Genomic DNA, 55,336 nt, shown 5'->3' with positions numbered 1-55,336 from the left:
GCGGTGTACACGCCGTCCACGTTGGTGGCTTTGAGCATCACGTCGCAGTTCATTTCCGCACCGCGCAATGCAGCGGCAGTGTCGGTCGTGAAGAATGGGTTACCAGTACCGGCGGCGAAAATCACGACTTTGCCTTCTTCCAAATATTGAATGGCTTTAGGACGGGCGTAAGTTTCAGCGATTTGCTGCATAGACAGTGCGGATTGTACGCGCGCTTTGATGCCCAAGGTTTCAAATGCGTCTTTGAGTGCCAAGGCGTTCATCACAGTTGCCATCATGCCCATGTAGTCGGCAGTGGCGCGGTCCATGCTGCCTGCTTGTGCAGATACGCCGCGGAAAATGTTACCGCCGCCGACAACGATACCGACTTGCACGCCCATTCTCACGATTTCGGCAATTTCGCCGACAGTTTGAACGATGGTATCGTGATTGATGCCGAATGGATCAGAGCCCATCAGGGATTCGCCGGAGAGTTTCAGTAATACGCGTTTGTATTTGATTTGCTGTGTCATGGGATACCTTGCTTTCTTGAATGTCGTCGGTCGGGGGTCGGGCCGTCTGAATTTTCAAACGGTCGGAATATTAATGATAGAGTGTGTCGGTTTATTATTGTTTTGGTTTTCAGACGGCCTGAATATTCAGCCGTCTTAAATTAGGTACCGTAAACGGTTTTCTCAAAAAAAAGCACCCTGATTCGTTTGGAATCTAGGTGCTTTCTTTTTCATAAGTGCCTTACACTTTAGCAGCGGCAGCAACTTCGGCCGCGTAGTCAACAACGGCTTTCTCGATACCGTCGCCTACTTTGTAGCGTACGAAGCTGATTACTTCAGTGCCGTTTTCTTTGGCGAATTGGGCAACAGTTTGGTCAGGGTTCATCACGAATGCTTGGCCGTTCAGAGTGATTTCAGCCAAGAATTTGCGGATACGGCCTTCAACCATTTTAGCGGCGATTTCGGCAGGTTTGCCGGAAGCAATGGCTTGCTCGGTGTAGATGTGGCGTTCTTTTTCGATGGTTTCAGCATCCACTTCGGCTTCGGATACGCATTGAGGTTTGGCGGCAACGATGTGCATACCGATTTTGCGTGCTACGTCTTCAGAGCCTTTGTACTCAACCAATACGCCTTCGGTAGCCAAAGCACCGTGGATGTAGGCAACCAGTTGGTTGGCAGTGTCAATCACTTGGAAACGGCGAACAGACATGTTCTCGCCCAATTTAGCGATGATGGCTTTACGTTCTGCTTCAACCAGTTCGCTCAGTTTTTCAACGGTAGCCGGTTTTTTCTCGGCAGCAGTTTTCGCAACGAAGTTGGCAAATTCTACGAAGCCCGCGTCTTTGGCAACGAAGTCGGTTTCGCAGTTTACTTCAACCAATGCACCGACATTGCCGTTGATCGCGTAAGCCAATACGCCTTCGGCAGCAGTACGGCCGGCCAGTTTACCGGCTTTCGCACCGGATTTAATACGCAGGATTTCTTCGGCTTTGTCGAAGTTGCCTTCAGCTTCAACCAAGGCTTTTTTGCATTCCATCATGCCCAGGCCGGTAGCGGCGCGCAGGTCGGCAACCATTTTTGCAGTAATTTCTGCCATTTTGAATCTCCTAGATTTTTGGGAACACGGCCATTTGCCGTGTTTGGAAATAGTGGCCGTCTGAAACGGATTTCAGAACGGGATTTGAGAAAAGGGGCATAACGCCCCTCTTCCGTGTACCGAATTACTCGGCAGCAGCTTCTTGGGCAGCGGCTACAGTTTCTTGCAGCGCTTGGTTTTTGCCTTCCAAAACTGCGTCGGCGATGCCGCGGCAGTACAGGCGGATGGCTTTGGCGGAGTCATCGTTACCAGGGATAACGTATTTCACGCCGTCAGGGCTGTTGTTGGTATCGACTACGGCGATAACAGGGATGCCCAGTTTTTCAGCCTCAACCAGAGTACCTTTTTGGTAGCCGGTATCGATAACGAAAATCGCGTCAGGCAGGCCTTTCATGTTTTTGATACCGCCCAAAGAACGTTCCAGTTTTTCAACGTCGCGTTGCATTTCCAGAATTTCTTTTTTGTTGAAACCGCCTTCAGCAGCGTTTTCCAGAGCAGCAGTTTTTTCTTCCAGGCGTTTGATGGATTGCTTAACGGTTTTGTAGTTGGTCAGCATACCGCCCAACCAACGGTGATCAACGAAAGGCATACCGGCACGGGTAGCTTCTTCGCGGATGATGTCGCGGGCTTGGCGTTTGGTACCTACGAACAATACTGTACCTTTATTGGCAACCAGACGGCGTACGGCTTCTTGCGCCTCTTGGAACATCGGCAGGGTTTTTTCCAAGTTTACAATATGGATTTTGTTGCGCGCACCGAAAATGTATTGGGCCATTTTCGGGTTCCAGAAACGGGTTTGGTGACCGAAGTGAACACCGGCTTCAATCATCTGACGCATAGTAATTTGAGACATGTTATTTCCTTGAAAGGGTTAAAGAGCACACATTCAATCGCATAGAACTTGATAGGCGGCGCCTATTGTCAAGCACCCTTCGGCGAAAGTGGGCATAAGTTTTAAAAAAATAAAAGCGTGTTTCCGAAATGGAAAACTGACGGATTATAGCGGATAAGAGGCCGTCTGAAAAGGGATTTTATACCTTCCCGTCCTGTTTTTCATCTGCCTGTACCGCCTTTTGGCGGGCCGCTTCAAACTCCGCCTGCTCCTGCCGTTTCATCAGGCGGTTGCGGCGACGGATGGTCACGACAAAGACCGTAAACACAGTGGGCAACACTGCCCAAAAAACCAAATAAATCAACGCGCGCGCAATACTCGGCTGCGCGGCGGAAAACATCACGGCAACAAAAAGATAGCCGATGGCGACAATGTGCCACATCGTGTGCGTCCTGTTTGAATGTTAACAAAATCGTTATAATCGCAACATTCTACCGCAATCCCGAAAGGCCGTCTGAAAATGAGGAATCCCGAAAAATCGGCACTACGCAAACAGTTCCGCCGCGCACGCGCCCAAATGAGCGCCGACGAGCGTAACGCCGCCACCGAAACCATCAACCGCCTGCTCAAGCCCTACATCAAAAAAGGACGGAAAATCGGCGTGTATTGGCCGATGGGCAAGGAATTGCGATTGGACGGCTTTGTCCGTGCCGCACAAAAACGCGGCGCAAAACTCTACCTGCCCTATATCGAACCGAACACGCGGCGGATGTGGTTCACCCCCTACCCTGCCGACGGCGCCAAACAAGAACGCAAACGCGGCCGCGCCAAATTGCATGTCCCCCAATTCACCGGCAAAAAAATCCGCGTCCACCAACTCAGCCTATTGCTGGTCCCCATCGTCGGCATCGACAAACGCGGCTACCGCCTCGGACAGGCCGGTGGCTATTACGACGCCACCCTCTCCGCCATGAAATACCGCCTGCAAACCCAAACCCTGGGCGTAGGCTTCGGCTGCCAACTGACCGACACCCTGCCGACCGAACCCCACGACCTGCCGCTGGACGGGTTTGTATCGGAGTCGGGCGTGCTGATGTTCAAACATCATTAATCAATAGCTTTCAGAAGACCTCAGAGATGCCGTCCGTTAAGACACTATAAAAGGTCGTCTGAAAACTCAAACTATCAAATACAAAGGAAACCTCCATGACTGATTTTTCATCCACTCCCGTTTTATCCTTCGACCGCGTCCGTCTCGAACCTTTAACAACGGCACACGAAGCCGGTTTGCGCGAAGCAGTTTGCGACGGCGAAGTTTGGAAGCTGAACGTAACCACCGCGCCCGAACCCCACCAAGTAGCTGACTATATCCGCACCGCCATACAAACCCGCCTCGCCTTTGCCGTCATCGACGAAGACACGGGAAAAATTGTCGGCTCAACTTCGCTTTACCACATCGACCCCGCCATCCCACGCCTCTACATCGGTTTCACATGGTATGCCCTGTCGGCACAGCGCACGCACATCAATACCGCCTGCAAAATCATGTTGCTCGACTACGTTTTCGACACTTTAAACTGCCGTTGCGTCTGCTGGCAGACCGACAACCTCAATACCGCCTCCCAACGCGCCATCGAACGCTTGGGTGCACACCAAGACGGCATCTTGCGCTGCCACAAGCTGCGGAAAGACGGCAGCGTGCGCGATACGGTTGAATACAGCCTGCTGCGTGAGGAATGGCCGCAGGCAAGGGTAAAACTGCTCGAAAAAGCGGCAGCTTATGACGCGTCCTGAAAAAACGTTTTCTTCTTCATTTTTTCATCAGAATACGCCCATCTTGCTGACAATCCGAACTCTTTAAAAAATTAATGAAATAAGGTGCAACACCATCAATCCCCTGATAAATAAAGGCCGTCTGAAAGTTTCAGACGGCCTTTATTCGGATTAAACCTTACTTGGCATCTTTAAACCCGCGTTTCAAATGCACCATCAGCAACGCCACCGCCGCAGGGGTTACGCCGGAAATTCGGCTTGCCTGTCCGACGGTTTCGGGTTTGTGCTGGTTGAGCTTTTGCTGCACTTCGGCGGATAAACCTTTGACTTTGCTGTAATCGATGTCGTCGGGCAGCTTTAAGGTTTCGATGTCGCGGCGGCTGTCGATTTCTTCGTTTTGGCGGTCGATATAGCCTTGGTATTTGACTTGGATTTCGACTTGTTCGACCACGCTGTCGGCAAGTGCGGTTTCAGGTTGTGCGTCGGGCAGGGTCATCAGCGCGGCGTAGTCGAGGTTCGGGCGGCGCAGGAGGTCGTGCAGGTTGGCTTCGCGGCTGAGTTTCTGGCCGAATACGCGCAGCTGCTCTTCTTCGGCGAGTTTTTGCGGCGTGTACCACGTTGTTTTCAAACGTTGGATTTCGCGTTCGATGGCTTCGCGTTTTTCGTTGAACATGCGCCATTGTTCTTCACCCACCAAGCCGATTTTGTAGCCGTCTTCGGTCAGGCGCATGTCGGCGTTGTCTTCCCTGAGTTGCAGGCGGTATTCGGCGCGGCTGGTGAACATGCGGTAAGGCTCATTCACGCCTTTGGTAATGAGGTCGTCCACCAATACGCCGAGATAGGCTTGTTCGCGGCGCAGCAGGAGCGGGTCTTGTTCGCGGATGTATTGCACGGCGTTCGCACCTGCGAGCAGGCCTTGTGCGGCGGCTTCTTCGTAGCCGGTCGTGCCGTTGATTTGTCCGGCGAAGAAGAGGCCTTGGATGGTTTTGGTTTCGAGGCTGGCTTTGAGGTTGCGCGGGTCGAAGTAGTCGTATTCGATGGCGTAACCGGGGCGCAGGATATGGGCGTTTTCAAGGCCTTTCATGCTGCGCACGAGGGCGATTTGGATATCGAACGGCAGGCTGGTGGAGATACCGTTTGGATAGTATTCGTGCGTGGTCAGGCCTTCGGGTTCGAGGAAAATCTGGTGGCTGTCTTTGTCGGCGAAGCGGTTGATTTTGTCTTCGATAGACGGGCAATAACGCGGACCCACGCCTTCGATTTTGCCGGTAAACATCGGGCTGCGGTCGAAACCTGAGCGGATGATGTCGTGGGTTTGCGTGTTGGTATGCGTAATCCAGCAGGACACTTGGCGCGGGTGCATATCGGCGCTGCCGCGTACGGACATTACGGGAACGGGTGTGTCGCCGGGCTGTTCGGTGAGCTGGGAGAAGTCAATCGTGCGTCCGTCGATGCGCGGCGGCGTGCCGGTTTTCAGACGGCCTTGAGGCAGGTTCAATTCGCGCAAACGGCCGCCCAAGGATTTGGCGGCGGGGTCGCCGGCGCGGCCGCCTTCGTAGTTTTCCAAACCGATGTGGATTTTGCCGGACAAAAACGTGCCGGCGGTCAATACAACGGCGCGTGCTTTAAACTCCACGCCCATCGCGGTAACCACGCCGCTGATGCGGTCGCCGTCGAGCGTTACGTCGTCAACCGACTGCTGGAAGAGGTCGAGATTTTCTTGGTTTTCCAACATTTCGCGGATGGCGGCTTTATACAAAATGCGGTCCGCCTGCGCGCGCGTGGCACGAACCGCCGCGCCTTTGCTGGCGTTCAGGCGGCGGAACTGGATGCCGGATTTGTCGGTGGCCAACGCCATCGCGCCGCCCAATGCGTCGAGTTCGCGCACGAGATGGCCTTTGCCGATACCGCCGATGGAGGGGTTGCACGACATTTGGCCGAGGGTTTCGATGTTATGTGAGAGCAGCAGGGTTTGCGCCCCCATGCGTGCGGCGGCAAGCGCGGCTTCGGTACCAGCATGGCCGCCACCGACGACAATCACGTCGTAGGTTTTGGGGTAAATCATGTAAGTCATTTTTATGTGTTCTGTAAAGGTTTCAGACGGCCTTTTGTTGATCAGGCCGTCTGAAAAGTGGAATCAAATCTTAAAAAACCAAGCTTAGAAGGTATAGCCTGTTTCCAATTCGTCATCGCCGACCAATTCGACCAGCAATGCATACAGCGGCGCCAAATCGTTGTAACGGCGGGATACGCGGCGCAGGTAATTCAAGAAGCGCGGGATTTCCGGGCGGTATTTGTCTTTACCGTCGCGGTAGTACAGGCGGGCAAAAATACCGGCCACTTTCAAATGGCGTTGTACGCCCATCCATTCAAACCAGCGGTAGAACTCATCAAACTCGGCAGGCACGGGCAACTCGGCAGCGCGTGCTTTTTCCCAGTAACGGATGACCAAATCCAATACAAATTCTTCTTCCCATTCGATAAACGCATCGCGCAACAGCGACACCAAATCATAGGAAATCGGGCCATAAAGCGCATCTTGGAAGTCCAATACGCCCGGGCGGCCTTTCGCCAGCATCAGATTGCGGACGATAAAGTCGCGGTGGACATACACTTTGGGCTGCGCCAATAGGGGCGGCAGCAGCGTATCGACGGTTTGCTGCCACAACTGGCGTTGCTTGAAGGTCAGCTCGCGGCCCAATTCTTTGGCCACAAACCATTCGGGGAACAAATTAATCTCACGCAGCATGACTTCGCGGTCGTATTCTGGCAGTTTGCCGGGCTGGCTGGCTTTTTGCAGCTCGATCAGTTCGTCGATGGCTTCGAGCAGCAGGGCTTTGTGGGCGGTTTCGCTGTTTTCCTGATTCATGGCGGTCAGGAATGTGGTGTTGCCCAAATCGTTCAACACCATAAAGCCCAACGCTTCATCCACATGAAGCACTTGCGGCACATTGACCATGTTAAACAGTTTTTGCACTTTCAAATACGGCGCAACACTCATCTTCTCAGGAGGCGCGTCCATACAGATGACGGTTTGGCCGTCTGAAAACGTCGCGCGGAAATAACGGCGGAAGTCGGCATCGGCTGCCGCAAAGCTCAATTCGAACGGCTGGTTCGGGTAAACAGACTCCAGCCAGTTTTGTAATTCGGTTTGTCGTTGCATAGCGGTATCGCAGAATTTCAGGTTACAATAACCGCTATTCTAACTGGCAAACCGATTTAAGGGGCGATTTTGGCTCGTTTATTTTCACTCAAACCCTTGGTACTCGCCTTAATTATGGGCTTTGGCGCAACAGCCGTGCGCGCGGAAGATGCTTCTGTTCCGCAGGCGGAAGACTATACCCCTGCCCACGCCGCCGAATCCAAACCGGCAAAAACAGGCCAAAGCGAAGCCGATCCGCTTTCCTTGGGCAGCACTTGCCTATTTTGCGACCATGAAGATGCCAAGCCGGCCGAAACCGCCGAAATCAAACGCAGCGGCGAGCCTGCCCTGCCTGCCGATTACACACGCGTCAACGCCGATAAAATAGAAGGCCAGACCCAAGTCGGCGTCCGTGCCGAAGGCGACGTCATTGTCGAGCGCAATGCCGATGTTCTCAACGCCGATTGGGCGCAATACGACCAAGCCACCGATACCGTTACCGCCGGCGACCGCTTTACCCTGTATCAAAACGGTTCGACCGTATCCGGCGACCAATTGGTTTACAACCTCAAAAACCAAACCGGCTCTGGCACCGCCGTGCGCCTCAATACCGAACAAGGCGGCCGCCGCCTTCAAAGTGTCAGCGAAAAAGCCGAACTCAAAGGCAAAGGCCTCTACAAACTCATCAATACCAAATTCAACACCTGTTCGCCCGGCGATGCCAGCTGGTATATCCAAGCCCAAAGCATTGAGGCCGATGAGTCGACAGGTATCGGCGTAGCCAAACACGCTTCGCTGGTATTCGGCGGCGTACCCGTCCTCTACACGCCTTGGGCAGACTTCCCCATTAATGGCAACCGCAAAAGCGGCCTGCTCGTTCCGACCATTGCCACCGGTTCAGACGGCCTTGAGCTGAGCCTGCCCTACTACTTCAACCTTGCCCCAAATTTGGATGCCACCATCCGCCCGGGCATCATCAGCAAACGCGGTGTGCAGCTGGGTGGCCAAGTGCGTTATCTGCAGCCGAATTACAGCGGCGAAGTCGATGGCGACTGGATGCCGAACGACCAAAAAAGCGTCCACAACAACCGCTACCAGTTCAAATGGAAACACCAGCAGCAGCTGAACAGCAAAATCAGCGGCGGCATCAACTACAACCAAGTTTCCGACGACGATTACTACCGCGACTTCTACGGCCGCGAAGACATCGCGCGCAACGTCAACCTCGACCGTCAGGCATGGCTCAATTACAGCGACAAACTGTTGGGCGGCAGCTTTGACGGCTCGTTGCGCGTACAAAAATATCAAACGCTGGCCAACCAAGACGGCTATAAAGACGAGCCTTATGCCATCATGCCCCGTCTGACCGGCCGTTGGCAAAGCCATCTCGGCAAAGCGCAACTCAACGTGTTCGGCCAATTCACCCGTTTTGACCACGATACCAAGCAAGACGGCAGCCGCGTGGTACTCTACCCGAGCGTCAAATGGGATTTCCACAACCAATGGGGCTACATCCGACCTAAAGTCGGCGTACATGCCACTTATTACAGCCTCAACAGCTTCAACGGCCAAAGCAGCCGCAATGTCAGCCGCGTCCTGCCGATCATCAACGTCGACAGCGGCCTGACTTTCGAGCGCAGGGCCCGTCTATTCGGCGGTGAATACCTGCAAACACTCGAACCGCGCCTGTTTTACAACTACATTCCGACCAAGTCCCAAAACGACCTGCCCAATTTCGACAGCTCCGAAAACAGCTTTACCTACTCGCAGCTGTTCCGCGAAAACCTGTATTCGGGCAACGACCGCATCAATTCGGCCAACAGCCTGACGCTGGCTACACAAAGCCGCATCCTCAACCCCAACACCGGTGCGGAACTCTTCCGTGCAGGTATCGGCCAGAAGTTCTACTTCAAAAACGACAACGTCCTGCCTGACGGCAGCGTCAGCCGTTATCCGCGCAGCCAGTCCGACTGGGTAGCCTTTGCACACGGCAACATTACCCCGAGCATCCGCATCGACTTGGACATCCACTACAACCAAAACCAAAGCCGTGCCGAAAGCTACGCCGCAGGGATCGCCTACAACCCCGAACCCGGCAAAGTCTTAAGCGCGCGCTACAAATACGGACGCAACGAGCGCATCTATCTGCAAGCCAACGGCGACTATTTCTACGACAAACTCAGCCAAGTCGACCTTGCCGCCCAATGGCCGTTGAGCAAAAACCTGTACGCCGTCGCCCGTTACAACTACGAAATCGAAGCCAAAAAACCGCTGGAAATGCTCATCGGTGCAGAATACAAAAGCAACTGCGGCTGCTGGAGCGCGAGCTTGGTCGGCCAACGCTATGTTACCGGCGAAAACAGCCACAAAAACGCCGTATTCTTCAACCTCCAACTCAAAGACTTGAGCAATATCGGCAACAACCCATTCGAAAAACTCCGCTTAGCCATCCCCGGTTACAGCAAAACCAACGAGGTAGTCAAACAATGAACTTCAAACCCCTGATTCTCGTCGCCGCACTCACTCTCGCAGTAGGCACACACGCCGCCCCTAAAGCCAAAGCAGGCAAAGCGCGCGCAGCCAAAGCCCCTGCCGTCAGCGCCACCACCATGCCTGCCGTACAAAGCGGCGTACATCTTTCAGACAGCATTGCCGCAGTTGTCGACAACGAAGTCATTACCCACCGCCAAGTAGAACAAGCCGTAGCGCAAGCGCGTCAAACCATGCCGAAAGGCACACAAATGGACGCCAACGAGCTGCGCCAACAGGTTTTGGCCCAAATGATCAACCAATCCCTGATCCTCCAAGCCGGCAAACGCCGCAACATCCAAGCGACCGATAGCGAAATCGAAGCCGTCATCGCGCACAATCCCAACATCAAAAACCCGTCTGCCGCCGTCCGTCAAGACATCGCCGACAGCATTATTGTTGAAAAAGTGCGCCAACAGGCCATCATGCAAAACAGCCGCGTGAGCGACTCCGAAGTGGCACGCTACATCGAGCAGGCCAAACAACAAGGCATCACCCTGCCCGAAGCCGACCCTGTGCGCCAATATCATGCCCAACACATCCTCATTAAAGCCGACAACGACAATGCCGCCGTCGGCGCAGAAAGCACCATCCGCAAAATCTACTCACAAGCCCGCAGCGGCGCAGATTTCGGCGGTTTAGCACGCCAATACTCGCAAGACAGCAGCGCCGGCAACGGCGGCGATTTGGGCTGGTTTGCTGACGGCATGATGGTTGCCCCGTTTGAAGAAGCCGTCCACAAACTCAAACCCGGCCAAATCAGCGCCCCTGTCCGCACCCAATTCGGCTGGCACATCATCAAGCTGAACGACGTCCGCGAAGCAGGTACGCCTGAAGAGCGCCAACAAAACGCCGTCCGCCAATACCTGTCCCAACAAAAAGCGCAACAGGCGACCACCAACCTCCTGCGCGAACTGCACAGCAGCTCCTACGTTGACGTACGCTAATCGCGCGTATTGTTAAAAAGGCAGAAATCCGTACAATAAGGCCGTCTGAAAACCATTATTCAGACGGCCTTTTCCCTTAAGCAACCATTGATTAAAGCACCCCATCATGTCCATCCGTCCCGACTGGCAAGCCGCCACCCTGCTGCAAGCTGAAGAAACCGCCCTTACTTCCGCCCACACCGGCCGCACCTACCGCATTCAAGCCGTGGCACTCGGCGAGCGTCCGGCAGGCGGCTATCCCGTGCTGTATATTCTTGACGGGGATGCCTTTTTCCCCGCCATCCTTAATATGGCGCAATCCCTACTCATCAACCCCATCACCAAAAGCCATGCCGCCTGTCTGATTGTCGGCATCGGCTACACCGGCGGCACCATCCGCGACTTAAGCCAACGCGCCCTCGACTACACGCCGCCGCTGCCCGACAACGCGCCCGAATCCGAACGCAAACAATACGGCCAAGCCGACCGCTTCAGCCGCTTTATCGACGACGAACTCTCCGCCCTGCTCGACAGCAAATACCGCATCGATACCCAAAACCAAGCCGTCTTCGGCCATTCGTTCGGCGCCTTGTACGGCCTCTATTCCCTGTTCACCCGCCCCGAACGCTTCCGCCATTATTTGCTGGTGTCACCGTCTATCTGGTGGCAAGACCGCCGCGTACTCGATTGGCTACCCGACACTTTGCCGCAAGGAATCGGCATCCGCCTCAGCGCAGGCGAACATGAGGGCAAAAACAACCGTCCCGACCAAACCAGCCGCGGCATGGTCGCACAAGCCAAAATCCTTGCCGGCACTTTGCACCACCTCGGCACAGATGTCCGCTTTACCCTCTACCCCAACGCCAATCACGGCAACGCCCCGTTTTACGCCCTGACCGACTGCATCGAATATTTGCGCAACGCATGGCAGCGTTGAAGCAGGTTTGCCAAACATTGAGGCCGTCTGAAACGCAAACTTAGAAGCGTATTGAACCTATTGGATCGATCTAAAATCCAATTATAAAAAGGCCGAGACCTTTGCAATAACATAGGTTGAGACCTTTGCAAAGGTCTCGGGGCATGAAAAAGGGAGAGGCTACCTGAAAAATAGATTTTCAGGTAGCCTCAAACCGGTTTGGCATGCATCCGAAACGGAAAATTTGAGCGGTTACATACCTTGGGTTGGTGGCAGTGTTATTTCAACTTGGCTGCCAATTTGTCGAATTTTTGTTTGATGTCGGCCTTGAAGGCTTCCACTTTCTCTTTGCGTTCGGCTTTGCGCTGTTTTTTCCACGCTTCGTGTGCCTGACGTGCCACTTCTTCCTGCGCTTCTATTGCTGCCAATACGTCCTCTTGGGCAACGGCTGCATCTTGCCGGAGAATAACGGTTTTGAAACGGTGGAAGAAAGCATCCAATATAGCTTCGTTGAATTCTTGCGCCAAAATAATGATTGCAGTACTGCCGTTATCCAGTTTTTTGGCTGTAATTTCCAGCAACAACTCCTCTCCCAATGTTTGGTCAGTGCCTGCATCACTGCCGATGAGTGCGCCAGTAGCTCCACCCAACAGAACACCGATAGGACCGCCGAGAATGCCGACCAGTGAACCAATGAGGCCGCCCGTCCATGTGCCTTCGACCGTATTGGCGGTAAAGTCGGTGCTTTCTGCTGGGATAATCAGGTCATTTTCCTTTTTAACCAAAACGGCTTGTGCCACCAAAGTATCTGTTGTCTGCGAGTAAGCTTTCAATTCAGAAAAGGCTTGATAAGCTTCGCTGGAGATGTTGAATAAGGCAACGATGATGTTTTGTTTCATAAGTCCACTCCCGTAGATTGAAAGATTTAAGAACATACTAGTTGTATGCAGTGTCATTATAAATTGCAAGGGGGGGGAAGCAATGCGGCAAACAAAACTTTGCCTATATAAAGCCTGTAGAACCGGCAAACGGATAACGAACAATACCCAGCCTTGCCTGTAGGAAATCGTCGCATCGTTCACACCACAGGTTGAGAGAAATAAGCCTGCAAGACCTCAAGCGTCGTCTGAAATCCGTTTCCACTCCAACGCTAAATCGTACAAGGCTTTTTTGCTTTCGCCGGTAATCTTGGCGGCAAGCTCGGCGGCCTGTTTGGTCGGCAACTCGGCCGCAAGGATTTTCATGGTGTTTTGCGCCGCCTCGGGCAAATCACTGTGTTTCTCTTTCACAGCAGGGTGCAACACCAGCACCATTTCTCCACGCGTTTGGTTGCTGTCGTTTTTAAGGGCGGCTTGGATTTCGGCAACCGTGCCGCTGAGGAAGGTTTCAAACGTTTTGGTGATTTCGCGCGCCAAAGTCAAACAGCGTTCGGGGAACTGCGCGGCCATATCCGCAAGGCTTGCTTCGATACGGTGTGGCGTTTCAAACATCACAATCGGAAAATCAGCTTCCGCCCATTTGGCCAGCAGCTTTTGGCGTTCGCCGGCCTTCGGCGGCAGGAAACCGTTGAAGTAAAAATCAGATTCCGTTACCCCGGCCACGCTCAACGCCCCCATGATCGCGCTTGCGCCGACCACAGGCACCACTTTAAATCCGGCTTCGCGCACGCGGGCGGCAAGTTTCGCACCGGGATCGCAAACCGCAGGCGTACCCGCATCCGAAACTTGGGCGACGCTCAGACCGTCTGAAAGATAGGCAATGATTTTGTCGGCCATTTGCTGCTCGTTGTGTTCGCGCACGCTCACGAGTTTGCCCTGAATGCCGTACGCACTCAAAAGCTGGGCGGTAACACGGGTGTCCTCGGCGCAGATAATGTCGGCCTTTTGCAGAACGGCCAGCGCGCGCAGCGTTATGTCGGCTAAATTGCCGATGGGTGTGGCGACAACGTATAATGTCTGTTTTTCGATGCTGTCGACGGCTTTTTGCAGGTGTTTTGTGTACATAAATTCAAGGCCGTCTGAAACGGCGTCTCTTTAAAAACAATGATTATATAACGGGTAAACTTTTCATGCGCTTAAACCACAAACAGGGGGCGGCGGCCGAAGATGCGGCACTGGCGTTCCTACAGGCCAAAGGCTGCTCGCTGCTGGCACGGAACTGGCATTGCGCCTACGGTGAAATCGATTTAATCGTCAAAAACGGCGGTACGATTGTGTTTGTTGAAGTAAAATACCGCAAAAACCGAGGTTTCGGTGGTGCCGCATACAGCATCTCGCCGTCCAAATTATTGAAATTGCAACGAAGTGTAGAGTATTATCTGCAAAAGCACGGGTTAAACCATGCGCCCTGCCGCCTGGACGCGGTACTGATCGAGGGCGACGGCCCGCCCGAATGGATTCAAAATATTACAGGTTAACCTCATGACAACATTACAAGAACGCGTTTCCGCACATTTTGCTGAGAGCATCCGCGCCAAGCAGGAAGCTGAAAAAGTACTGGTCGAGCCGACCGCACAGGCCGCCGAGCTGATGCTGCAATGCCTGATGAACGACGGCAAAATTTTAGCCTGCGGCAACGGCGGTTCGGCTGCCGACGCGCAACACTTCGCCGCCGAAATGACCGGCCGTTTTGAAAAAGAGCGCATGGAATTGGCCGCTGTCGCGCTGACAACGGACACTTCCGCCCTGACCGCCATCGGCAACGACTACGGTTTCGACCATGTGTTCAGCAAACAAGTGCGCGCGCTCGGACGTGCCGGCGACGTATTGGTCGGCATCTCCACCTCCGGCAATTCCGCCAACGTCATCGAAGCCATCAAAGCGGCACACGAACGCGACATGCACGTCATCGCCATGACCGGCCGCGACGGCGGCAAAATCGCCTCCATGCTCAAAGATACCGACGTTTTGCTCAACGTCCCTTATCCGCGCACCGCCCGCGTTCAGGAAAACCATATCCTGCTGATACACGCCATGTGCGACTGTATCGACTCCGCCCTGCTTGAAGGCATGTAACCCTTTCTTTTCAGACGGCCCATCCCTTAAAGGCCGTCTGAACGCCCACCCGTCCATACCCAAGGAAAAGGATATGAAGAATATCAAACGCTACGCCCTCCCCGTTCTGACAGCGACCCTCTTGAGCCTGAGTCTGAGCGGCTGCGTCGGCGCACTAATCGGCGGTGCTGCCGTCGGCACCAAATCCGCCGTCGACCGCCGCACCACAGGCGCGCAAACCGACGACAACGTTATGGCCCTGCGCGTCGAAACCACTGCACGCTCCTACCTGCGCCAAAACAACCAAGTTGAAGGCTACAAGCCCAAACTGAACGTTGTCGGCTACAACCGCCACCTGCTCCTGCTCGGCCAAGTGGCCACCGAAGGCGAAAAACAATTTGTCGAACGCATCGCCCGTTCCGAACAAGCCGCAGAAGGCGTGTACAACTACATTACCGTCGCCTCGCAAGCGCGTTCGCTTGGCGACGTGACCAACGACACTTGGGGCACATCCAAAGTCCGCGCCGCCCTGTTGGGCCTCAGCCCGACTACCCAAGCACGCGTCAAAATCGTAACTTACGGCAACGTGACCTATGTCATGGGTATCCTCACGCCCGACGAGCAAGCCCGCGTGACCCAAAAAGTCAGCACGACCGTCGGCGTACAAAAAGTCGTTACCCTCTATCAAAACTACGTTGCCAACTGATTCACAGGCAATTCAGGGCCGTCTGAACATTCAGACGGCCATCCCACCAACTATTACCCGACCCATCATGTCAAAAAATAATAAAGCCCCTTTCCAACTTAAACCCAAACACTTAATCCGCGCATTCTTCCTTGTCAGCTTCGTCGCCGTCGCCGCCCTTGTCGCCGGCGTATTCAGCACCCTAAACTCCGGCAAAACCGAACCCCCTGCAAAAAATCCGGCCGAACAAAACGACACACGCATTGAAGTTTGGCGTCCCAACGGCACAGTCGAACTTGAAACCGTCCAACCCGCCCAAGAAGGCGACGAAAAAACCGCTTCCGGCAACCCGGCTGTTCCCCAAACCGAAAAAAGCGACAAAGCCGAAGAAGGTGCAAAAAACGACCGTCCTGCCGCACACCGCAGCAAACGCACAGAAAACAAACGCGCCGAAACCGACAAATCAGAAAAAACACAATCCGACAACAGCAGCCCTGCCGCTCAAAACACACCTCAAGCAGACAGCCAGCCGGTAGCAAACAAAGCCGCAGACAGTAAACCGGCCGCACAAGCAGCAGAAAACAAACCGGCAAAAGCCAAAGCCCCCGAGTCCAAACCGACTCCCAAAGCCGAGCCTGAGGCCAAACCACAAACCAAACCGCGCAATAAAGACAATCTCGACAACCTGTTTTAAACAGACGGCACACCCGTCCCGTTCAGACGGCCCCCATGCCGTCTGAAACAAGAAGGAAACCTCATGGACAAAGTCATCATCAAAACCCCCGAAGAAATCGAAAAAATGCGCGAACTCGGCCGCTTGGTCGCCGAAGCCCTCGACTACATCGGCCAATTCGTCAAACCCGGCGTCACCACCAACGAAATCGACAAACTCGTTTACGACTACCACGTCAACGTTCAAGGCGGTTATCCCGCCCCCCTCAACTACGGCAACCCGCCCTACCCGAAATCCTGCTGCACCTCCGTCAACCACGTCATCTGCCACGGTATTCCCGATGACAAGCCGCTAAAAGAAGGCGACATCGTCAACATCGACCTGACCATCAAAAAAGACGGCTTCCACGGCGACTCCAGCCGCATGTTTACCGTCGGCAAAGTCTCCCCGATTGCCCAACGCCTGATCGACGTGACCCATGCCTCCATGATGGCGGGTATCGAAGCAGTCAAACCCGGCGCCACTCTCGGCGACGTCGGCTATGCCTGCCAACAGGTTGCCGAAAATGCCGGCTACTCCGTAGTTCAAGAATTCTGCGGCCACGGCATCGGCCGCGGTTTCCACGAAGCGCCGCAAGTGGTCCACTACGGCCGCAAAGGTCAGGGCCTCGTCCTCAAACCGGGCATGATTTTCACCATCGAGCCGATGATCAACCAAGGCAAACGCCACCTGCGCATCCTGAACGACGGTTGGACAGTGGTCACCAAAGACCGTTCCCTTTCCGCCCAATGGGAACACGAAGTCTTGGTTACCGAAACCGGCTACGAAATCCTCACCATCAGCCCTGCCTCCGGCAAGCCTTAAACTTGAAAAATTTTCAGGCCGTCTGAAAATACAGATTCAGACGGCCTGAAATTTATCCGTTTTCTCGACCCGTCAAATCGAATAAATGCTCGAAATTAAGTTTTTACCCATAATGAATTGTTTAGTTATGTAAAAATTTGCCCACGCCATATTTAAGATGATCGCATAATTTGATGATTTATATGCCAAAAATTATACGAAATAATGAATTAAGAAATATTTACACAAATTATGGCAAACAGCGGCAAACTTCTTTCGAATATACTGTCTAATTATCTAGATCAGTCATTTGCAATACGCCCACATATCACCCCAAAAGCCTACAGGAAAAGGGATGCCGGCATTCTTGCAGACCCATTTTTATGCCTAGAGGCATGCAACAAATACCACAATAAGGAAGATTCATGAAATCGTTCGAAAAAATTGAAAACATCCGCGATATCCGTAAAAAACTCGGCCTGAACCAAATGGACTTCTGGAGCCGCATCGGTGTGACTCAATCCGGTGGTTCCCGTTACGAATCCGGCCGCAATATGCCTAAACCTGTACGCGAATTGCTGCGTTTGGTACACATCGAGCGCGTCGATTTGGCTAAAGTAAACCGTGACGACTTGGCCGTTGCGTCCTTGCTGAAAAACCGCGACCCTGAGTTGTACGCTTCTCTGAAAAAAGAAGCCAAAGCCGACAACAAAGGCAAATAATCAAGCCATTCAAAAGGCCGTCTGAAACTTGTTTTCAGACGGCCTTTTTACTTTCTACACTCTAAGGGCATGTCGCATACATGTCCTTTTTCATTTACGGCTGATACTGCTTGAAATAGTCCAACACCGTTTGCGGCAGCCATTGCAGATTCAGACGGCCCCGATCGCGGCTAACAAAGCCGACATGACCGCCGTATGCCGGCTGCAACAGCGTAACGGCCGAGGACACATCCCGCCCGGTCGGCAGGGCTTCCGGCGGCAGGAAGGGGTCGTTAACGGCATTGAGCAGCAGCAACGGCGTATCCACGCCTTTCAGAAACGGTTTGCAGGAATTGCGGCGGTAATAATCATGACGGTCGGCAAAACCGTGTAACGGCGCGGTAAAGCGGTCGTCAAAATCGCCAAGCGTTTTGCAGTTTTGCCGGCTCAAGGCCGTCTGAAACTGAGGAATCGCTCGGGCTTTCGGCAGCAGTGAATTCAAAAAATAGCGCGTGTAAATCAAGCGCGTCATGCCATGATCGAAACGCGTACCTGCCGCCACGGCATCAACCGGCGCGGAAACGACGGCAGAAGCATGCGGAACGGCATTACTGCCCTGCTCGCCCAAATATTTGGCCAAGGCATTGCCCCCCAAAGAAACGCCGACGGCGTAAATGGTTGAATAGCGTCGGGCCAGCGTGTTGAGCATAAAGGCGATTTCAGTCGTATCGCCGAGGTGGTAGAACACGGGCGCGGTGTTTGCGATGCCGCCGCAACTGCGGAAATGGGCAACCACGCCGTTCCAACCGCGCTGCTGCACGGCTTTCATCAGCTCGACCGCGTAATGACTCTCGCTGCTGCCTTCCAGTCCGTGAAACAAAACCACCAGTGGCGCATCGGGGTCGGCGCTGTCGACAAAATCGTAGGCAACTTGGGTTTTGCCGGTACTGTCGGGCAGAAGCTCGCGGCGGTAGTCGGGCGCTTTGCCTTGCAGCAACTTGGCAAACAGGGTGTCGGCATGGCCGTTTCTGAGCCAATAAGGTGTGTTAGGTGAACGTGTATTCATGATTATTTCTTCTATTTTTCAGACGGCCTGAAGATGAGCATATACACCAGCAAGGCAGTCAGCGTGCCGTTTGTCCAGCCTGCCCAAACGTCGGTGGGATAATGCACGCCCAAATAAACGCGTGAAAACCCGGTCAACAGGGCAAAGGAAATACCGCCTATCCAAGCGGCGCGGCGGTAGCGCGTGCGGCGGCAAAGCAATATCAGCATAACGGCAATGGCGGCGGAAAACGTACTGTGGCCGCTGGGGAAGGAAAAATTGCTCTCTTCAATCAGGCGCGGCCAAAGCAGCGGGCGTTCGCGGGCAAACCATACCTTCACAATCAGCATGTTCAAAGTCGGTACCAATGCCGCCAACACGCAAAACAGTGCCTCGCGCTTCTTATCGGCAAAATACAGGGCTGCAGCGACTGCGCCGATCAGCGGCACGGCAATCGCGGTTTTGCCCAGATAGTGCAACACGGTGGCAATCGGGTCAAACCATGTGCCCGCGTGGGCATGGACGGCGTGCATCAGCGGCGGCTCGAAAGCGAAGCCGCCATATTGCGCCAGCCAAATACCAATGATGAGGGTCGGCGGTAAAAACAGCAAAGAGGCAAAAATCAGTGCGCGTCTGGATTGGGCTGGGGATAAGTGCATTATTCCACCGTTTCTTTCAAAGTCGCGCCAATCGCCTGCAAACCCTGCAACGCATCTGCCCACGCTGCATCCAGCAAGCGGCAGGCCTCGCCTTCCGCTTTGATGCCGAACTCGATATGCGGCGGAATATAACGACCGTCTGAAGCGGTACGGCCCACGGTGGGCAGGCTGTACGAACGGACACCGGCGTAGGTACGCTCAAGATGTTCCATAATCGGCGTAATGCGCGATTCGGGTTGGTCGAACACATACACGCTGCGGCTGCTGCGTTCGGTTTGGTTGAAGCGGTCGGCGTAATAAGTTTCCAATACCCATTCCGCCATCGGGTGCGCCATCACGGGGAAGCCGGGGAAGAAATAATGCTCGCGGATGGAAAATCCGGCGATGTTGTTAAACGGATTGGGTACCAATTCTGCACCTTCGGGAAAATCCGCCATTTTCAAGCGTTGGGCGTGTTCCGGCGAATCAAGCGGCTCGCCGCGTTTCAGGGTTACGCCTTCGATAAACTTGGCGGCTTCAGGATGGCGGACGACGGGCAAATCCAAAGCAGCGGCGGCAGCTTGGCGCGTATGGTCGTCAGGTGTAGAGCCGATGCCGCCGGTAACGAAAGTTGGCAGGCCGTCTGAAAAACTGCGGCGCAGCTGTTTGACCAGCAATTCGGGTTCATCGGGCAGATATTGCACTTGATTGAGCTTCAGCCCGCGCGATTCCAATAAAGATTTGAAAAAGGCGAAATGCTTGTCTTGGCGGCTGCCGTGTAAGATTTCGTCGCCGATGATGATGAGGTTAAAAGCGTTCATGATGAGGTTTCTTTAATGCGGCCCTCCGAACATTCAGACGGCCTAATTGCTGACAATGTATTCCATTTATAAGATAATGGTTTCAACTTTTCAAGTCTGGAGAAATCCCCATGAGCCAAAACCATACCATTTTACAAAATCTCCCCGTCGGCCAAAAAGTCGGCATCGCCTTCTCCGGCGGTCTTGATACCTCTGCCGCGCTGTTGTGGATGAAACTCAAAGGCGCGCTGCCTTATGCCTACACTGCCAACCTCGGCCAACCTGACGAAGACGACTACAACGCCATTCCTAAAAAAGCGATGGAATACGGTGCGGAAAACGCCCGCCTAATCGACTGCCGCGCACAACTGGCACACGAAGGCATTGCCGCCATCCAATGCGGCGCGTTCCACGTTTCCACCGGCGGCATCGCCTATTTCAACACTACGCCTTTGGGCCGCGCCGTTACCGGCACCATGCTCGTTTCCGCCATGAAAGAAGACGATGTGAATATCTGGGGCGACGGCAGCACCTACAAAGGCAACGACATCGAGCGTTTCTACCGCTACGGCCTCTTGACCAATCCCGCGCTGAAAATCTACAAACCTTGGCTAGACCAACAATTTATCGACGAACTCGGCGGCCGCCACGAAATGAGCGAATTTCTGATTGCCAACGGCTTCAACTACAAAATGTCGGTGGAGAAAGCCTACTCCACCGACTCCAATATGCTGGGTGCCACCCACGAAGCCAAAGATTTGGAATTCCTCAACAGCGGCATCAAAATTGTCAAACCCATCATGGGCGTTGCCTTCTGGGACGAAAACGTCGAAGTCAAACCCGAAGAAGTCAGCGTGCGCTTTGAAGAAGGCGTGCCGGTCGCATTAAACGGCAAAGAATACGCCGACCCCGTCGAACTCTTCCTCGAAGCCAACCGCATCGGCGGCCGCCACGGCTTGGGCATGAGCGACCAAATCGAAAACCGCATCATCGAAGCCAAATCGCGCGGCATCTACGAAGCCCCGGGCATGGCATTGTTCCACATCGCCTACGAACGCTTGGTAACCGGTATCCACAACGAAGACACCATCGAACAATACCGCATCAACGGCCTGCGCCTCGGCCGCCTGCTCTACCAAGGCCGCTGGTTTGACAGCCAAGCCCTCATGTTGCGCGAAACCGCACAACGCTGGGTTGCCAAAGCCATCACCGGCGAAGTCACCCTCGAACTGCGCCGCGGCAACGACTACTCGATTCTGAACACCGAATCGCCCAACCTGACCTACCAACCGGAACGCCTGAGTATGGAAAAAGTCGAAGACGCAGCGTTCACACCGCTCGACCGCATCGGCCAACTGACCATGCGCAACCTCGACATCACCGACACCCGCGCCAAACTGGGTATTTACTCGCAAAGCGGTTTGTTGTCCTTGGGCGAAGGCTCCGTATTACCGCAGTTGAATAATAAGGAGTAGAATCAGGGGGCTTTAAAGCCTCCTGATTTTTAAAGGAATAAAATGAAAGAATATAAGGCCGTTATTTATCAAGAGAACCTGCTTTCCAGCTTGATTTTCGGCAGTGCCAAAATCAATCCGGTCAAATTCAGCGATTTCCTCAACAGCCACGCTTCACAAGGCTGGAAGGTCGTTACCATGGAAAAAGACCAGCGCCGCATGCTGCTGTTTTTCGTGCGTGAAGCCTACGTCGTCATTTTGGAAAAAGAACGTGTTTAAACTCGGCGTCTATGCCTGTCTCGGATTGTTCGTCAGCTGGGTGTTGCTCTTGATTTTGCAACTTTGGTTTTCCTTCATCGATGCCGATATGTTTCTCAAAATCACCCTGACCATGGCAGGTCTTTTCATTATTATTCTGGCCAGCTTGCTGGTGATCAGCCAGTATTTTGCCGAAAAGAAAATGAAAGACGACGGATTTATCAACTGATACCGCTTTAAAAACACCCTATTTTGAAAACTTGACGCAACATCCTTGTTTAATAGACAAGGCCGTCTGAAATGTAAGTTTCAGACGGCCTGATTACCCTTCCCAAATTTATCAAATATCATGAAATTCTTTTCTCACTTTTATCTTGAAAATCATATGTATTTCAACGACTACTTGAAATACATCCTGATTTTCGCCGCCCTCGTCATCCTCCTGCTCGCCGTATCGCAATACCTGCGCCACCGCATGGATACCAAATACCGCGACCTAAGCATTATTGCTCTGCTGTTGCTCATCCTCATCTGCGGCACGCAATATCTTTCGTACAGCGAGCGTCAGAACTTTGCCGCCGACACTTCGCGCATGGTGGGTTTTCTCAATGCTTTGATTGAAAACCAAAAAGTTGAAAAACAAGACATCATCGTCAACAGCACGCGCCTGTTCAACGGCATGATTATCGGCATTAAAAACCAATACTACGAAGTCCATTTCAATCAAGACTTCTCCGCCTACACGCTGACGCCCATCAATTTGGTCAACAACAATATCGAACTCATCGATAAAGAATAACAGGATACACACACATGGAAGCATACTCCCTGCTCGCCCTCAAACTGCTGATGGGTATTTTAGGTTTGATTTTGCAAATCAACCTCTTAGGTAAAGGCAACCTCGCACCGACCTCCGCCATGGACCAAGTGCAAAACTTTGTACTCGGCGCCATCATCGGCGGCGTGATTTACAGCGACAGCGTCGGCCTGCTGCAATTTTTCCTCGTACTGATTTTGTGGACGCTGTTGATCTTGAGCCTGAAATTCATCAAAAACCACAACCACTGGGTCAAATCCGTAATTGACGGCAAATCCGTCTGGGTCATCGTCAACGGCGAAGTCCAAGCAGAAGAATGTATGAAAAACGGCATCAGCGCGCACGACCTCATGTTCAAACTCCGCGCCGCCGGCATCTACGAAATCTCTGCCGTCAAACGCGCCGTGATGGAACAAAACGGCCAGCTCGCCGTCATTAAGTACGGCGACGAAAGCCTGCGCTATCCGCTGATTACAGACGGCCAAGTCGACCCCGACATCCTCGAAATCATTAAGCGTGACGAAGAATGGCTGAAACAAGAACTCGACCGCCTCCACCTTGAAGCCTCACAAGTCTATATCGGCGAATACATAGACGGAAAATTGGTGGCACACCCTTATCCTTCTTGATTTGAAAATAGCAGGCCGTCTGAAACCTTGATTTCAGACGGCCTTTTTATATCCGGTGCAAACACTGATTTTTTAATCGCGATATTCAAACGTTGCACCCAAAAATTTAGCCAGCGCAGAGACGTGGGAATGTCGAGGGTCTTTGACGGCGGTCAGCAACAAAATATTGCCGTGTTGTTTTTCCAAATCCAGCAGCCGCTTGATGGCGGCCTGCTCGACATCGCCTTGCAGCTCTTCGTGATAACGGCTGACAAAACCGTCAAAATTTTGAGCCGGATTTTCATGATACCAGCGGCGCAGGTTTGCACTGGGCGTAATGTCTTTCAGCCAGAGCGCCGTAGCAAAAACTTCTTTATGGACGCCGCGCGGATAGAGGCGGTCGATAAAGACGGCGGTTTGTTTAGAATCGGGTTGATAGGCGTAAATGCGCTGTACGGTAAACATTTTTTCTCGTCTCCAATGGATTCAGGCCGTCTGAAAATTCAGACGGCCTGATGTTTTTTAGTTTAGAACAGTTTTTTGACTTCGGCTTCGATGTCGTCAGCACGCATAAAGGTTTCGCCGATCAGGAAAGTATGCACGCCGTGGCCGCGCATGAAATCGACGTCTTCTTTGTTGCGGATGCCGCTTTCGGTGACAACGGTTTTGCCGTTTAATTCGGGCAAAAGGTCGAGGGTTTGTTGCAAGGTCACTTCAAACGTACGCAGGTTGCGGTTGTTGACGCCCCACAACGGCGTGGTCATGTTGCGGCATTTTTCCAGCTCGGACGCATCGTGCAATTCCAACAATACGGTCATGCCCAATTCGTGGGCAACGGCTTCAAAACGCTCAAGCTGCCCGGCTTCCAGTGCGGCGGCAATCAAGAGAATTGCATCCGCACCCCACGCGCGCGCCTGATAGATTTGGTATTCGTCAATGATGAAATCTTTACGCAAGACCGGCAGCGCCACGGCCGCACGCGCCTGTTTCAAATACTCGGGCGAGCCTTGGAAGTAAGGTTCATCCGTCAACACGGACAAGCAGGCCGCACCGGCTTTTTCATAGGCGGCGGCGATTTCGGCAGGATGAAAATCAGGGCGGATCAGACCTTTGCTCGGGCTGGCTTTTTTGACTTCGGCAATAATGGCGGGCAGGTTTTGCGCGTGTTTTGCACGGATCGAGCCGATAAAGCTGCGAACCGGCGCGGCTGCCTGCGCTTGGGCTTTGATGTCTGCCAAGGAAACGGCGGCTTTTTGGGCAGCCACTTCTTCTGCTTTGGTGGCAAGGATTTTGTTGAGAATATCGGTCATGGCGTTTTTCTACTGGGCTGATTTTCGGGTTTGAATCGTGCAACATGCCGTTGCCGATTAGGTTTCAGACGGCCTGAATGCCGTTATTTTAATGGTTTGAAAAAAGGCGGGCAAGAATGCCCGCCTTTGTGTTTGTTTCAATTAGTGGTGTATGCCCAAAACGGTCGCGTTGTGGCTGATGATTTCGTCTGCCAAAGACGGATTATCGTTCAGCTTGATGCCGTAACCGGGCACCAATTCTTTCAGACGGCCTGACCATGATTCGGCACGATCGGGGAAGCATTGGTGAACAAGTCTGATCATCAGCGGAACTGCTGTTGATGCACCGGGAGACGCGCCCAGCAATGCGGCCAACGAGCCGTCGGCATGGGCGACGATTTCGGTACCGAATTGGAGTACGCCGCCTTTTTTCGGGTCTTTTTTGATGATCTGCACACGCTGACCGGCGGTAATCAGTTCCCAATCGTCAGGGTTGGCTTCGGGATAGTAGTCGAGCAGCGAGGCGAAGCGTTCTTCTTTGGTTTTGCGCAATTCGCCCAAGAGGTATTTGGTCAGCGGCATATTGTCCCAACCGGCGCGGAGCATGGGGTAGAGGTTGTCCATGTGGATGGACATCGGCAAATCCATGAGCGAGCCTTGTTTGAGGAAGTTGGGGCGGAAGCCTGCATACGGGCCGAACATCAAATGGCGTTGGCCGTCCACGTTGCGGGTATCCAAGTGCGGAACGGACATTGGGGGCGCGCCGACGGAGGCTTGGCCGTACACTTTGGCGTTGTGTTGCGCGGCCGTTTCGGGATTGCTGTTGCGGAAGAAGAGGCCGGAAACCGGAAAGCCGCCGTAGCCTTTGCCTTCGGGGATACCGGATTTTTGCAGCAGGGTCAGTGCGCCGCCACCTGCGCCGAGGAAGACGAAACGGGTGCGGAGTGTCAACGGGTCGTCATCGTCTTTAGTGCTGCTGGTTTTCAGCACCCATGCGCCGTCCGATTCGCGGTTGAGGTCGTCGACATGGCGGTTGAATTTGATTTTTACGCCTTTGTCGCTCAAGTATTTGACCATCTGGCGGGTCAGGCTGCCGAAATCGACGTCTGTGCCTTCGGCGGAGTAGTTGGCGGCGATGGATTGGTTTTCATCACGGCCGTTGACAACCAGCGGCGCCCATTCGGCAATTTTGGCGCGGTCGGTAGAAAACTCCATTTTTTCAAAGAGTTTTTGGTTTTTGAACACGTCGAAACGTTTTTGCAGATAACTGCAATGGTCGGCGTTCATCACCAGCGACATATGGGGAACGGAATTGATGAAAGTGCGGTCGGTCAGTTTGCCTTCTTCGACCAAGCTCGCCCAAAACTGGCGGCTGATGTGGAATTGTTCGGCAATATTGAGGGCGCGGGTCGGATCGATCGTACCGTCGGCAGTCAGGGGGGCATAGTTCAATTCGCACAGGGCAGAGTGTCCCGTACCGGCGTTGTTCCATGCATTTGATGATTCCAACGCTACATCTTCCAGGCGTTCGATCAGGGTAATTTCCCAAGATGGTTCGAGCTCCTTGAGCAATACGCCCAAAGTGGCGCTCATAATGCCGCCGCCTACTAATACGACATCGGTTGCTTCAGCCATGGTTTTACTCCTACTAAAGTCAGGCATGGTTTGCCTTGTGGTTATCTATCATTATAAACAACTGATTTCAGAGGAATTGTTTTGTTTTTGTAGTGTGTGAAACTTTTTTGCCTGCTGAGTTTCCGAGCGTAAAGGGCGGGAGGCAGTTTCGGTTTGGGTTCCAGATTTCAGGTCTTTATAATATGTTATTGAGAATTTAGTAGATTTTACGGAGAAATGCAAAGATTTTCTGTTCGGTTCATATAAAAATAAGAGATTAGGCCATCTGAAAACGTTTTCTTAACCTTTATCCACCAACGTTTGCCAAGAAAAAAGAATTTTTCATTTCTTTTTTAATTGACCGTTTTTGTCAGCAATTTTAGCGCTAACAAACGTGAATCAACCGCCAATCTGCTATCATTTCGACTTATCCCACAACAAGGCAAACCGCCATGTATCTGACACAAGAAAAACCCTACCGCCCCCTATTGGTCGCACTGATGTTTCTCACCCTGCCGCTGGCGATGATATTGCACAATATCGTGCAAATCGCCTTTTCAGACGGCCAAGGCCTGCTGGTCACGGTCAAAGACGGCGCGTGGGCATGGCAAAGCGGTTGGCAGGATTCCGTCGCATGGTTCGTCTGCGGCATGTTTGCCTTCCTCAACCTGCCGATTGCCGGCGGGCTGACCAAGCTGGCGTATAAAAAAATGATGCGCCGGCATTCGCGTTACGCCCTATTCCTTGCCGGTGTCGCAGCGTGTGCCTCGGCGGCGGCAGGCTTGATTTTTGAAGCTATCTTAGGCAATGCCGCATTGGCAGGTATGCGCGGGCAAGGCGTGTTTTACTACACCCTCTCCGTATGGATCATCGCCATGCTGACCCTGCCCAAACAGCTCACGCGCGCGCCGGAGCAGCCCATCGTCTTTCACAAAATGAAACGTTGATTCAACAGGCGCAAACATTTTCAGACGGCATGCTTTCCGTTACCATTACATCCAACGCGTTTTAACCAATAAGGAATAACAAATGAATCAGGCGCAACAGCTCCGCGACGGCATACAGGCACTGGGTTTGGACATCGACGAAGCGAAACAGGCCAAACTGCTAGACTATGCCGCCCTGCTGCAAAAGTGGAACAAAACCTACAACCTGACCGCCCTGCGCGATCCCGCCCAAACCGTCAGCCACCACCTGCTCGACAGCCTGACCCTCTTACCCTATATCGAACACGCGCAAACCATGCTCGACGTCGGCTCCGGCGGCGGACAGCCCGGCATACCCACCGCCATCTGCCGCCCCGACCTCGACATCACCCTCCTCGATGCCAACACCAAAAAAACCGCCTTTTTACAACAAGCCGTCATCGAACTCGGCCTTAAAAACGTCCGCGTCATCAGCGGCCGCGTAGAAGCCGCCGCCGACTGCCGCGCCGACGTCATCACCAGCCGCGCCTTTGCCGAACTCGCCGACTTCGTCAACTGGACCGAGCACCTCCTCAAAGACGGCGGCTATTGGGCGGCCATGAAAGGCGTATATCCGCAAGAAGAAATCGACAAACTGCCCGAAAGCGTCGCCGTCGAAAAAGTCGAAGCATTGCACGTCCCCCAACTCAATGCCGAACGCCATATCGTCATCATCCGCAAAAAGGCCGTCTGAAAACAACCCAAGCATACCGAATAACGGTACAATCCAGCCATCCACACTTAACACGACAGCAAAGCACATGAGCGCACAAATCCTCGCCGTCGCCAACCAAAAAGGCGGAGTCGGCAAAACCACCACCACCGTCAACCTAGCCGCCTCCCTGGCCTCCAAAGGCCGCCGCGTCCTCGTCGTCGACCTCGACCCCCAAGGCAACGCCACCACAGGCAGCGGCATCAACAAAGCCACCATCGAAAACGGCGTTTACCAAGTTGTCCTCGGCGAAACCGACATCCCCAACGCCGTCGTCCGCAGCAAAGAAGGCGGCTACGACGTATTGGGTGCCAACCGCACACTGGCCGGCGCAGAAGTCGAACTCGTCCAAGAAATCGCACGCGAAATCCGCCTCAAAAACGCCCTGCAGCTCGTTGCCGACGACTACGACTACGTCCTCATCGACTGCCCCCCGTCCCTGACCCTGCTCACCCTCAACGGCCTGGTCGCCGCCAACGGCGTCATCGTCCCCATGCTTTGCGAATACTACGCCCTCGAAGGCATTTCCGATTTAGTGGCCACCGTCCGCAAAATCCGCCAAGCCATCAACCCCGACCTCGACGTAACCGGCATCGTCCGCACCATGTACGACAGCCGCAGCCGCCTCGTCGTCGAAGTCAGCGAACAGCTCAAACAACACTTCGGCAACCTGCTCTTCGACACCGTCATCCCCCGCAACATCCGCCTCGCCGAAGCCCCCAGCCACGGCCTCCCCGCCCTCGCCTACGACGCCCACGCCAAAGGCACCCAAGCTTATTTGGACTTGGCCGATGAACTGATTGCACGGTTGGAAAAATAAACAGAAATATGAATATAAAAAGGCCGTCTGAAAGTTAAAGAGTACTTTCAGACGGCCTTTGGTTTAATCAGGAAGAACATTTTTTAAAAAGACCGCGTGCGTGCCCGAAGGCACGCACGCGGTTTGATGTAACTGTAGCCTGACATCATGATGTAAAGTAGCGTTAAATTTTTGAACGAATCTGTATTGGTAGGATATTTAAGGGTGGACCTAGGAATTATTTTTTAGTAAAATCTCTCCTCTCTAAGATACAACCTCGAATATATAGGTAAGACATGAATTACGTGAGCTTTTTTAGTGGGGCATTAGGCTTAGATCTAGGATTGGAAAAAGGGGGGATGAATCCTCTACTTTTTTGTGAAAAGGATCAGGCATGCCAGAAAACTATCAAATTAAATCGCCCAAATGTACCATTGATAGGTGATATAAATAAATTCACATCCGATGATATTTTGAACATATTAGAGGTAGACTCTAATAATGAAATTGACTTGGTTGTAGGAGGCCCACCTTGTCAAGCATTTTCAACAGCAGGATCTAGACGCTCTTTTGAAGATGAAAGAGGTAATGTATTTCTGCATTTCTTAAAAATTGCAACAAATTTAAAGCCCAAATATATCGTAATAGAGAATGTGAGGGGATTATTATCTGCTCCATATAGTCCTTCTTCTATAAATCCAGAAAAAGGTTCCGCTTTGGATTATATTCTAAAGGAATTAAATACTCATGGTTATTATGTTTCTTTTAATCTTTACAATACTGCAAACTTTGGTGTTCCACAAATACGTGAACGAGTTGTAATTATCGCTTCATTAGAGTCAAAAGTACCATATTTGGAACCGACACATACACAAGTAGAACGTTTAGGGTTGCCATGTTGGGTAACTTTGAAACATGCAATTACAGGGATTCCCAAAGAAAAAAATCAATTATGTGCCAAATTTCCTGAAAAACGGCTGAAATACTACCGAATGCTGAATCCAGGTGAAAACTGGAGAAATCTACCTGAAGATTTACAGAAAGAGGCTTTAGGAAAAGCTTATGAATTAGGAGGAGGAAAAACTGGTTTCTTACGACGCTTAGATTGGAACAAACCAAGCCCTACATTAGTAACAAGTCCAACTATGCCGGCAACTGATTTAGCTCATCCTCTAGAAGATAGACCACTAAGTATTGCCGAATATGCAAGGATTCAACAATTCCCAGATGACTGGAAATTTTCGGGTGGCATTGCCGATCAGTATAAACAGATTGGCAATGCCGTCCCATGTGGTTTAGGGTTAGCTATAGCAAATATAATAATCAAGCATTATAACAAAGAGGAAATTCGAGAATTACCAGATTTCCCATATTCAAGGTATAAGTTCACTAATGAGAACAATTGGAAACTAGCATTTAAATAAGTTATTCAGCATTGTTATGCTTAATAGTTTTTTCAACAAATTTTAAGAAATCCTCTTCATTTAATACTTTGTCTAACCCTTCTCCACTTACAGGGAATTTATCCCAATTGGTGGTACCTTTTTTGGAGTATAAACGAAACCATTTTTGAATTTCACTACCATCTCTAATTTTAGATGAAGATGAGTTTTCTGTATTATCGCGATTTTTAATTTGTAAATAGTCCCAAGAATTCTCATCATGAGGGCAAATAAAATCAATGGCTTTAACAAAACTACCTGAACACCAAATCCAACCTTTTGGTTCTAGCTTTTCTGCTATATACATTTCTAATAGTTCTCCTACCTTATTTTCTGCTGCCATAGCTAGTTTATGCTCTTCTTGAATAGTTTCGAGTTTTTCGCAATCATATCCTTGACTTTTAGCTAAGATTTTGAGTACAGCAGCATCAGAAACCGTTGTTGGGGTAGTGATCAATACTGTTTTATTGCGTTGAGATTCAAATTTGTCTTTTAGCTTTTTAATATCCTCGTCTTTATCTAAATCTAAGCCTCTTGAGGATAAGAGACTAGGTTCTTTTTTTAAGAAACTTAAAACTTTATTAAATTTTTCATCTAAATTTTGTAACCTTTCGCACATACATATACTCCTTCATATAGTTAAAATGTTGATATATAACTTAATACAACTAATTTTTTAATATAGTTGCCCACTCCTTAATCAATCTCTTTATCGACACAGAACTAGGCGTTTTTAACTCCTGAGCAAATAATGACACACGTAGTTCTTCTATTTGCCATTTAAACATCTTTAGATCGTTTGAAAAGAGTTGATTTTGTTTCAAAAGTGATTGTACCTTATCCTTCCACATTTGTTCCAGCTCTTGAATATCGGCCTCACGGGCTGCGTCGCGGGCGGGATTGCTGCTGTATTTTTCGAGGCGCAGGGTCATGGCTTTGAGGTAGATGGGCAGGCGCGGCCATTGTGCCCACGGGGTGCGGGTGGCGAAGCCGGGGGCAAGTAGGGTTTGCAGGCGTTGACGCAGAAGGTGTGTAAGCGGGTGTTTGCCGAGTTTGCCGTTGAGTTCGGCATAGGCGGCGGCGGTTTCCTGCAGGTAACGACTGAGGGCTTCTTTGACGGCGGGCAGGCGGCTGCGGGCGCGTTTGATTTGTTCTTTGAAGGCTTTTTCGTTGCGCGGCAGCTCGTCTTCGCCGATAAAGGCGCGGTCGCAGACGGCTTGGGTGAGGTCGTCGCGCAGGGTGTCGGCGTTGATGTGTTTGAGCAGCATGGCGGCTTGGGTGAAGCCTTGGATGCCTTTGTTAAGGTCTTTAACTTGTTCTTTTAGTTGTAGTTTCATGAGTTCGATCACGCCTAATCGGTGGGCTTGTGCGGCGGCGGCAGACGTGTCGAACAGGCGCAGGGCGATGCGGCCGTCTTTTTCTTTTTGCAGGCCGAGATAGCCGGTAAGCTGTTGTTTGCCACGTGCGAATTTGATGGATTCGGGCAGGGTGCCGATGTCCCATGTGGTCACGTTGTCGCGCTCAAATTCTTGGGTGTTGTCGCGGAAGGTGACGGCGGCGGCTTGGCCGAGCTGTTGTTGCAATTCGTACAGTTTGCGGCCGCCGGCAAGCTCTTGTCCGCCGTCGTCGATAATGCGCAGATTCAGATAGCAGTGTTCGGGCAATTCTTGCGCCGTCCATGCGTCTTGGTCGATTTGCTCGAGAATCCGCATATCGCCGGCGCTTTTGGCGATAAAGTGCGCCAACTGGGGAATGATGGCCGCTTGGCGGTCGGGATTGCTTTCGAGAAATTTGATGATGAAATCGGGTACGGGCACGCAAATGCGGCGGATTTGCTTCGGCAGTGCTTTAATCAGCAGCTGGATTTTTTCGCGCAACATACCGGGCACCAGCCATTCAAGCGACGGCGCGTGCAGGCGGTTGAGGACGGTCAGCGGCACGGTCATGGTCACGCCGTCGAGCGGATGGTGCGGCTCGAAGCGGTAGGAAAGCTTGAACTTACCGTCTGCGGTTTGCCAGAATTTGGGGAACTGCTCTTCGGTAATGTGCGCGGCAGCGTGTTGCATCAGATCGTCGCGGCTGAGGAACAGCAGGCGCGGATTGTCGCGCTCGGCGGTTTTGAGCCAGGCTTCAAAGGTACGGATATCGGCAAGGGGCAATGGTTTCAGACGGCCTTTTTGAGATGCTGACTGCTTTTTAGGTTTGGGGTCGTCTGAAACATTTTGTCGGGTATGTGAACTCGGGTCGCGCTCGCGGTTGTCCGTATCTTTGGTATCTGCGTGCGCGGCTTGCGCCACACTCCCTGCGTTGCGCTGGTTTGCTTGTCCGTTTTGATCGGCTGTCTTGTCCGACTGGGTTTGTCCGCCCTCTTCGCTTCCCCAAACGCCACCTTTCGCGTCTTTCCACACCAGCTCGGGCAGCCGTTCGTTATAAAACGCAAACAGAGCTTCGTCATCAACCAATACGTCTTGCTTGCGCGATTTGTGTTCGAGTTCGGTAATTTCTTTAATCAGCTTTTTATTGTGAACAAAAAAGGCCGTCTGAAGATTGCTTTCCTGCGCCACCAATGCGCCTCGGATAAAGATTTCGCGCGCTTCTTCGGGCGCAACTTTGCCGTAAGACACGGGGCGGCGCGGCAATACGGTCAGGCCGTAAAGCGTCACGCGTTCGCTGGCGACGACTTCGCCGCGTTTTTGTTCCCAGTGCGGCTCGAAATAGTGGTAGCGGACGAGGTGCGGCGCTTCCTGCTCGATCCATTCGGGCTGGATAACGGCGACGTCGCGCGCGTAAAGGCGCGTGGTTTCAACCAATTCTGCCGCCATCACCCATTTGGGTTTGGCTTTGAACAGGGCGGAGGCGGGAAAAAGGTGGAAGCGGCTGCCGCGCGCGCCGGTGTAGTCGTTGCCATCGGGCGATTTCATGCCGACGTTGGCGATAAGGCCGGTCAGCAGGGCGCGGTGGATTTGTTCGTAGCCCGCTTCTTTGGCGGCACGGATTTGGGCGCGGTGTTGTTTCTTATCCAGTTGTTTTTGTTTGAGCTTTGCCGCCAAATCTTGGTCGCCTTGGCTTTCAGACGGCCTTAATTGTTCTTGGGAAGGAGGTTGTCTAAACGCGGCTTCTTTGGTGGTCAAACCCATTTCAATCGCGGTTTGGGCAAGCTGGTGGTGCAGCTCACGCCATTCGCGCATCCGCAGGTGCGACAGGAAATATTGGCGGCACCATTGCACCAGCTGCTTGTTGGACAAGCCTTTATCACGCTCGCGCTGGAAGCTGTCCCAAATATTCAGATAGGCAAGGAAATCGGATTGCTTGTCGGTAAAGCGTTCATGCGCCTTGGAGGCGGCATCGCGCGCTTCCAAAGGCCGCTCGCGCGGGTCTTGAATCGACAGCGCGGACGCAATCACCAATATTTCCGCCATGCAGTCGTGCTTCTTCGCCGCCAGCAAAATGCGCGCGATTTTCGGGTCGATGGGCAGGCGCGCCATTTGTTCGCCGAGTTTGGTCAGGCGGTAGCGCGTATTGGCACCGATATGGCCCGAACTGTTTTGCAGGCCGTCTGAAACATTGGCTGGGTTGGATCGTGCATCCATGCCTGATCCGCGTACTTGGTTTTTCATATTTTGCATAGTCTTGTCGGTCGGGCATCTTCCCCGACATCATCTAAATTTGTCTTTATTGGTTAGCACGCCGCTTATTGCGGATAAACATATTCCGCCTTGCCGTCGCGAATGTTCAAGCTGCCTGCATCGCCTGTAATCAAATTGCCCGTTACCGAGCCTTCGCTACAACCTGAAACCGGCATATCATAGCCCAGCGTGTGAATCAGAAACGTTGAAAGCTGCTGATGGAAGGCAATCTCGCAAGGCGCAAAAGCCTGGTTGGCAGCCTGTTGCACGGCCTTATCCGGGCTGTACAACACCAGCGGTACGAGATAGCTGTCGGGCTGCACCGTGCCTTGATTGTAGGTATCTTGGCGTACATACTGGCCATGATCGGAGGTATAGGCAAACAGCCAGTTGCCGTCAGGCTGCTTTTGCAGCTGCTCGAATACGGTTTGAATCATTTGGTCGGTTTTGTGGATGGTGTTGTCGTACTTATCCACAATATTGGCTTCGCCGAATACTTTATCTTGAGGCTGCAACAATGCACCGTATGGGACGTGCGAACCGCGTTGGTGCAACACGATAAAATGCTTGCCCTGCTGCAAATTGATTTTGTCAAACAGCGGCAGCAGCTTCTCATCAGGCATATTGTCGCCGTTGCCGTAGCCCAGCTGCGTCGGCTGAATCAGATGGTCTATCCACTTTTTACCGATTAAGTTCAAAATCGCCATCTCGTTTTCCGCCTGCGCGCTGTAAAAATACGTTTCATAGCCCTGCTCTTTGGCAAGGCGGAACATATTGGTATCGCCGCTGCTGATTTGCTCGTAGCCATTAGCATGCGGTATGGCATTGAAAAAGCTGGGCAGGGACACAGCCGTCATCAAAGCGGCGGAATAGCTTTGCTTCACAATCGGCTTAAAGTCGGCTTGCGACAGCTGGGTTAAAAACGGCGAAGTTTCGCGTCCGTAGCCAAACAGTTTCAAATGCGCCGCGCTTTCGCTTTCGCCCATAATCAGGACGATATTTTGAACACTGCCCTGCCCGATTTTGCTTGGCACAGGCTGTTTGAACACAGGAATCTTGCTTAAATCAAACAACTGATACGGCAATACACGCCCGACAAAATAGCCGAAGCTGAAATAATTGGCTTTGATACGGCTGTATGTCGGTTTGGGCGAAATACCGTGTTCCTGCGTCGTACTGAATGAACGTCCAAAAATCAGCAACATTGCCGCAATAAACAAAATATCGGCGGCAAAATGCGTCTTACGGCGGAACTTGGCAAGGCTGCAAAACAACACGACTTCCAACACGCCCCACAACACAGGCAGCCACAACTTATCCAACATCGACGCGCCCGCGCTGCCGACTTCTGTAACCTCTTTCAGCATCAGCCAATAATTAATGCCCGTCATCCAGCTTTGATAAACCGCATAATGCACATTATTGGCAATAATGCTGAACGCGAAAAACACCGCAATCAACAAACGCGTCGCCTTATAACGCGCAAACAGATACAGCGCAGCAATCACAAATGTCAGCGCAAACGTTTCCGCCATTTTCGCCGCCGGCAGGGTTTCAATCCCGAATACAAAGCGATAGGCAATTTCGCTGGCAGTCAGCAAAGACGAATATAGAACAAGCGTGAGGAAAGATTTTTTCATCATTAATATTTCACAATAAAAGTTGCAGGCTGGGTTTGGGCACTCGGCAACGGTATTCTTCAGCGGCTATCTATTTACAGTTTGTTTTTTAAAGACGAGGTCGTCTGAAAATGGTTTATATAGTTTGTTAATGAATAGTTAGGTTATTTTCAGATAACCTCTATGATCCCAAATTTTGATATCCTTTGGGGAGATACAGACTTTCAAACTACTTAAGAAATAGAACATTTAATATATTGTTCAACAACCTTTTTTATTAGTTGTTTTGCATTTTATAGAGCTAGATACCATCAGAGTTTTATGAAACCTTACTCCAGTTTATAATTTAACTATAATCCTAATGTAGAAGCTGCGTTTTCAACCTTAAATTCATAATAAATAGATAAAAATTTCTGCTGCGATGACAAAGCCTCACACAAAATACCGCGCTTAGACAAGGCACAAAACAGAGCAACTGAATAGGCTTGGCAATTAATAGATTTTTTGGGATTAAACTCAATATCGCTAAAGGCATCATAAGATAGTAATTCTTCATGATATTCTTCATGCTGTTTTAAAGCATTTATATATACCCAATCGTAATACGCTGTAATTGGATTTAATCCCCACTCTTTATCTTTTTTCCCATTAGGACGAAACGCAATCAATCTACCTGATTCTTTCAAACGAGGGTCTTTTTTCGCTTCAAGAGATGACACTTTCAACAAATCCAAAAATTGCTTATTTCCTTCAAAAACTTTACTGCTTTGGAATACACATTCCACACTGGCAATCCCTTTTCCAGTTGCATTCATAACCATCAAATTAAAAGCACTCAAAGCTATACCTAATGAAGTTTCTGATTTACTAGAAATTTCTAAAATTTGATCCAAATTTTTGTGTTTTTCTAATGCTGCCTCATGTAATGAACGAATAGATTTTTGCTTTTGTGAAATTGCCATACCTGGAAACCATTTAAAATCCAACATATCTGTTTGGACTAAATAATCTCCTTTAGTTTGGGGAATATAAATAGGTCTTTGCGCCATGTTTATCTCCAATTTACCTGTTCTCTAAAATTATAAAATATATGCTTAGTTTTATTTTTGACCCATTCTGCATTGGGAAAGAGAGCAAGATTAGGATAATTGCAAGCATTAAGTGAATCCATATCCCCTAAATTCCAATGAAAATAACAAGCAGTAATATAACTGGGGGCAATCGTATTAAAAACTAAAATTTCCGCCTGAACATCGGTTGGTAGATACGATTTTAGTTCAATACGAGGAATTTCTTGTCTACCATTACGCGTTTCTTTAACAACTAGATCTGCAAACATAGCTTCAAAAGCAATAGCAGTTTTAAAGTTTTCTACGGGTTGCTGGCGCACTCCCGTAGAGGCAGCGTTGGTCGGATAAAAGGCGCAATCACATTCCCACAAGACATCTGGTTTAAGTAGTAAAAATACCCAATTTTCATCAGGATATTTTTGCCGTTTGTGCCACAACATTTCATTATTGGGAAACATAATACTTAAACAGGAAGCATTTTTCCCATCAGCGCGAAAATCATCAGGAAAAACAAATTCTCTTTCTTCTAGAGACTGGTTAAGCTGTTCTGTTTCTAAACGAGGCATAATTCCATGTTCCAAAATACTAGCTACATTATTGATATGTGTGAAATGTACCAGAAATTCAATGTTTCTCCTTTCCACCTGTTGTTTGATTTGTTTTGCATAATTTATCATTTTTCTTTTTCCCTTGAATAAAGTATAAGGTTAGATTTAAAACTAATATATGATTACTACATTAGTTTATTTTTCAGATTACATTATATTTTTAGAGGATATATTCAAGCCATCTGGAAACTACTCAAAATTTCCTTCCACCGCCCCCAATTCCAGCAATACCTGAAAACCGTCATTGATATACCGCGAATCGGGCATTTCTAAAAATGGGAATGCCGCTACGTCGCCCAGGTTCAGCGATGCCATGCGCAGGATGACGGCGGCGAGGTTGCTGCGGACGATTTCGGGGTCGGTGAATTCGGGGCGGCTATTGAAATCTTCTTCTGAAAACAGTCGGATACATACGCCTGCGGAAATGCGGCCGCAGCGGCCGGAGCGTTGGCGGGCAGCGGCTTGGGAGATTTTTTCTACATGAAGCTGCTCCACTTTCGCCCGTGCGGAATAGCGTTTGACGCGCGCGAGGCCGGTGTCGATGACGTATTTGATGCCCGGCACGGTGAGCGAGGTTTCGGCGACGTTGGTTGCCAGTACGATGCGGCGTTTTACGCCTGAGGGGTGGAAGATTTTGTGCTGCTCGGCGTGCGACAGGCGCGCGAACAGGGGCAGGATTTCGTCGTTGCGGCGCAGCGTGGATTTGCGCAGGGCTTCGGCGGCTTCGCGGATTTCGCGTTCGCCCGGCAGGAACACCAAAATATCGCCTTCGCCGTGTCGCGCCAATTCGTCCGCCGCATCGACAATCGCGTCGGTCAGCTCTACTTCCGCGTCGTCTTCGTCTTTGCTGGTCAGCGGGCGGTAGAGGATTTCGACGGGATAGGTGCGCCCGCTCACTTCCAGCACGGGCGCGCCGTTGAAGTGTTGGGAGAAGCGTTCTGCGTCTATCGTGGCCGAAGTGATGATGACTTTCAAGTCGGGGCGGCGCGGCAGCAGTTGTTTCAAATAGCCCAAGAGGAAGTCGATGTTCAGGCTGCGTTCGTGCGCTTCGTCGATGATAATCGTGTCGTAGGTGGCGAGGTAACGGTCGGTCTGGGTTTCCGCCAGCAGGATACCGTCGGTCATCAGCTTGACGCAGGCATCGCGCGAAGTATGGTCGGTGAAGCGCACTTTATAGCCGACCGCGCTGCCGATTTCCGATTTCAGCTCTTCGGCAATCCGCTCTGCCACCGAACGCGCGGCCAAACGGCGCGGCTGGGTATGCCCGATCAAACCCGCCGCCCCACGTCCGAGTTCCAAACAAATCTTGGGCAACTGCGTGGTTTTGCCCGAACCGGTTTCGCCGCAGATAATCGTTACCTGATTTTCGGCAATGGCTTTTTTGATTTCGTCGAGCTTTTCGTGAACGGGCAGCGTGTTGTCGAATTCAGGCTTGGGCAGTTTGGACAGGCGTTGCAGATAAAGATCGTGCGATTTTTTGTATTTTTCCTCAACCTTGGCCAAGCCGCCGTATTTTTTTGGGTTTTTAAAGGCGGATTGCAGGAAATGGCGGTCTTTGGAGAGGGTTTGGGCGAAATCGGGATGCGGCATGATGGTGCAATGAATTAAATAATGTGAAAAGAATGGAATTATAGCAAAAGGCCGTCTGAAACTTGCTTGCTTTCAAGTTTCAGACGGCCTTTGTATGGATAAACCGTTTTAGTCGGCGGCGTGCCAAGGTTTTTGCATACCGGCATGGAAACTCGGTTTTTCTCCGCCCCACAAGGTGTCGATGTCGTAGAAGTCGCGCACGGCAGGGAGCATAACGTGGACAACGAGGTCGCCTGCGTCGACGAGCGTCCATTCGCCACTGTCGCCTTCGGTGCTGAGGATTTCAAAACCGGCTTCTTTCAAATCGACGGCAACGTTGTTCGCCAATGCTTTAACTTGGCGTGTGCTGTCGCCGCTGGCAATAATCATGCGGGCGAACAGGGAGGTTTTGTCTTGGGTTTCCAAAACGGAGATGTCTTTGGCTTTAATGTCTTCGAGGGCGTTTACAGCCACTTCGACCATTTTTTGCAGGTCTTGCAATTCTTGTTCGTTCATTATTTTCCTAGTTGAAATGTTTTCAGACGGCATTATAGCTTATCTGCCTGAATAAACGCTATTTTTCATAGAGCTTGTGTTGGCGGATGTATTGGGCGACGGGTTGAGGCAGGCCGTCTGAATGGTGCGTTTTGGCGAGATTGGCACGGATTTGGGTGGAGCTGGTGTTGTGCAGTGGCGCGTTGAGGATGCGGACGCTGCCGTTTTGCAGGGCTTCTCCGAGCCATGCGTGCAATTCGCGCGGGGTTTTGTTGAGGTTGTCGCCCTGGCGCATGGCGACGGCGATATGGGTCTGACGCACGAGGGTTTGCCATTTTTTCCATGTGTGCAGCTGCATCAGGCTGTCGCTGCCCATCAGCCACCACAGTTGCGCGCCGGGAAACTGCTGGCGGAAGATTTGGACGGTGTCAAACGTATAAGTTGCGCCGTCGCGGACGATGTCGCAGTCGCTGGCGGCGAATTTCGGCTCGTCGGCGATGGCGAGTTCAACCATATTGAGGCGCTCTTGTGCCGGCGTGCGCGTGCTGTCTTTGTGGTACGGGTCGCCTGCCGGCAGGAAGACGACGAGGTCCAAACCGATTTCGTCGGCGAAGGCGCGGGCGATGTGGAGGTGGCCGTTGTGAATGGGGTCAAACGTGCCGCCGAATAATCCGATGTTTTTCATTTTGGGTAGTGTCTGCGTTAGATGTTTTGGCCGTCTGAAGCAGGCAGGCTGCCGTCAACAATCAGATTGAGCTTGCCTGTGGTCGGGTGGATGACCAGGCCGTGGACGGCGATGTTGTCGGGCATCAGCGGATGTTTGCGAATCAGCTCGACGGTATGGCGCACACTGTCTTCAACGTTGTCAAAACCGGTCAGCCAGCCGTCCAAATCGATACCGGCGTTGCGCAGGGTTTCGATGCGGTCGTCAGGGATATTGCTGTCGTGTACGCGTTGGAGGAACTCTTCGGCGTGTAATCCGCGCATACCGCAGTCGTGGTGGGCAATGACCATGATTTCTTTGACTTTGAGTTCAAATACGGCCACCAACAAACTGCGCATTACGGAACCCCAAGGGTGCGTCACCAGCGCGCCGGCGTTTTTGATGAGCTTGGCATCGCCGTTTTTCAAGCCTAAAGCATTAGGCAGCAATTCGATAATGCGTGCGTCCATGCAGGAAAGAATGGCCAGCTCGCGGCCGGGGTATTTGTTGGTAAAGTATTTTTCGTATTCGCCTGTTTCGACGAAATGTTGGTTATAGGCGAGGATTTCGCTCAATTCGCTCATGATGTGCTCGTTTCGGATGGTTTACTCTATTATAGCGGTTTTCGGGTGGCGCGGTTGTTTTGCAAATTCGCCGTAAACGGCTAAAATCAACGTATCTTTAGTTCTTTTGGAGGATGTGCCGTGTCTCAGTCTTTCCGCTTTGAACAGGTATTCGCGTCCGATGTCCACGATGCATTGTGGGATTGGGCGCAAACCAGCTATGGCGCATCCGACGATTGGTGCATTCTGTATCTCAACGGCCTGCCTTTAGGTCGTCTGAATCCGTTATGGCGCGAACGCCTCGGACAAGATTGGACAGGCAGGCAGTCAACCCTTTCAGACGGCCTGAATCTGGAAACCGACGGCTGGGCAAAAATGGGCGACAGTTTGCAAACGCTGGCGCAACAATGGCGCGAGTGCGGTTGGCTCAAAGGTTGGCGCGGTGAAAAGTTCGACATCTGCGACCAGTCGGGCAAGCCTTTATGCGCACTCGAACGCGCCGCCTTCCGTCCGTTCGGCCTGATGAGTCAGGCAGTGCATTTGAACGGATTGGTCGAAACAGAAAACAGTCTGCGCTTTTGGATCGGCCGCCGCAGTCCGCACAAAGCCGTCGATCCAAACAAACTCGACAACCTGACCGGCGGCGGCATCAGCAGCGGCGAGAGGCCGTCTGAAGCCGTCTGCCGCGAAGGTGAAGAAGAAGCAGGCATTCCCGCTTCGTTAACCCCCCATATCCGACCGACCGCCCAAATATATAGTTTGCGCCCCGTTAACCGCGGTGTCCACAACGAAATCCTGCATATCTTCGACATTATCCTGCCCGAAGACTTCCAACCCGCCAACCAAGACGGCGAAGTTGCCGGTTTTGAACTGATGGACATCCCCACCCTGCTTGATGCCATGTTGGGCGGACACATGATGCACGATGCCCAGCTGGTTACGCTTGAAGCCTGCCGTCGATACGGCCTGATAGACCTCAAACATCCGCTGTCCGCATGGCTCGACAGCATCCGTTGCCGACCCCATTTTTAAAGGCCGTCTGAAACCATGTTGCAACTCAAAAACATCAACAAACGCTTCGGCAGCAAAACTGTTGCCCAAGACATCAACCTAAACGTCGAAGCAGGCGAAATCCTCGCCGTACTCGGCCGCTCCGGCTGCGGCAAATCCACCCTGCTCAAAACCATCGTCGGCCTGGTGCGTCCCGACAGCGGCGAAGTCTGGCTCAACGGCGACAACATCACCGACATGCCGTCTGAAAAACGCAATATCTCGCTGATGTTTCAAGACTACGCCCTTTTGCCGCATTTGTCCGCCCTCGACAACGTCGGCTTCGGCCTCAAAATGCGCCGTCTGCCCAAAGCCGAAATCGAAGAACAATCCATGCAGGCCTTGTGCGACATCGGTTTAGAACACGAAGCGCAACGCAAACCCGAAAGCCTCTCCGGCGGAGAACAGCAACGCCTCGCCCTCGCGCGCGCCCTAATCACGCGCCCGTCGCTGTTGCTCTTGGACGAAGCCTTCTCCAGCCTCGACACCCACCTGCGCCGCCACCTGCGCACCCTGACCGCCGAACGCATCCACAGCCAAAACATCCCCGCCATCCTCGTGACCCACTCCGCCGAGGAAGCCTGCACCATGGCCGACACCATCGCCATCATGCACGAAGGCCGCATCCTCCAACACGGCACGCCGGAAACCCTTATCCGCCGCCCCGTCAACGCCCAAGCCGCCCTGCTGCTCGGTTTGGCCAACACCGACGACACACGCTACATCCCCCAACACGCCATCCGATTTGACCCGAACGGCACGGCCGTCCGCATCAGCGAAGCCGTCCCACTCGCCGAAGGCACACGCCTCACCCTCGCCCATCCGCAATACGGCGATTTGATTTGGTACCCCCACGCCGACCACGATACGGACAAACTGCCAACCGGACAGGAAATCCGCATCAGCGTGGATGAAAGTCAGATTGTTTGGTTTGATTGAATTTGATGGATTGAGAAAAAGAAAAAGGCCGTCTGAAAAAACATTCTTCAGACGGCCTTGTCTATTCAATCAAAATCAGTCTTTCAACTTCGCCAACTGAGTTTGAACTTTCGCCATTTTGTCTTCCAATTCCGCCAAATCGGCTTTGTCTTTTTCCACCAAATGCGCCGGGGCTTTTTCGGTGTAGCCGGGTTTGGAGAGTTTGGCGTTGAGTTTGTCCAAGGCTTTTTGCAGCTTCTCGGCTTCTTTGCTCAAACGGGCGGTTTCGGCGGCTTTGTCGATTTCGACTTTCAGCATCAGGCGCGCGCCGTTGCAGACGGCGACAGGTGCGTCGTCTGCTTCGGGCAGGCTGTCCACCAGCTTGGCTTCGGTCAGTCGAGTCAGCGACGGCAGGTATTTGAGCAGGCCTTCGAGTTCTGCGCTGCCTTCGACGAAGAGCGGCGCTTTGACGTTTGGCGCGATACCCATTTCGCCGCGCAGCTTGCGCACTTCTTCCACCAAGTCTTTCAATGCGGCCATTTTGTCGAAGGCCGTCTGAACGATTTGTTCTTTATCGGCTTGCGGATAGGCGGCCAACATGATGCTGTCGGCGGTTTTGGCATTCGCCAGAGGCGCAACGACCTGCCACAGCTCTTCGGTAATGAACGGCATGATTGGGTGCAGCAGGCGCAGGATGGTTTCGAGTACGCGCACGAGGGTTCGGCGTGTGGTGCGCTGGGTTGTCGGGCAGCCGGTTTGGATTTGCACTTTTGCCAGCTCGATGTACCAGTCGCAATATTCGTTCCACACGAATTCGTACAGCGTTTGCGCGGCAAGGTCGAAGCGGTAGGTTTCAAAGGCTTCGGCAACGGCGACTTCGGCTTGTTGCAGTTTGCCGATAATCCATTGGTCGGCGAAGGTAAACGCCAACGGCTGCATTTCGTCTTGACCGCAGTCTTTGTCTTCGGTGTTCATCAACACGAAGTTGGTGGCGTTCCACAATTTGTTGCAGAAGTTGCGGTAACCTTCGGCACGTTTGAAGTCGAAGTTCACGCTGCGACCCAAGCTGGCGTAGCTTGCCATGGTGAAGCGCAATGCGTCCGCACCCATGCTCGGAATGCCTTCGGGGAAGAGTTTTTTCGTGGCTTCTTCCACTTTCGGCGCGGTTTCAGGTTTACGCAGGCCGGTCGTGCGTTTCACCAGCAGTTTTTCCAAGTCGATGCCGTCGATCAAATCCACAGGGTCGATGACGTTGCCTTCGGATTTGGACATTTTTTTGCCTTCATGGTCGCGCACGATGCCGTGGATGTACACGTCTTTAAACGGTACTTTGCCGGTGAAGTGGGTGGTCATCATAATCATGCGCGCCACCCAGAAGAAGATAATTTCGTAGCCGGTGACCAAGACATTGGACGGCAGGAAGGATTTGAGTTCGTCGGTTTCAGACGGCCAGCCGAGTGTGGAAAATGGCACAAGCGCGGAGGAGAACCATGTGTCCAATACGTCTTCTTCGCGGGTCAAACCGGTTTTGCCGGCTTGTTTTTCGGCTTCTTCCTGATTGCGGGCAACATACACATTGCCTTCGTTGTCGTACCATGCAGGGATTTGATGACCCCACCACAGTTGGCGTGAGATACACCAGTCTTGGATGTTGTTCATCCATTGGTTGTAGGTATTGACCCAGTTTTCGGGGATAAAGCGCACTGCGCCGCTGTCGACGGCTTTTTTGGCTTTGTCGGCGAGGCTCAAGCCTTTGAATTCGCTGTCAGGCTCGCCGCCGTTTGGCGTGGCGGACATGGCGACAAACCATTGGCTGGTCAGCATCGGCTCAATCACTGAGCCGGTACGGTCGCCTTTCGGCGTCATCAGCGTGTGCGGTTTGATTTCAACCAAGAAGCCTTGTTCCTGCAAATCGGCAACCATTTGTTTGCGCGCGGCAAAGCGGTCTAAACCTGCGTATTTTTCAGGCAGGGCAAAGCCTTGTTGCGCTTCGCCTTTGAAGTTGAACACTTCGGCGTTTGCCAACACTTTGGCTTCCAAGTCAAACACATTAATCAGGCGCGTGTCGTGGCGTTTACCGATTTCATAGTCGTTGAAGTCGTGCGCAGGCGTGATTTTCACGCAACCGGTGCCGAAGTCTTTTTCAACGTATTCATCGGCAATCACGGGGATAGTACGGCCGGTCAGCGGCAGGATCAATTCTTTGCCGATTAAATGGGTATAACGTTCGTCTTCAGGATTGACGGCAACGGCCACGTCGCCCAGCAGCGTTTCAGGACGGGTGGTCGCCACGATAACGGCTTCGGCAGGATTGTCGGCCAGCGGATAGCGGATGTGCCACATAGAGCCTTGTTCTTCCACGCTTTCCACTTCCAAATCAGACACTGCGGTACCCAATACCGGATCCCAGTTCACCAAGCGTTTGCCGCGGTAAATCAAGCCTTGTTCATACAGGCGCACGAACACTTCGGTCACGGTTTCGGCGCGCACGTCGTCCATCGTGAAATATTCGCGCGTCCAGTCGGCAGAACAGCCCACGCGGCGCATTTGTTGGGTAATCGTGCCGCCGGAAACTTCTTTCCATTCCCATACTTTTTCCAAGAATTTTTCGCGGCCCAAGTCATGACGGGACACGTTTTGCGCGGCAAGCTGGCGCTCGACCACGATTTGCGTGGCGATGCCCGCGTGGTCTGTGCCCGGAATCCAGGCGGTGTTGCAGCCTTTCATACGGTAGTAGCGGGTCAGGCCGTCCATGATGGTTTGGTTGAAGGCATGGCCCATGTGCAGCGTGCCGGTAACGTTGGGCGGCGGCAGTTGGATGGAGAAAGACGGTTTGGTCAAATCCATATCAGGTTGGAAATAGCCCTGCTTTTCCCAGTTTTGATAATGTTTGGATTCGATTTCGGCTGGATTGTATTTGTCTAACATGATGGAACTTTGTGAAATTAAGGTTATTTTTGATGTGCGGATTATAACGCAAAAAGGCCGTCTGAATCATTTCAGACGGCCTTTGGCATACGGGTTTTAAAAATGGAACAATACCAGGCTGACGGCAATCACTGCCATGCCCGTTGTCAGGCCATAAACGGTTTCGTGGCCGTCTGAATAGCGTTTGGCGGCCGGCAACAGCTCGTCCAACGCCAAAAACACCATCACGCCGGCTATCACGCCGAACACCGAGCCAAACACGGCAGGCGACAAAAACGGCTGCAAAACCAAATAGCCCAAAGCCGCCCCCAAAGGCTCAGCCAAGCCGGATAACAGACATGCCCATACCGTTTTCTTACGGCTTCGGGTGGCAAAATAAACCGGTGCGGCGATGGAAATGCCCTCCGGAATATTATGGATGGCAATCGCCAAGGCCAAAGGCATCCCGACCGCCGGATTTTCCAAGGTGGCAAAAAATGTCGCCAAACCTTCGGGGAAATTGTGCGCCGTAATCGCAAACGCCGCCATCATGCCGACTCGCGCGATATGGCGGCGTTTGCTTTCTTGAAACGACGGGTCTTGCGCATCTAAAGTTTCATGCGGGTTCGGCACCAGGCGGTCAATCAGCGCGATGCCGCCCATCCCGGCCAAAAATGCCATGGTCGCCGCCGCAAACGCGTGGTCTTTATCATAAATTTCAGCAAACGCCTCGCTGGATTTACTGAAAATCTCCGTCAGGGAAACATACACCATCGCACCGCCGGCAAATGCCAAACCAAACGACAACACGCGCGGATTGGGCGTTTTGGAAAACATCACCAAACCGCTGCCTAATACGGTAAACAAACCGGCAGCCAACGTGATGGAAAAGGCAACGGCCAAATTGGACATCGAAAAATCGGGCATGAGAAAACCTGCGCTAAAAGCTGGGACAGGTTCAGACTAACACTTTTTAATGCGTATGATAATAGTTATTATTTATTTTATTGATTGGATACCCGGATTTTAAAACAAAAGGCCGTCTGAAAAATGGTTTTCAGACGGCCTTTACGTTTGAAATGCCGCTAACCTTATCGCTTTCCAGCTTAAGCCTGATAGCGCGACAGGCTCAAGTCGTCGCTGCGGATTTCGGTGTCTTTGCCGCTCACGATATCGGCGGTCAATTTTGCCGAACCCAGCGACATGGTCCAGCCCAAAGTGCCGTGGCCTGTATTCAGGAACAGGTTTTCAAAACGGGTGCGCCCGATTAACGGCGTGCTGTCGGGCGTCATCGGTCGGAGGCCGCTCCAGAACAATGCCTGACTCAAATCACCGCCTTCTGGGAACAAGTCGTTGACGACCAAAGCCAAGGTTTCGCGGCGTTTTTCGGGCAGTTTGATTTCGTAGCCCGACAATTCCGCCATGCCGCCGACGCGGATTCTGTTGTCAAAGCGCGTGATGGCGACTTTGTAGCTTTCATCTAAAACGGTGGACACCGGTGCGCCGTCGGAATTTGTGACCGGCAGGGTCAAGGAATAGCCTTTGACGGGATAAATGGGCAGATTGAGATCCAACTGCGCCAACACAGTCCTGCTAAAGCAGCCGAGCGCGCAGACGAAGGCATCTGCTTCAAACCGTTCTGTTTCGGTTTCAACGGCTTTGATGCGCAGCCCGTTGTGGTCGATGCGGCGGATGGTTTGGTTGAAATGAAACTGTACGCCCTTCTCCTGACACAATTTGTATAGGTTTTCAGTGAAGAGGTGGCAGTCGCCGGTCGCATCTGCAGGCAGATGCAGGCCGCCGGCAATTTTTGCGGTAACGCGCGCCAGCGCAGGCTCGAATTCTGCGCATTCTTCGGGTTTCAGACGGCGGTAGGGCACGCCGTATCGTTCCAAAACGGCAATGTCTTGTTCTGCCGCTTTGACTTCTTTAGCCTGACGGAAAATCTGCAACGTCCCTTTTTTGCGCCCCTCAAAATTCATGCCGGTTTGCGCTTCAAAACGGCGGAACATTTCACGGCTGTATTCGGAAATCCTGACCATGCGCTCTTTATTGATTTGATAGCGCGCTGCCGTGCAGTTTTGCAGCATTTGCCACAGCCATTCGATTTGATACAGGCTGCCATCGGGGCGAAACAGCAAAGGCGGATGGCTTTTAAACAGCCATTTCAGCGCTTTGGTCGGGATGCCAGGTGCAGCCCAGGGCGTGGTATAGCCGTAAGAGAGCTGGCCTGCATTGGCAAAACTGGTTTCCATCGCCACGCCCTCGGCGCGGTCGATGACCGTTACTTCATGTCCTGCCTCTGCCAGATACCACGCGGAAGATACGCCTGCTACTCCGGCACCTAAAACAAGCACTTTCATTTTTCTCCTCCTCTGACTTTTTTCAAAACAAACTGATATCCATCGGGCCGTCTGAATATTCCGTTTCAGACGGCCTTAGATATTAATGCGGCAATTCGCCGTTTTTGATTTTTTGTTTGAAGTCGCTCGTTTCATTGACGATGACTTTAGCCATCAACAAAAGCGCAATCAGGTTGGGCAAGGCCATCAAGCCGTTAAATGTGTCCGAAGCCAGCCACACCAAATCAAGGCTCAACACGGTACCCAGCATGACGGAAGAAACATAACCCACGCGGTACAGTCCGGCAAAGCGTTCGCCGAAAACGTACACCGCGCATTTCTCGCCGTAATAACACCAGCCGAGAATGGTTGAGTAGGCAAAGAAAATCAGGCCGATGGTGACAATCCAGCCGCCGATACCGGGCAGCATTTTTTGGAAAGTGACGGTTGTCAGCGCCGCGCCGCTCAATTCAGGTTTAACAAACTCACCGCCTGCGCCGAGCAGACCCATGACCAACACGATACCGGTAATCGAACAAACGACGATGGTGTCCAAAAACGTACCGGTCATGGAAACCAAAGCCTGACGGACGGGATGGTCGGTTTTCGCAGCAGCGGCGGCAATCGGCGCAGAACCCATACCTGCCTCATTGGAGAACACACCACGTGCCACGCCGTAGCGGATTACCGTGCCGATAGCGCCGCCCGCCACTGCCTGCGCGCTGAACGCATCGGAGAAAATCAGTTTGACGGCGGGCATCAGCGCGTCAGAATTCACGACAATAATGGAAATACCGCCCACTACATAAAACACGGCCATGGCAGGCACGATAAAGGACGCGGCTTTGGCGATGCCCTTAATGCCGCCCAAAAGCACGATGGCCGTTAATACGGTCAAGGCCACGCCGGTGTAGGCAGGTTCGACACCAAAGCTGGTTTGTACTGCCTGCGCAACCGAGTTGGACTGCACCGAGCTGCCGATACCGAAGGAAGCGAATGTGCCGAACAGCGCAAATGCGACGGCCATCCATTTCCAGTTTTTGCCCAAGCCTTTTTCAATGTAATACATCGGGCCGCCGGACATTTCGCCTTTAGAATTGGTGACGCGGTATTTCACCGCCAACACGCCCTCGCCGTATTTAGTGGCCATGCCGAAAATGGCGGTCATCCACATCCAAAATACCGCGCCCGGGCCGCCGGTTACCACCGCAGTCGCCACACCGGCGATGTTACCCGTGCCGATGGTGGCAGACAGAGCGGTCATCAACGCCGCAAAATGGGAAATATCGCCTTCGTGGTCTTCACCGTCTTCATGCTTCTTTGACGGCACAAACGCCTGCTTCAGCGCATAACCCAACATGGTGAACTGCAAGCCTTTCAGCAACACGGTCAGCAAAATGCCCGTACCGACCAGCAGCATCAACATAATAGGTCCCCAGACCCAGCCGCTGATGGTTTCGAAAAAGGCTTTGAGATTGTCTAAAAACAATTGCATGGCTTTCTCCTTTGTCTGTTTTATTTTTTATGCACTACTTTTTGTAGTGTCATGTAATTTCAGCACAGAATATTCAATAAGACAATATCTTTCTTTTTAAAAAGATTTTTGAGGTTTTACCCTAAAAAGATATCTATTTAGACCGGTCAGATTGTTTACAATCCGCTAAAAATAAAGGCTGCGGCCGAGATAAAATGCCAAATGAAAGTTAACCAACCATCAATTAAGACTGCAACAATTAAAATGACACAATCGACAAATGGCACATTATTGAAAAATACAAACACGCAAATCTTGTTTAAAAAAAGCCTCAGGCCGTCTGAAAGATGGTTTTCAGACGGCCTGAGGCTTGCTATTTATATTGATAAAGTCAGGTTGATGAATGTTGCCCAAGCAACTGCGCCAACACTCGGGCAAAGCGTTCCGGCGCGCCTTCGCTGGTGTGCAAATACAGGGCGGGCTCGATGAGTTCCAATTCATTGAGCAGGAAGGTGTCGCCGACCAATGTACCGTCCACTCGGGCGTAAACCGGCATTTTCGGCAAAGCAGCCAGTACGTCTTGCGCGGCACGGATGACAAACTCGGGCGGCTCGATACCGAATACCGACACACCATAGGCCGAGTTGGCGCGCCATTCGCCTTGTGGCGGCTGACGGCGCACGGCATGGCTGAATACGCCGTTGAAAAACACCAGCGATGTTTCGCCTGCTGTTTCGATTTCGCGGATATACGGTTGAACAATCATGCCTTGCGGATAATCCGCCATGTTCACGTCCAATGCGTCCGCACAAACTTTAACCACGCCTTTGCCGCTCTGCCCAAATGCCGGCTTGATGACCGCTTCCGTCCAACCTTGTTGGTTCAGAATATCGGCCAATTTGTCTTTGTGCGCGGGAACGAACATGCTGGGAATCACTTGCGCGCCACGCGCCGCCAAATCGCACAAATAAGTCTTTTCCATATTCCAAGCCATCAGCTCGGGCGGATTGATAAAACGCTGCCCCGCCTGCTCGGCTTGTTCCAGCCATTGGCGGAAGGCTTCGGGTTCGGCGGCATAATCCCATGCGCACAAAGGAAGTAAAAACGGCGCGGACGGATGGTTTTGCCACGCATCAAATACGGTTTTCACGCCCATGCTTTCCAAGCATGCCGCCAATGTTTTCAGGTTGTCCGATGGTTCGGGATAGGTTTGGCAGGTAATGAGTGCCAAAACGGTTTGCTCGGTCATGGTTGCATCTCGTTGCTAAAACCAAAATTATATAGCGAAATCAAACCAAAAGATTTTTCAGACGGCCTGATACATGAGGCCGATTCTGATAAAATGGTCTCCCCTTTTCGTCGGAACATGCTCATGAAATCTGCTCACGTCCTTGTCTGGTTCCGCCGCAACCTACGCCTGCACGACAATGCCGCGCTTAATGCCGCCGTTGCAAGCGGTTTGCCCATCGCCTGCGTCTGGGTCAGCCAAAGGCCGTCTGAAAACCACAATCCGCGTCAAAGCCTGTTCCATTATCAAGCCGCGCAAGAGCTGCATACCCGTCTGGCGGCGCACCATATTCCTTTATATGTCGTCGCTTCCGACGAAGACCTCCTCCCCTTGGCTGCTGCGCTCAATGCCCATACCGTCATCACAGACGAAGCCTACACCGAAGCCGAAATCCGCCAAGACAACCACCTCTGGCACAATTTCGACCGAGCAGGCATTGCCCTGCAACACGCCAACGACCGCGGCATTTTGGCCAAATCCCCCCTCATGGATGCCAACGGCCTGCCCTACACCGATTTTGCCGCCTATAAACAAGCATGGTTGCAGGCTTATTCAGGACAAAGGCCGTCTGAAACCGAATTGCCTGTTCAACCCGGACAAAACGTTCCACTGTTTCCAGCCCATACCGGCGCAGTATTACCTGCCTATCAACAGGGCGGCGAAACCGCAGCCTTAACGCAATGGCACGCGTTCAAACAGAATTTGGTTCACTACCCGATTACCCAAAATTTTCCGGCACGAAAAAACACCAGCCTCCTCAATGCCTACCTGTCCGCAGGCTGCATTTCACCGCGCCTGCTGGCCGCCGAAGGATTGGCAAACCGACATTTCGAGTGGCTGGACAAACTTATTTTCCGCGACTACTGCTACCAGCTTGCCTACCACCGCCGCCTGCCCGAAACAACCGATGCTGCTCCGGTACGCGAATACTGGCGACACGGCCAAACCGGCGTACCCGTCATCGACGCCTCCATCCGCAGCCTTGAAGCCACCGGCCACTTACACCCCGTTCTCCAGCAGCTGTGCGCCCACTATTTCTGCCATGCGCTCAACCTTGACCCCAACCAAGGCATCGCGTGGACAGCCTCCGTCCAAACCGGCACCGACCCTGCGCTCAACCAAGCCAACTGGCACCTTGCCGCCCAAGACACGGCCACCGTCCGCTATGCCCACCGTTCGCACCAAATCGACCCCGACGGCAGCTACATCCGCAGTTACCTCCCCGAATTGGCGCACCTGCCGTCCACCCTCATCCACACGCCGTGGGCCGCCGCCGACGACATCGACACACACGGCTATCCCTTTCCCAAGGCCGTCTGAAACCTACGTTCACACCAAAAAACCACACTAAATACAGCTGAAAAACGTTCAAACAAAATATTTTGGTTTCAGACGGCCAAACAGATTGAATAGCCAAGATTTACACGGTAAACTTACGTCATTAAAAAATTTTATTATTTCATTACAATGAAACCCGCATTCGACATAAAAACGTCACGTTTGGACGTCTTATCCATCCATCTGCACACCGCAGATCTAACCGAATTGGAAGAATTCCTGCGCCAACTGGCAGGCCAATCCCAAGACGAATTCGTTCCCTTCATTTTAGACGTACAAGATTTCGACCATCCCGAATCCATCGATTTGGGCGGCATGATTTCCCTGTTTGCCCGTTACGGCATGCAAATTTTAGGGCTGCACCACACCAGCGACACATGGGCGGCAGCGGCGGCGCGTTACCACTTGGTCTTCAAACAAGGCAACTCCACCCAGGCAGCCGACACACAGGCAGCATCTGCTCCGCGCCAAGCACCGCAGCCGCAAGACGTACAAGCCACCGTTATCAACAATCCGACCGTATTGGTCAGCACGCCCGTGCGTACCGGCCAGCAGGTTTACGCTGAAAACGGCGACCTCATCGTTACCGGCATCGTCAGCCAAGGTGCGGAACTTATCGCCGACGGCAACATCCATATTTACGCCCCCATGCGCGGCAGAGCGTTGGCCGGTGCAAAAGGCAATACCAACGCGCGCATCTTTATCCATTCCATGCAGGCCGAATTAGTCTCCGTTGCCGGTATCTACCGCAACTTCGAGCAAGACCTGCCCGAGCATCTGCACAAAAAACCCGTACAAGTATCATTGCAAGACAACCGACTGGTTATCAGCGCAATCGACGCCGAATAAACATCAGTACTTAAAAAGGAAATATCGTGTCCAAAATCATCGTAGTAACTTCAGGTAAAGGCGGCGTAGGCAAGACCACTACCAGCGCCAGCATCGCAACCGGCCTGGCCCTGCGCGGCCACAAAACCGCCGTAATCGACTTCGACGTCGGTTTGCGCAACCTCGACCTGATTATGGGTTGCGAACGCCGCGTCGTGTATGACCTCATCAACGTCATCCAAGGCGAAGCCACACTCAACCAAGCCCTGATTAAAGACAAAAACTGCGAAAACCTCTACATCCTGCCCGCCTCGCAAACCCGCGACAAAGACGCGTTGACCCGCGACGGCGTCGACAAAGTGATGAAAGAGCTGTCCAGCAAAAAAATGGGCTTCGAGTTCATTATCTGCGACTCCCCTGCCGGTATCGAACAAGGCGCACTGATGGCGCTCTACTTTGCCGACGAAGCCATCATCACCACCAATCCGGAAGTATCCAGCGTCCGCGACTCAGACCGCATCTTAGGCATTTTGCAAAGCAAATCCCTCAAAGCCGAACAAGGCGGCACAGTTAAAGAGCACCTGCTGATTACCCGCTACTCCCCAGAGCGCGTGGCCAAAGGCGAAATGCTGTCGGTACAAGACATCTGCGACATCTTGCGCATCCCGTTGATTGGCGTGATTCCCGAATCACAAAACGTCCTGCAGGCCTCCAACGCCGGCGAACCCGTCATCCACCAAGACAATGCCGCCGCAGCCGAAGCCTACAAAGACGTTATTGCCCGCCTCTTGGGTGAAAACCGCGAAATGCGTTTCCTTGAAGCCGAGAAAAAAGGTTTCTTAAAACGACTGTTCGGAGGTTAATACATGTCACTGCTCGATATGCTGTTCGGCAGAAAGCCGAAAACCGCCACCGTCGCGCGCGACCGCCTGCAAATCATCATCGCGCAAGAACGCGCACAAGAAGGCCAAGCTCCGGATTATCTGCCGACCTTGCGCAAAGAGCTGCTGGAAGTCCTGTCCAAATACGTCAACGTATCATTGGACGACATCCGCATCTCCCAAGAGAAACAAGACGGCTTGGACGTTCTTGAGCTGAACATCACCCTGCCGGAACAAAAAAAGGCTTAACACATGACCTTGACCGAATTGCGTTACATCGTAGCCGTCGCACAAGAACGTCACTTCGGACGTGCCGCACGACGCTGCTTTGTCAGCCAGCCCACCCTCTCCATCGCCATCAAAAAGCTGGAGGAAGAGCTGTCGGTATCCCTGTTCGACCGTAGCAGCAACGACATCATCACGACCGAAGCGGGCGAGCGCATTGTCGCCCAAGCCCGCCGGGTTCTGGAAGAAGCAGAACTCATCAAGCACCTTGCCAATGAAGAGCAAAACGAATTGGAAGGCGCGTTCAAACTCGGCCTGATTTTTACCGTTGCCCCCTACCTTCTGCCCAAGCTCATTACCGCGCTGCGTGAAACCGCGCCGAAAATGCCGCTGATGCTGGAAGAGAACTATACCCACATCCTGACCGAGTCGCTCAAACGCGGCGATGTCGATGCAATCGTCGTTGCCGAACCGTTCCAAGAGCCGGGCATCGTAACCGAGCCTCTGTATGACGAACCTTTCTTCGTCATCGTTCCCAAAGGACATCACTTTGAAGAACTCGATGCCGTTACGCCTCAGCTTTTGAGCGAAGAACAAGTGTTGCTGCTGTCCGAAGGCAACTGTATGCGCGACCAAGTGTTGGCAAGCTGTTCCGAATTGGCTTCCAAGCAAAAAATCCAGGGCTTGACCAATACCCTGCAAGGCAGCTCCATCAACACCATCCGCCACATGGTTGCCAGCGGCCTGGCCATCAGCGTCATGCCGGCTACCGCATTGACCGAAAACGACCATATGCTTTTCAGCATTATCCCGTTTGAAGGTACTGCACCGCACCGCCGTGTCGTTTTGGCTTATCGCCGCAACTTTGTCCGTCCGAAAGCACTGACTGCCTTGCGCACTGCCATTTTGCAATCGCAACTGACCGGTGTAACGTTCGTCAACGAATAAACCGTAAAACAAAAGGCCGTCTGAACATTCAGACGGCCTTTTTATTTTTAACCGAATAAAGGATTAGTAGCGGGTATGAACCTGACTGCCGATAACGCCACCCAAAGCCGCACCACCCAAGGTAGAGCCGGTATCGCCACCAATCAAATTACCTGCCACGCCGCCCAATACCGCACCAGCAGCAGTGTTGCGTTGGGTTTGAGTCATATTGGCACACGCGCCCAAAGAAGCGGCCAGCATGATCAAGGTCACAGTTTTTGCAAAAGTTTTCTTCATGGTTTGATTCTCCATCAGGGGTTAAGCTGTATATGGAACAGTATGGCACAACCTTTCATTAATATATTTTCTGATAAGTAAAGACAGATTAAACTAAGATAACGCTCTTGATGAACGGTTAAATGCAAAAACAAACGGCAATTCCAAAAGAATATTTATAAATTTTAATATATCTGGCATAAAATTGCGCATACATCAACCACATTCGGTAGTGATACAATGACGACTTGTCTGAATTACCGGAAACACCCGTCATGAGTATCTACGCACTGGCACACATCATCCACGTTTATTGCGCGATTGCCTTTGTCGGCGGCGTATTTTTCGAAATGCTGGTCCTCTCCGTTTTACACACCGGCCGCGTTTCGCGCGAATCGCGCCGCGAAGTCGAACGTGCCATGTCCCATCGTGCCGTCCGCGTGATGCCGCCTGTCGTCATTACCCTGTTCATCAGCGGCATCGTGATGGTGTACAACCGCTACCTGCCGATACTGCACCACCCATTCGACAGCTCCTTCGGCATCATGCTGAGCATCAAAATCCTGTTGGCAATAAGCATTTTGGTAC

General features: G+C 52.2%; 57 protein-coding genes (2 of these 57 cut by a window edge). 28 read left to right on the top strand and 29 right to left on the bottom strand.

Annotated elements, in window-relative coordinates:
- From pyrH to HMPREF2596_RS10185, 4 genes are all read right to left on the bottom strand, one after another.
- A protein-coding gene (gene pyrH / locus HMPREF2596_RS10200) for a UMP kinase (RefSeq protein WP_003708812.1) crosses the window boundary here: on the bottom strand, nt 1-512 show its 5' portion. Its footprint begins 208 nt before the window's first position; only the first 512 of its 720 coding nucleotides appear in the window; it begins with the start codon at nt 510-512; its stop codon lies off the left edge, out of view.
- A 220-nt stretch (nt 513-732) separates the two neighbouring features.
- Nucleotides 733-1,587: a translation elongation factor Ts gene (tsf, locus tag HMPREF2596_RS10195; protein WP_049348536.1), complete on the bottom strand. Its 855-nt coding sequence runs from the start codon at nt 1,585-1,587 to the stop codon at nt 733-735.
- A gap of 124 nt (nt 1,588-1,711) precedes the next feature.
- Entirely contained in the window at nt 1,712-2,440 is a 729-nt protein-coding gene (gene rpsB / locus HMPREF2596_RS10190) for a 30S ribosomal protein S2 (RefSeq protein ID WP_002258397.1), read from the bottom strand.
- Between the two features lie 178 nt (nt 2,441-2,618).
- Complete coding sequence (locus HMPREF2596_RS10185) at nt 2,619-2,861, bottom strand: hypothetical protein (RefSeq protein ID WP_063076190.1); 243 nt, start codon at nt 2,859-2,861, stop codon at nt 2,619-2,621.
- Between the two features lie 78 nt (nt 2,862-2,939).
- Between HMPREF2596_RS10185 and HMPREF2596_RS10180 the strand changes: the two genes are divergently transcribed.
- Entirely contained in the window at nt 2,940-3,530 is a 591-nt protein-coding gene (locus HMPREF2596_RS10180; RefSeq protein ID WP_070850954.1) for a 5-formyltetrahydrofolate cyclo-ligase, read from the top strand.
- 95 nt (nt 3,531-3,625) lie between these two features.
- Entirely contained in the window at nt 3,626-4,213 is a 588-nt protein-coding gene (locus tag HMPREF2596_RS10175) for a GNAT family N-acetyltransferase (RefSeq protein ID WP_049336865.1), read from the top strand.
- A 157-nt stretch (nt 4,214-4,370) separates the two neighbouring features.
- Here the strand turns inward: HMPREF2596_RS10175 and mnmG are convergent, their stop codons facing one another.
- Together mnmG and amgK are read right to left on the bottom strand one after the other, a co-directional pair.
- Nucleotides 4,371-6,266, bottom strand: a complete 1,896-nt coding sequence (gene mnmG / locus HMPREF2596_RS10170; RefSeq protein WP_070850953.1) for a tRNA uridine-5-carboxymethylaminomethyl(34) synthesis enzyme MnmG — start codon at nt 6,264-6,266, stop codon at nt 4,371-4,373.
- Nucleotides 6,267-6,350: 84 nt separating this feature from the next.
- Nucleotides 6,351-7,355, bottom strand: a complete 1,005-nt coding sequence (amgK, locus tag HMPREF2596_RS10165) for an N-acetylmuramate/N-acetylglucosamine kinase AmgK (protein ID WP_003749406.1) — start codon at nt 7,353-7,355, stop codon at nt 6,351-6,353.
- 69 nt (nt 7,356-7,424) lie between these two features.
- Here amgK and HMPREF2596_RS10160 point away from each other — a divergent pair, with 69 nt between their 5' ends.
- The 3 genes from HMPREF2596_RS10160 to HMPREF2596_RS10150 all read left to right on the top strand — a co-directional run bounded on the left by HMPREF2596_RS10160 (nt 7,425) and on the right by HMPREF2596_RS10150 (nt 11,726).
- Entirely contained in the window at nt 7,425-9,824 is a 2,400-nt protein-coding gene (locus tag HMPREF2596_RS10160; RefSeq protein WP_349267285.1) for an LPS-assembly protein LptD, read from the top strand.
- Entirely contained in the window at nt 9,821-10,810 is a 990-nt protein-coding gene (locus HMPREF2596_RS10155) for a peptidylprolyl isomerase (RefSeq protein ID WP_070850951.1), read from the top strand. The genes HMPREF2596_RS10160 and HMPREF2596_RS10155 overlap by 4 nt, the downstream gene beginning before the upstream one ends.
- A gap of 106 nt (nt 10,811-10,916) precedes the next feature.
- Entirely contained in the window at nt 10,917-11,726 is an 810-nt protein-coding gene (locus HMPREF2596_RS10150) for an alpha/beta hydrolase (protein WP_070850950.1), read from the top strand.
- A gap of 257 nt (nt 11,727-11,983) precedes the next feature.
- Here the strand turns inward: HMPREF2596_RS10150 and HMPREF2596_RS10145 are convergent, their stop codons facing one another.
- On the bottom strand, nt 11,984-12,604 hold the full coding sequence (locus tag HMPREF2596_RS10145; RefSeq protein ID WP_070850949.1) for a DUF1269 domain-containing protein: 621 nt from the start codon (nt 12,602-12,604) through the stop codon (nt 11,984-11,986).
- Between the two features lie 216 nt (nt 12,605-12,820).
- A complete protein-coding gene (gene rsmI, locus HMPREF2596_RS10140; RefSeq protein WP_070850948.1) occupies nt 12,821-13,708 on the bottom strand; it encodes a 16S rRNA (cytidine(1402)-2'-O)-methyltransferase in 888 nt (295 codons plus the stop codon).
- A 65-nt stretch (nt 13,709-13,773) separates the two neighbouring features.
- Here rsmI and HMPREF2596_RS10135 point away from each other — a divergent pair, with 65 nt between their 5' ends.
- From HMPREF2596_RS10135 to HMPREF2596_RS10110, 6 genes are all read left to right on the top strand, one after another.
- Nucleotides 13,774-14,121, top strand: a complete 348-nt coding sequence (locus HMPREF2596_RS10135; RefSeq protein ID WP_049359336.1) for a YraN family protein — start codon at nt 13,774-13,776, stop codon at nt 14,119-14,121.
- A gap of 4 nt (nt 14,122-14,125) precedes the next feature.
- Nucleotides 14,126-14,719, top strand: coding sequence for a phosphoheptose isomerase (locus tag HMPREF2596_RS10130; protein ID WP_070850947.1), 594 nt, complete (start codon nt 14,126-14,128; stop codon nt 14,717-14,719).
- 73 nt (nt 14,720-14,792) lie between these two features.
- Complete coding sequence (locus tag HMPREF2596_RS10125; RefSeq protein ID WP_070850946.1) at nt 14,793-15,404, top strand: BON domain-containing protein; 612 nt, start codon at nt 14,793-14,795, stop codon at nt 15,402-15,404.
- A gap of 67 nt (nt 15,405-15,471) precedes the next feature.
- Nucleotides 15,472-16,077 carry a prolipoprotein diacylglyceryl transferase gene (locus HMPREF2596_RS10120; RefSeq protein ID WP_070850945.1) on the top strand — a complete coding sequence of 202 codons (606 nt, stop codon included), beginning with the start codon at nt 15,472-15,474 and terminating at the stop codon, nt 16,075-16,077.
- A 63-nt stretch (nt 16,078-16,140) separates the two neighbouring features.
- Nucleotides 16,141-16,920 carry a type I methionyl aminopeptidase gene (gene map, locus HMPREF2596_RS10115; RefSeq protein ID WP_049336852.1) on the top strand — a complete coding sequence of 260 codons (780 nt, stop codon included), beginning with the start codon at nt 16,141-16,143 and terminating at the stop codon, nt 16,918-16,920.
- A gap of 404 nt (nt 16,921-17,324) precedes the next feature.
- Nucleotides 17,325-17,621, top strand: a complete 297-nt coding sequence (locus HMPREF2596_RS10110) for a helix-turn-helix domain-containing protein (RefSeq protein WP_003680641.1) — start codon at nt 17,325-17,327, stop codon at nt 17,619-17,621.
- 94 nt (nt 17,622-17,715) lie between these two features.
- Here HMPREF2596_RS10110 and HMPREF2596_RS10105 read toward each other — a convergent pair whose 3' ends face one another.
- From HMPREF2596_RS10105 to HMPREF2596_RS10095, 3 genes are read right to left on the bottom strand one after another with little or no spacing between them, the layout of a single operon-like run.
- Nucleotides 17,716-18,666 carry a YheT family hydrolase gene (locus HMPREF2596_RS10105; RefSeq protein ID WP_070850944.1) on the bottom strand — a complete coding sequence of 317 codons (951 nt, stop codon included), beginning with the start codon at nt 18,664-18,666 and terminating at the stop codon, nt 17,716-17,718.
- 11 nt (nt 18,667-18,677) lie between these two features.
- A complete protein-coding gene (locus HMPREF2596_RS10100; protein ID WP_070850943.1) occupies nt 18,678-19,304 on the bottom strand; it encodes a phosphatase PAP2 family protein in 627 nt (208 codons plus the stop codon).
- Nucleotides 19,304-20,104, bottom strand: coding sequence for a competence/damage-inducible protein A (locus tag HMPREF2596_RS10095; RefSeq protein WP_070850942.1), 801 nt, complete (start codon nt 20,102-20,104; stop codon nt 19,304-19,306). The genes HMPREF2596_RS10100 and HMPREF2596_RS10095 overlap by 1 nt, the downstream gene beginning before the upstream one ends.
- A gap of 110 nt (nt 20,105-20,214) precedes the next feature.
- Between HMPREF2596_RS10095 and argG the strand changes: the two genes are divergently transcribed.
- The 5 genes from argG to HMPREF2596_RS10070 all read left to right on the top strand — a co-directional run bounded on the left by argG (nt 20,215) and on the right by HMPREF2596_RS10070 (nt 23,241).
- A complete protein-coding gene (gene argG, locus HMPREF2596_RS10090; RefSeq protein WP_036493659.1) occupies nt 20,215-21,558 on the top strand; it encodes an argininosuccinate synthase in 1,344 nt (447 codons plus the stop codon).
- Between the two features lie 42 nt (nt 21,559-21,600).
- Nucleotides 21,601-21,816, top strand: coding sequence for a DUF4177 domain-containing protein (locus HMPREF2596_RS10085; protein ID WP_036493650.1), 216 nt, complete (start codon nt 21,601-21,603; stop codon nt 21,814-21,816).
- Nucleotides 21,809-22,024, top strand: coding sequence for a hypothetical protein (locus tag HMPREF2596_RS10080; RefSeq protein ID WP_070850941.1), 216 nt, complete (start codon nt 21,809-21,811; stop codon nt 22,022-22,024). Before HMPREF2596_RS10085 ends, HMPREF2596_RS10080 begins: the two co-directional genes overlap by 8 nt.
- A gap of 120 nt (nt 22,025-22,144) precedes the next feature.
- Nucleotides 22,145-22,594 (top strand): DUF3290 domain-containing protein, encoded by a 450-nt coding sequence (locus HMPREF2596_RS10075; protein ID WP_036493644.1) that lies wholly within the window; start codon nt 22,145-22,147, stop codon nt 22,592-22,594.
- Between the two features lie 14 nt (nt 22,595-22,608).
- The gene (locus tag HMPREF2596_RS10070) at nt 22,609-23,241 is read left to right on the top strand and encodes a DUF421 domain-containing protein (protein ID WP_070850940.1); all 633 of its coding nucleotides are present in this window, start codon (nt 22,609-22,611) and stop codon (nt 23,239-23,241) included.
- A 72-nt stretch (nt 23,242-23,313) separates the two neighbouring features.
- Here the strand turns inward: HMPREF2596_RS10070 and HMPREF2596_RS10065 are convergent, their stop codons facing one another.
- The 3 genes from HMPREF2596_RS10065 to HMPREF2596_RS10055 all read right to left on the bottom strand — a co-directional run bounded on the left by HMPREF2596_RS10065 (nt 23,314) and on the right by HMPREF2596_RS10055 (nt 26,144).
- Entirely contained in the window at nt 23,314-23,685 is a 372-nt protein-coding gene (locus HMPREF2596_RS10065; RefSeq protein ID WP_049348512.1) for a DUF488 domain-containing protein, read from the bottom strand.
- 62 nt (nt 23,686-23,747) lie between these two features.
- Complete coding sequence (trpC, locus tag HMPREF2596_RS10060; RefSeq protein ID WP_070850939.1) at nt 23,748-24,530, bottom strand: indole-3-glycerol phosphate synthase TrpC; 783 nt, start codon at nt 24,528-24,530, stop codon at nt 23,748-23,750.
- 141 nt (nt 24,531-24,671) lie between these two features.
- Nucleotides 24,672-26,144 carry a malate:quinone oxidoreductase gene (locus tag HMPREF2596_RS10055; RefSeq protein WP_070850938.1) on the bottom strand — a complete coding sequence of 491 codons (1,473 nt, stop codon included), beginning with the start codon at nt 26,142-26,144 and terminating at the stop codon, nt 24,672-24,674.
- A gap of 431 nt (nt 26,145-26,575) precedes the next feature.
- Here HMPREF2596_RS10055 and HMPREF2596_RS10050 point away from each other — a divergent pair, with 431 nt between their 5' ends.
- The 4 genes from HMPREF2596_RS10050 (at nt 26,576) to HMPREF2596_RS10035 (ending at nt 30,023) form a co-directional block, all read left to right on the top strand.
- Nucleotides 26,576-27,070: a hypothetical protein gene (locus tag HMPREF2596_RS10050; RefSeq protein WP_049348509.1), complete on the top strand. Its 495-nt coding sequence runs from the start codon at nt 26,576-26,578 to the stop codon at nt 27,068-27,070.
- A gap of 82 nt (nt 27,071-27,152) precedes the next feature.
- On the top strand, nt 27,153-27,782 hold the full coding sequence (gene rsmG, locus HMPREF2596_RS10045; RefSeq protein WP_036493627.1) for a 16S rRNA (guanine(527)-N(7))-methyltransferase RsmG: 630 nt from the start codon (nt 27,153-27,155) through the stop codon (nt 27,780-27,782).
- Between the two features lie 67 nt (nt 27,783-27,849).
- Nucleotides 27,850-28,620: a ParA family protein gene (locus HMPREF2596_RS10040; protein WP_049336841.1), complete on the top strand. Its 771-nt coding sequence runs from the start codon at nt 27,850-27,852 to the stop codon at nt 28,618-28,620.
- Nucleotides 28,621-28,895: 275 nt separating this feature from the next.
- Nucleotides 28,896-30,023 (top strand): DNA cytosine methyltransferase, encoded by a 1,128-nt coding sequence (locus HMPREF2596_RS10035; RefSeq protein ID WP_070850937.1) that lies wholly within the window; start codon nt 28,896-28,898, stop codon nt 30,021-30,023.
- Between the two features lies 1 nt (nt 30,024).
- On the opposite strand, the gene HMPREF2596_RS10030 is transcribed toward HMPREF2596_RS10035, so the two are convergent.
- The 9 genes from HMPREF2596_RS10030 to HMPREF2596_RS09990 all read right to left on the bottom strand — a co-directional run bounded on the left by HMPREF2596_RS10030 (nt 30,025) and on the right by HMPREF2596_RS09990 (nt 40,315).
- Entirely contained in the window at nt 30,025-30,660 is a 636-nt protein-coding gene (locus HMPREF2596_RS10030) for a SinI family restriction endonuclease (protein WP_070850936.1), read from the bottom strand.
- A gap of 49 nt (nt 30,661-30,709) precedes the next feature.
- Nucleotides 30,710-33,667 (bottom strand): DUF3418 domain-containing protein, encoded by a 2,958-nt coding sequence (locus tag HMPREF2596_RS10025; RefSeq protein WP_070850935.1) that lies wholly within the window; start codon nt 33,665-33,667, stop codon nt 30,710-30,712.
- A gap of 65 nt (nt 33,668-33,732) precedes the next feature.
- Entirely contained in the window at nt 33,733-35,310 is a 1,578-nt protein-coding gene (lpt3, locus tag HMPREF2596_RS10020; RefSeq protein WP_114139677.1) for a lipooligosaccharide phosphoethanolamine transferase, read from the bottom strand.
- 326 nt (nt 35,311-35,636) lie between these two features.
- Nucleotides 35,637-36,335, bottom strand: coding sequence for a DarT1-associated NADAR antitoxin family protein (locus HMPREF2596_RS10015; protein WP_070850933.1), 699 nt, complete (start codon nt 36,333-36,335; stop codon nt 35,637-35,639).
- Between the two features lie 2 nt (nt 36,336-36,337).
- Nucleotides 36,338-37,033: a DarT ssDNA thymidine ADP-ribosyltransferase family protein gene (locus HMPREF2596_RS10010; RefSeq protein ID WP_070850932.1), complete on the bottom strand. Its 696-nt coding sequence runs from the start codon at nt 37,031-37,033 to the stop codon at nt 36,338-36,340.
- 120 nt (nt 37,034-37,153) lie between these two features.
- Nucleotides 37,154-38,554, bottom strand: coding sequence for an ATP-dependent RNA helicase HrpA (hrpA, locus tag HMPREF2596_RS10005; RefSeq protein ID WP_083325022.1), 1,401 nt, complete (start codon nt 38,552-38,554; stop codon nt 37,154-37,156).
- Between the two features lie 108 nt (nt 38,555-38,662).
- Nucleotides 38,663-39,049 (bottom strand): ribosome silencing factor, encoded by a 387-nt coding sequence (rsfS, locus tag HMPREF2596_RS10000; RefSeq protein WP_002246503.1) that lies wholly within the window; start codon nt 39,047-39,049, stop codon nt 38,663-38,665.
- A 58-nt stretch (nt 39,050-39,107) separates the two neighbouring features.
- Nucleotides 39,108-39,713: a nicotinate-nucleotide adenylyltransferase gene (gene nadD / locus HMPREF2596_RS09995; protein ID WP_070850931.1), complete on the bottom strand. Its 606-nt coding sequence runs from the start codon at nt 39,711-39,713 to the stop codon at nt 39,108-39,110.
- 17 nt (nt 39,714-39,730) lie between these two features.
- Entirely contained in the window at nt 39,731-40,315 is a 585-nt protein-coding gene (locus HMPREF2596_RS09990; protein WP_070850930.1) for a beta-class carbonic anhydrase, read from the bottom strand.
- A 120-nt stretch (nt 40,316-40,435) separates the two neighbouring features.
- Between HMPREF2596_RS09990 and HMPREF2596_RS09985 the strand changes: the two genes are divergently transcribed.
- Both HMPREF2596_RS09985 and HMPREF2596_RS09980 read left to right on the top strand, forming a co-directional pair.
- On the top strand, nt 40,436-41,326 hold the full coding sequence (locus HMPREF2596_RS09985; RefSeq protein ID WP_070850929.1) for an NUDIX hydrolase: 891 nt from the start codon (nt 40,436-40,438) through the stop codon (nt 41,324-41,326).
- 15 nt (nt 41,327-41,341) lie between these two features.
- A complete protein-coding gene (locus HMPREF2596_RS09980) occupies nt 41,342-42,283 on the top strand; it encodes an ABC transporter ATP-binding protein (protein WP_070850928.1) in 942 nt (313 codons plus the stop codon).
- Between the two features lie 75 nt (nt 42,284-42,358).
- Here the strand turns inward: HMPREF2596_RS09980 and HMPREF2596_RS09975 are convergent, their stop codons facing one another.
- From HMPREF2596_RS09975 to HMPREF2596_RS09955, 5 genes are all read right to left on the bottom strand, one after another.
- Nucleotides 42,359-45,190 (bottom strand): valine--tRNA ligase, encoded by a 2,832-nt coding sequence (locus HMPREF2596_RS09975; protein ID WP_070850927.1) that lies wholly within the window; start codon nt 45,188-45,190, stop codon nt 42,359-42,361.
- Nucleotides 45,191-45,286: 96 nt separating this feature from the next.
- Nucleotides 45,287-46,096 (bottom strand): zinc transporter ZupT, encoded by an 810-nt coding sequence (gene zupT / locus HMPREF2596_RS09970; RefSeq protein ID WP_002224778.1) that lies wholly within the window; start codon nt 46,094-46,096, stop codon nt 45,287-45,289.
- A gap of 179 nt (nt 46,097-46,275) precedes the next feature.
- The gene (locus HMPREF2596_RS09965) at nt 46,276-47,532 is read right to left on the bottom strand and encodes a D-amino acid dehydrogenase (RefSeq protein ID WP_070850926.1); all 1,257 of its coding nucleotides are present in this window, start codon (nt 47,530-47,532) and stop codon (nt 46,276-46,278) included.
- A gap of 82 nt (nt 47,533-47,614) precedes the next feature.
- The gene (locus HMPREF2596_RS09960) at nt 47,615-49,006 is read right to left on the bottom strand and encodes an alanine/glycine:cation symporter family protein (protein WP_070850925.1); all 1,392 of its coding nucleotides are present in this window, start codon (nt 49,004-49,006) and stop codon (nt 47,615-47,617) included.
- Between the two features lie 370 nt (nt 49,007-49,376).
- Complete coding sequence (locus HMPREF2596_RS09955) at nt 49,377-50,234, bottom strand: ATP-grasp domain-containing protein (RefSeq protein WP_070850924.1); 858 nt, start codon at nt 50,232-50,234, stop codon at nt 49,377-49,379.
- Between the two features lie 123 nt (nt 50,235-50,357).
- Between HMPREF2596_RS09955 and HMPREF2596_RS09950 the strand changes: the two genes are divergently transcribed.
- The 5 genes from HMPREF2596_RS09950 (at nt 50,358) to HMPREF2596_RS09930 (ending at nt 54,493) form a co-directional block, all read left to right on the top strand.
- A complete protein-coding gene (locus HMPREF2596_RS09950; RefSeq protein WP_070850923.1) occupies nt 50,358-51,593 on the top strand; it encodes an FAD-binding domain-containing protein in 1,236 nt (411 codons plus the stop codon).
- Nucleotides 51,594-51,740: 147 nt separating this feature from the next.
- Nucleotides 51,741-52,460, top strand: a complete 720-nt coding sequence (gene minC, locus HMPREF2596_RS09945; RefSeq protein ID WP_063069254.1) for a septum site-determining protein MinC — start codon at nt 51,741-51,743, stop codon at nt 52,458-52,460.
- 26 nt (nt 52,461-52,486) lie between these two features.
- On the top strand, nt 52,487-53,302 hold the full coding sequence (gene minD, locus HMPREF2596_RS09940; protein WP_070850922.1) for a septum site-determining protein MinD: 816 nt from the start codon (nt 52,487-52,489) through the stop codon (nt 53,300-53,302).
- Between the two features lie 3 nt (nt 53,303-53,305).
- A complete protein-coding gene (gene minE, locus HMPREF2596_RS09935) occupies nt 53,306-53,569 on the top strand; it encodes a cell division topological specificity factor MinE (RefSeq protein ID WP_003680625.1) in 264 nt (87 codons plus the stop codon).
- 3 nt (nt 53,570-53,572) lie between these two features.
- Nucleotides 53,573-54,493, top strand: a complete 921-nt coding sequence (locus HMPREF2596_RS09930; protein WP_003749313.1) for a hydrogen peroxide-inducible genes activator — start codon at nt 53,573-53,575, stop codon at nt 54,491-54,493.
- A gap of 63 nt (nt 54,494-54,556) precedes the next feature.
- Here the strand turns inward: HMPREF2596_RS09930 and HMPREF2596_RS09925 are convergent, their stop codons facing one another.
- On the bottom strand, nt 54,557-54,769 hold the full coding sequence (locus HMPREF2596_RS09925) for a glycine zipper 2TM domain-containing protein (RefSeq protein ID WP_003684747.1): 213 nt from the start codon (nt 54,767-54,769) through the stop codon (nt 54,557-54,559).
- Nucleotides 54,770-55,023: 254 nt separating this feature from the next.
- Here HMPREF2596_RS09925 and HMPREF2596_RS09920 point away from each other — a divergent pair, with 254 nt between their 5' ends.
- Nucleotides 55,024-55,336 carry the 5' portion of a CopD family copper resistance protein gene (locus tag HMPREF2596_RS09920; RefSeq protein ID WP_070850921.1) on the top strand. It continues 137 nt past the right edge of the window, so only the first 313 of its 450 coding nucleotides appear in the window; the start codon lies at nt 55,024-55,026; its stop codon lies off the right edge, out of view.

This window comes from Neisseria sp. HMSC078C12 (assembly GCF_001838065.1).
Taxonomy (GTDB): domain Bacteria; phylum Pseudomonadota; class Gammaproteobacteria; order Burkholderiales; family Neisseriaceae; genus Neisseria.
This window is presented reverse-complemented; position numbering and strand designations above follow the sequence as displayed.

Bases quoted from the DNA above. Each gene is read 5' to 3' on its own strand.
- HMPREF2596_RS10100 (WP_070850943.1), bottom strand. From the start codon at position 19,304: ATGCACTTATCCCCAGCCCAATCCAGACGCGCACTGATTTTTGCCTCT.
- lpt3 (WP_114139677.1), bottom strand. From the start codon at position 35,310: ATGATGAAAAAATCTTTCCTCACGCTTGTTCTATATTCGTCTTTGCTG.
- HMPREF2596_RS10010 (WP_070850932.1), bottom strand. From the start codon at position 37,033: ATGATAAATTATGCAAAACAAATCAAACAACAGGTGGAAAGGAGAAAC.
- HMPREF2596_RS10035 (WP_070850937.1), top strand. From the start codon at position 28,896: ATGAATTACGTGAGCTTTTTTAGTGGGGCATTAGGCTTAGATCTAGGA.
- HMPREF2596_RS10145 (WP_070850949.1), bottom strand. From the start codon at position 12,604: ATGAAACAAAACATCATCGTTGCCTTATTCAACATCTCCAGCGAAGCT.
- HMPREF2596_RS10125 (WP_070850946.1), top strand. From the start codon at position 14,793: ATGAAGAATATCAAACGCTACGCCCTCCCCGTTCTGACAGCGACCCTC.
- HMPREF2596_RS10105 (WP_070850944.1), bottom strand. From the start codon at position 18,666: ATGAATACACGTTCACCTAACACACCTTATTGGCTCAGAAACGGCCAT.
- trpC (WP_070850939.1), bottom strand. From the start codon at position 24,530: ATGACCGATATTCTCAACAAAATCCTTGCCACCAAAGCAGAAGAAGTG.
- rsmI (WP_070850948.1), bottom strand. From the start codon at position 13,708: ATGTACACAAAACACCTGCAAAAAGCCGTCGACAGCATCGAAAAACAG.
- HMPREF2596_RS09930 (WP_003749313.1), top strand. From the start codon at position 53,573: ATGACCTTGACCGAATTGCGTTACATCGTAGCCGTCGCACAAGAACGT.
- HMPREF2596_RS10070 (WP_070850940.1), top strand. From the start codon at position 22,609: ATGGAAGCATACTCCCTGCTCGCCCTCAAACTGCTGATGGGTATTTTA.
- argG (WP_036493659.1), top strand. From the start codon at position 20,215: ATGAGCCAAAACCATACCATTTTACAAAATCTCCCCGTCGGCCAAAAA.
- HMPREF2596_RS09955 (WP_070850924.1), bottom strand. From the start codon at position 50,234: ATGACCGAGCAAACCGTTTTGGCACTCATTACCTGCCAAACCTATCCC.
- HMPREF2596_RS10130 (WP_070850947.1), top strand. From the start codon at position 14,126: ATGACAACATTACAAGAACGCGTTTCCGCACATTTTGCTGAGAGCATC.
- HMPREF2596_RS10075 (WP_036493644.1), top strand. From the start codon at position 22,145: ATGAAATTCTTTTCTCACTTTTATCTTGAAAATCATATGTATTTCAAC.
- nadD (WP_070850931.1), bottom strand. From the start codon at position 39,713: ATGAAAAACATCGGATTATTCGGCGGCACGTTTGACCCCATTCACAAC.
- HMPREF2596_RS10175 (WP_049336865.1), top strand. From the start codon at position 3,626: ATGACTGATTTTTCATCCACTCCCGTTTTATCCTTCGACCGCGTCCGT.
- rsmG (WP_036493627.1), top strand. From the start codon at position 27,153: ATGAATCAGGCGCAACAGCTCCGCGACGGCATACAGGCACTGGGTTTG.
- HMPREF2596_RS10180 (WP_070850954.1), top strand. From the start codon at position 2,940: ATGAGGAATCCCGAAAAATCGGCACTACGCAAACAGTTCCGCCGCGCA.
- HMPREF2596_RS10050 (WP_049348509.1), top strand. From the start codon at position 26,576: ATGTATCTGACACAAGAAAAACCCTACCGCCCCCTATTGGTCGCACTG.
- HMPREF2596_RS10065 (WP_049348512.1), bottom strand. From the start codon at position 23,685: ATGTTTACCGTACAGCGCATTTACGCCTATCAACCCGATTCTAAACAA.
- HMPREF2596_RS09950 (WP_070850923.1), top strand. From the start codon at position 50,358: ATGAAATCTGCTCACGTCCTTGTCTGGTTCCGCCGCAACCTACGCCTG.
- HMPREF2596_RS09965 (WP_070850926.1), bottom strand. From the start codon at position 47,532: ATGAAAGTGCTTGTTTTAGGTGCCGGAGTAGCAGGCGTATCTTCCGCG.
- HMPREF2596_RS09960 (WP_070850925.1), bottom strand. From the start codon at position 49,006: ATGCAATTGTTTTTAGACAATCTCAAAGCCTTTTTCGAAACCATCAGC.
- HMPREF2596_RS09975 (WP_070850927.1), bottom strand. From the start codon at position 45,190: ATGTTAGACAAATACAATCCAGCCGAAATCGAATCCAAACATTATCAA.
- HMPREF2596_RS10110 (WP_003680641.1), top strand. From the start codon at position 17,325: ATGAAATCGTTCGAAAAAATTGAAAACATCCGCGATATCCGTAAAAAA.
- minE (WP_003680625.1), top strand. From the start codon at position 53,306: ATGTCACTGCTCGATATGCTGTTCGGCAGAAAGCCGAAAACCGCCACC.
- HMPREF2596_RS09980 (WP_070850928.1), top strand. From the start codon at position 41,342: ATGTTGCAACTCAAAAACATCAACAAACGCTTCGGCAGCAAAACTGTT.
- HMPREF2596_RS10040 (WP_049336841.1), top strand. From the start codon at position 27,850: ATGAGCGCACAAATCCTCGCCGTCGCCAACCAAAAAGGCGGAGTCGGC.
- HMPREF2596_RS10150 (WP_070850950.1), top strand. From the start codon at position 10,917: ATGTCCATCCGTCCCGACTGGCAAGCCGCCACCCTGCTGCAAGCTGAA.
- HMPREF2596_RS10015 (WP_070850933.1), bottom strand. From the start codon at position 36,335: ATGGCGCAAAGACCTATTTATATTCCCCAAACTAAAGGAGATTATTTA.
- HMPREF2596_RS10095 (WP_070850942.1), bottom strand. From the start codon at position 20,104: ATGAACGCTTTTAACCTCATCATCATCGGCGACGAAATCTTACACGGC.
- HMPREF2596_RS10185 (WP_063076190.1), bottom strand. From the start codon at position 2,861: ATGTGGCACATTGTCGCCATCGGCTATCTTTTTGTTGCCGTGATGTTT.
- minC (WP_063069254.1), top strand. From the start codon at position 51,741: ATGAAACCCGCATTCGACATAAAAACGTCACGTTTGGACGTCTTATCC.
- zupT (WP_002224778.1), bottom strand. From the start codon at position 46,096: ATGCCCGATTTTTCGATGTCCAATTTGGCCGTTGCCTTTTCCATCACG.
- map (WP_049336852.1), top strand. From the start codon at position 16,141: ATGGACAAAGTCATCATCAAAACCCCCGAAGAAATCGAAAAAATGCGC.
- mnmG (WP_070850953.1), bottom strand. From the start codon at position 6,266: ATGACTTACATGATTTACCCCAAAACCTACGACGTGATTGTCGTCGGT.
- HMPREF2596_RS10055 (WP_070850938.1), bottom strand. From the start codon at position 26,144: ATGGCTGAAGCAACCGATGTCGTATTAGTAGGCGGCGGCATTATGAGC.
- HMPREF2596_RS10030 (WP_070850936.1), bottom strand. From the start codon at position 30,660: ATGTGCGAAAGGTTACAAAATTTAGATGAAAAATTTAATAAAGTTTTA.
- HMPREF2596_RS10085 (WP_036493650.1), top strand. From the start codon at position 21,601: ATGAAAGAATATAAGGCCGTTATTTATCAAGAGAACCTGCTTTCCAGC.
- tsf (WP_049348536.1), bottom strand. From the start codon at position 1,587: ATGGCAGAAATTACTGCAAAAATGGTTGCCGACCTGCGCGCCGCTACC.
- HMPREF2596_RS10155 (WP_070850951.1), top strand. From the start codon at position 9,821: ATGAACTTCAAACCCCTGATTCTCGTCGCCGCACTCACTCTCGCAGTA.
- rpsB (WP_002258397.1), bottom strand. From the start codon at position 2,440: ATGTCTCAAATTACTATGCGTCAGATGATTGAAGCCGGTGTTCACTTC.
- rsfS (WP_002246503.1), bottom strand. From the start codon at position 39,049: ATGAACGAACAAGAATTGCAAGACCTGCAAAAAATGGTCGAAGTGGCT.
- HMPREF2596_RS10120 (WP_070850945.1), top strand. From the start codon at position 15,472: ATGTCAAAAAATAATAAAGCCCCTTTCCAACTTAAACCCAAACACTTA.
- amgK (WP_003749406.1), bottom strand. From the start codon at position 7,355: ATGCAACGACAAACCGAATTACAAAACTGGCTGGAGTCTGTTTACCCG.
- HMPREF2596_RS10135 (WP_049359336.1), top strand. From the start codon at position 13,774: ATGCGCTTAAACCACAAACAGGGGGCGGCGGCCGAAGATGCGGCACTG.
- HMPREF2596_RS09925 (WP_003684747.1), bottom strand. From the start codon at position 54,769: ATGAAGAAAACTTTTGCAAAAACTGTGACCTTGATCATGCTGGCCGCT.
- HMPREF2596_RS10025 (WP_070850935.1), bottom strand. From the start codon at position 33,667: ATGCAAAATATGAAAAACCAAGTACGCGGATCAGGCATGGATGCACGA.
- HMPREF2596_RS09990 (WP_070850930.1), bottom strand. From the start codon at position 40,315: ATGAGCGAATTGAGCGAAATCCTCGCCTATAACCAACATTTCGTCGAA.
- hrpA (WP_083325022.1), bottom strand. From the start codon at position 38,554: ATGCCGCATCCCGATTTCGCCCAAACCCTCTCCAAAGACCGCCATTTC.